The organism is Stakelama pacifica, assembly GCF_004361835.1.
Classification (GTDB): domain Bacteria; phylum Pseudomonadota; class Alphaproteobacteria; order Sphingomonadales; family Sphingomonadaceae; genus Sphingomonas; species Sphingomonas pacifica.
Genome location: NZ_SNWD01000007.1, coordinates 114,353 through 164,817 on the forward strand (window position 1 = coordinate 114,353; position 50,465 = coordinate 164,817).

General features: G+C 61.4%; 78 protein-coding genes and 2 tRNA genes (2 of these 80 running past the window's edge). 50 read left to right on the plus strand and 30 right to left on the minus strand.

Going from position 1 to position 50,465, the window contains the following annotated elements:
• Positions 1-1,723 carry the 3' portion of a S9 family peptidase gene (locus EV664_RS11320; RefSeq protein ID WP_133495828.1) on the plus strand. 344 nt of this gene lie to the left of the window's left edge, so only the last 1,723 of its 2,067 coding nucleotides appear in the window; its start codon lies beyond the left edge, outside the window; its stop codon occupies positions 1,721-1,723.
• Positions 1,724-1,895: 172 nt separating this feature from the next.
• Here the strand turns inward: EV664_RS11320 and EV664_RS11325 are convergent, their stop codons facing one another.
• Entirely contained in the window at positions 1,896-3,374 is a 1,479-nt protein-coding gene (locus tag EV664_RS11325) for a L,D-transpeptidase family protein (RefSeq protein WP_133495829.1), read from the minus strand.
• Between the two features lie 470 nt (positions 3,375-3,844).
• Here EV664_RS11325 and EV664_RS11330 point away from each other — a divergent pair, with 470 nt between their 5' ends.
• Positions 3,845-4,570, plus strand: a complete 726-nt coding sequence (locus tag EV664_RS11330; RefSeq protein ID WP_133495830.1) for a lipid-binding SYLF domain-containing protein — start codon at positions 3,845-3,847, stop codon at positions 4,568-4,570.
• A 183-nt stretch (positions 4,571-4,753) separates the two neighbouring features.
• Here EV664_RS11330 and EV664_RS11335 read toward each other — a convergent pair.
• Positions 4,754-4,830 (minus strand) — tRNA-Pro (locus tag EV664_RS11335).
• A 240-nt stretch (positions 4,831-5,070) separates the two neighbouring features.
• On the opposite strand from EV664_RS11335, the gene yajC reads away from it, so the two are divergent.
• Genes yajC through EV664_RS11355 form a run of 4 tightly spaced genes read left to right on the plus strand, consistent with a single transcriptional unit; the run spans position 5,071 to position 8,350 of the window.
• Positions 5,071-5,409, plus strand: a complete 339-nt coding sequence (yajC, locus tag EV664_RS11340) for a preprotein translocase subunit YajC (protein ID WP_133495831.1) — start codon at positions 5,071-5,073, stop codon at positions 5,407-5,409.
• Complete coding sequence (gene secD, locus EV664_RS11345; RefSeq protein WP_133495832.1) at positions 5,409-7,001, plus strand: protein translocase subunit SecD; 1,593 nt, start codon at positions 5,409-5,411, stop codon at positions 6,999-7,001. The genes yajC and secD overlap by 1 nt, the downstream gene beginning before the upstream one ends.
• 12 nt (positions 7,002-7,013) lie before the next feature.
• A complete protein-coding gene (gene secF / locus EV664_RS11350; RefSeq protein WP_133495833.1) occupies positions 7,014-7,976 on the plus strand; it encodes a protein translocase subunit SecF in 963 nt (320 codons plus the stop codon).
• Positions 7,976-8,350, plus strand: a complete 375-nt coding sequence (locus tag EV664_RS11355) for an Mth938-like domain-containing protein (RefSeq protein WP_133495834.1) — start codon at positions 7,976-7,978, stop codon at positions 8,348-8,350. The genes secF and EV664_RS11355 overlap by 1 nt, the downstream gene beginning before the upstream one ends.
• Here EV664_RS11355 and EV664_RS11360 read toward each other — a convergent pair.
• From EV664_RS11360 to EV664_RS11370, 3 genes are all read right to left on the minus strand, one after another.
• Positions 8,335-9,525 (minus strand): glycosyltransferase, encoded by a 1,191-nt coding sequence (locus EV664_RS11360; RefSeq protein ID WP_133495835.1) that lies wholly within the window; start codon positions 9,523-9,525, stop codon positions 8,335-8,337. The genes EV664_RS11355 and EV664_RS11360 overlap by 16 nt on opposite strands.
• A gap of 63 nt (positions 9,526-9,588) precedes the next feature.
• The gene (locus EV664_RS11365) at positions 9,589-10,017 is read right to left on the minus strand and encodes an OsmC family protein (RefSeq protein WP_133495836.1); all 429 of its coding nucleotides are present in this window, start codon (positions 10,015-10,017) and stop codon (positions 9,589-9,591) included.
• Between the two features lie 10 nt (positions 10,018-10,027).
• A complete protein-coding gene (locus EV664_RS11370; RefSeq protein ID WP_229668229.1) occupies positions 10,028-10,414 on the minus strand; it encodes a glycine zipper 2TM domain-containing protein in 387 nt (128 codons plus the stop codon).
• 283 nt (positions 10,415-10,697) lie between these two features.
• On the opposite strand from EV664_RS11370, the gene EV664_RS11375 reads away from it, so the two are divergent.
• A complete protein-coding gene (locus EV664_RS11375) occupies positions 10,698-11,129 on the plus strand; it encodes a cupin domain-containing protein (RefSeq protein WP_133495837.1) in 432 nt (143 codons plus the stop codon).
• Positions 11,130-11,236: 107 nt separating this feature from the next.
• Here EV664_RS11375 and thpR read toward each other — a convergent pair whose 3' ends face one another.
• On the minus strand, positions 11,237-11,773 hold the full coding sequence (thpR, locus tag EV664_RS11380) for an RNA 2',3'-cyclic phosphodiesterase (RefSeq protein WP_133495838.1): 537 nt from the start codon (positions 11,771-11,773) through the stop codon (positions 11,237-11,239).
• A gap of 121 nt (positions 11,774-11,894) precedes the next feature.
• Here thpR and EV664_RS11385 point away from each other — a divergent pair, with 121 nt between their 5' ends.
• From EV664_RS11385 to EV664_RS11400, 4 genes are all read left to right on the plus strand, one after another.
• Entirely contained in the window at positions 11,895-12,647 is a 753-nt protein-coding gene (locus EV664_RS11385; RefSeq protein WP_133495839.1) for a Bax inhibitor-1/YccA family protein, read from the plus strand.
• Between the two features lie 146 nt (positions 12,648-12,793).
• A complete protein-coding gene (locus tag EV664_RS11390) occupies positions 12,794-13,105 on the plus strand; it encodes a hypothetical protein (RefSeq protein WP_133495840.1) in 312 nt (103 codons plus the stop codon).
• 26 nt (positions 13,106-13,131) lie between these two features.
• Complete coding sequence (locus tag EV664_RS19785) at positions 13,132-13,356, plus strand: cation efflux transmembrane domain-containing protein (protein WP_133495841.1); 225 nt, start codon at positions 13,132-13,134, stop codon at positions 13,354-13,356.
• Positions 13,281-14,192, plus strand: coding sequence for a cation diffusion facilitator family transporter (locus tag EV664_RS11400; RefSeq protein ID WP_133495842.1), 912 nt, complete (start codon positions 13,281-13,283; stop codon positions 14,190-14,192). The genes EV664_RS19785 and EV664_RS11400 overlap by 76 nt, the downstream gene beginning before the upstream one ends.
• A 39-nt stretch (positions 14,193-14,231) precedes the next feature.
• On the opposite strand, the gene EV664_RS11405 is transcribed toward EV664_RS11400, so the two are convergent.
• From EV664_RS11405 to EV664_RS11415, 3 genes are all read right to left on the minus strand, one after another.
• Entirely contained in the window at positions 14,232-14,894 is a 663-nt protein-coding gene (locus tag EV664_RS11405) for a DUF4893 domain-containing protein (protein WP_133495843.1), read from the minus strand.
• Positions 14,895-14,970: 76 nt separating this feature from the next.
• Complete coding sequence (locus EV664_RS11410; RefSeq protein ID WP_133495844.1) at positions 14,971-15,756, minus strand: 3-hydroxybutyrate dehydrogenase; 786 nt, start codon at positions 15,754-15,756, stop codon at positions 14,971-14,973.
• 23 nt (positions 15,757-15,779) lie between these two features.
• Positions 15,780-16,925: a patatin-like phospholipase family protein gene (locus tag EV664_RS11415; protein ID WP_133495845.1), complete on the minus strand. Its 1,146-nt coding sequence runs from the start codon at positions 16,923-16,925 to the stop codon at positions 15,780-15,782.
• A gap of 119 nt (positions 16,926-17,044) precedes the next feature.
• Between EV664_RS11415 and ypfJ the strand changes: the two genes are divergently transcribed.
• The 3 genes from ypfJ to EV664_RS11430 are packed head-to-tail and all read left to right on the plus strand — an operon-like array spanning position 17,045 to position 18,582.
• Positions 17,045-17,923 carry a KPN_02809 family neutral zinc metallopeptidase gene (ypfJ, locus tag EV664_RS11420; RefSeq protein ID WP_133495846.1) on the plus strand — a complete coding sequence of 293 codons (879 nt, stop codon included), beginning with the start codon at positions 17,045-17,047 and terminating at the stop codon, positions 17,921-17,923.
• 7 nt (positions 17,924-17,930) lie between these two features.
• The gene (locus EV664_RS11425) at positions 17,931-18,392 is read left to right on the plus strand and encodes a YaiI/YqxD family protein (protein ID WP_133495847.1); all 462 of its coding nucleotides are present in this window, start codon (positions 17,931-17,933) and stop codon (positions 18,390-18,392) included.
• A 10-nt stretch (positions 18,393-18,402) separates the two neighbouring features.
• Complete coding sequence (locus tag EV664_RS11430) at positions 18,403-18,582, plus strand: hypothetical protein (RefSeq protein WP_133495848.1); 180 nt, start codon at positions 18,403-18,405, stop codon at positions 18,580-18,582.
• Between the two features lie 36 nt (positions 18,583-18,618).
• On the opposite strand, the gene EV664_RS11435 is transcribed toward EV664_RS11430, so the two are convergent.
• The gene (locus EV664_RS11435) at positions 18,619-19,608 is read right to left on the minus strand and encodes an NADP-dependent oxidoreductase (protein WP_133495849.1); all 990 of its coding nucleotides are present in this window, start codon (positions 19,606-19,608) and stop codon (positions 18,619-18,621) included.
• An 84-nt stretch (positions 19,609-19,692) separates the two neighbouring features.
• The gene (locus EV664_RS11440) at positions 19,693-19,893 is read right to left on the minus strand and encodes a hypothetical protein (protein WP_133495850.1); all 201 of its coding nucleotides are present in this window, start codon (positions 19,891-19,893) and stop codon (positions 19,693-19,695) included.
• 209 nt (positions 19,894-20,102) lie between these two features.
• On the opposite strand from EV664_RS11440, the gene EV664_RS11445 reads away from it, so the two are divergent.
• Positions 20,103-20,178: transfer RNA gene (locus EV664_RS11445), tRNA-Ala, on the plus strand.
• Between the two features lie 33 nt (positions 20,179-20,211).
• Here the strand turns inward: EV664_RS11445 and EV664_RS11450 are convergent.
• The 19 genes from EV664_RS11450 to EV664_RS11530 form a co-directional block, all read right to left on the minus strand.
• On the minus strand, positions 20,212-21,594 hold the full coding sequence (locus EV664_RS11450; protein WP_133495851.1) for a site-specific integrase: 1,383 nt from the start codon (positions 21,592-21,594) through the stop codon (positions 20,212-20,214).
• A 148-nt stretch (positions 21,595-21,742) separates the two neighbouring features.
• A complete protein-coding gene (locus tag EV664_RS11455) occupies positions 21,743-22,105 on the minus strand; it encodes a DUF3307 domain-containing protein (protein WP_211338501.1) in 363 nt (120 codons plus the stop codon).
• Positions 22,092-22,562, minus strand: coding sequence for a hypothetical protein (locus EV664_RS11460; RefSeq protein ID WP_133495852.1), 471 nt, complete (start codon positions 22,560-22,562; stop codon positions 22,092-22,094). The genes EV664_RS11455 and EV664_RS11460 overlap by 14 nt, the downstream gene beginning before the upstream one ends.
• Before the next feature lie 141 nt (positions 22,563-22,703).
• Positions 22,704-22,886, minus strand: coding sequence for a hypothetical protein (locus EV664_RS11465; protein ID WP_133495853.1), 183 nt, complete (start codon positions 22,884-22,886; stop codon positions 22,704-22,706).
• Positions 22,883-23,683, minus strand: a complete 801-nt coding sequence (locus EV664_RS11470; RefSeq protein WP_133495854.1) for a DUF5131 family protein — start codon at positions 23,681-23,683, stop codon at positions 22,883-22,885. Before EV664_RS11470 ends, EV664_RS11465 begins: the two co-directional genes overlap by 4 nt.
• 520 nt (positions 23,684-24,203) lie before the next feature.
• Entirely contained in the window at positions 24,204-24,371 is a 168-nt protein-coding gene (locus EV664_RS19235; protein WP_162848827.1) for a hypothetical protein, read from the minus strand.
• Positions 24,364-25,266 (minus strand): recombinase RecT, encoded by a 903-nt coding sequence (locus EV664_RS11475; protein WP_133495855.1) that lies wholly within the window; start codon positions 25,264-25,266, stop codon positions 24,364-24,366. The genes EV664_RS19235 and EV664_RS11475 overlap by 8 nt, the downstream gene beginning before the upstream one ends.
• A gap of 223 nt (positions 25,267-25,489) precedes the next feature.
• The gene (locus EV664_RS11480) at positions 25,490-26,509 is read right to left on the minus strand and encodes a PD-(D/E)XK nuclease-like domain-containing protein (RefSeq protein WP_162848828.1); all 1,020 of its coding nucleotides are present in this window, start codon (positions 26,507-26,509) and stop codon (positions 25,490-25,492) included.
• Positions 26,510-26,511: 2 nt separating this feature from the next.
• A complete protein-coding gene (locus tag EV664_RS11485; protein WP_133495857.1) occupies positions 26,512-26,748 on the minus strand; it encodes a hypothetical protein in 237 nt (78 codons plus the stop codon).
• A gap of 3 nt (positions 26,749-26,751) precedes the next feature.
• Positions 26,752-28,017: a hypothetical protein gene (locus tag EV664_RS11490; RefSeq protein WP_133495858.1), complete on the minus strand. Its 1,266-nt coding sequence runs from the start codon at positions 28,015-28,017 to the stop codon at positions 26,752-26,754.
• Between the two features lies 1 nt (position 28,018).
• A complete protein-coding gene (locus EV664_RS11495; protein WP_133495859.1) occupies positions 28,019-28,282 on the minus strand; it encodes a hypothetical protein in 264 nt (87 codons plus the stop codon).
• A complete protein-coding gene (locus EV664_RS19240; protein ID WP_162848829.1) occupies positions 28,279-28,428 on the minus strand; it encodes a hypothetical protein in 150 nt (49 codons plus the stop codon). The genes EV664_RS11495 and EV664_RS19240 overlap by 4 nt, the downstream gene beginning before the upstream one ends.
• Positions 28,425-28,805: a hypothetical protein gene (locus EV664_RS11500; protein ID WP_133495860.1), complete on the minus strand. Its 381-nt coding sequence runs from the start codon at positions 28,803-28,805 to the stop codon at positions 28,425-28,427. The genes EV664_RS19240 and EV664_RS11500 overlap by 4 nt, the downstream gene beginning before the upstream one ends.
• On the minus strand, positions 28,802-29,149 hold the full coding sequence (locus EV664_RS11505; protein WP_133495861.1) for a hypothetical protein: 348 nt from the start codon (positions 29,147-29,149) through the stop codon (positions 28,802-28,804). The genes EV664_RS11500 and EV664_RS11505 overlap by 4 nt, the downstream gene beginning before the upstream one ends.
• Complete coding sequence (locus EV664_RS11510; protein WP_133495862.1) at positions 29,146-29,430, minus strand: hypothetical protein; 285 nt, start codon at positions 29,428-29,430, stop codon at positions 29,146-29,148. Before EV664_RS11510 ends, EV664_RS11505 begins: the two co-directional genes overlap by 4 nt.
• Positions 29,427-29,717, minus strand: a complete 291-nt coding sequence (locus tag EV664_RS11515) for a hypothetical protein (RefSeq protein WP_133495863.1) — start codon at positions 29,715-29,717, stop codon at positions 29,427-29,429. The genes EV664_RS11510 and EV664_RS11515 overlap by 4 nt, the downstream gene beginning before the upstream one ends.
• Positions 29,717-29,980, minus strand: coding sequence for a hypothetical protein (locus EV664_RS11520; protein WP_133495864.1), 264 nt, complete (start codon positions 29,978-29,980; stop codon positions 29,717-29,719). Before EV664_RS11520 ends, EV664_RS11515 begins: the two co-directional genes overlap by 1 nt.
• Complete coding sequence (locus EV664_RS11525; protein WP_133495865.1) at positions 29,980-30,267, minus strand: hypothetical protein; 288 nt, start codon at positions 30,265-30,267, stop codon at positions 29,980-29,982. Before EV664_RS11525 ends, EV664_RS11520 begins: the two co-directional genes overlap by 1 nt.
• Positions 30,268-30,361: 94 nt before the next feature.
• Positions 30,362-31,138 (minus strand): LexA family transcriptional regulator, encoded by a 777-nt coding sequence (locus tag EV664_RS11530; protein WP_133495866.1) that lies wholly within the window; start codon positions 31,136-31,138, stop codon positions 30,362-30,364.
• A gap of 1 nt (position 31,139) precedes the next feature.
• Here EV664_RS11530 and EV664_RS11535 point away from each other — a divergent pair, with 1 nt between their 5' ends.
• The 35 genes from EV664_RS11535 to EV664_RS11680 form a co-directional block, all read left to right on the plus strand.
• Entirely contained in the window at positions 31,140-31,373 is a 234-nt protein-coding gene (locus EV664_RS11535) for a transcriptional regulator (RefSeq protein WP_211338502.1), read from the plus strand.
• Positions 31,370-32,131 (plus strand): hypothetical protein, encoded by a 762-nt coding sequence (locus tag EV664_RS11540; protein WP_133495867.1) that lies wholly within the window; start codon positions 31,370-31,372, stop codon positions 32,129-32,131. The genes EV664_RS11535 and EV664_RS11540 overlap by 4 nt, the downstream gene beginning before the upstream one ends.
• 3 nt (positions 32,132-32,134) lie before the next feature.
• Positions 32,135-32,386 carry a hypothetical protein gene (locus EV664_RS11545; RefSeq protein ID WP_133495868.1) on the plus strand — a complete coding sequence of 84 codons (252 nt, stop codon included), beginning with the start codon at positions 32,135-32,137 and terminating at the stop codon, positions 32,384-32,386.
• A gap of 3 nt (positions 32,387-32,389) precedes the next feature.
• Positions 32,390-32,698 (plus strand): hypothetical protein, encoded by a 309-nt coding sequence (locus tag EV664_RS11550; protein ID WP_133495869.1) that lies wholly within the window; start codon positions 32,390-32,392, stop codon positions 32,696-32,698.
• Positions 32,699-32,833 carry a hypothetical protein gene (locus EV664_RS19670; RefSeq protein ID WP_268237673.1) on the plus strand — a complete coding sequence of 45 codons (135 nt, stop codon included), beginning with the start codon at positions 32,699-32,701 and terminating at the stop codon, positions 32,831-32,833.
• Positions 32,830-33,456, plus strand: a complete 627-nt coding sequence (locus tag EV664_RS11555) for a hypothetical protein (protein WP_229668230.1) — start codon at positions 32,830-32,832, stop codon at positions 33,454-33,456. Before EV664_RS19670 ends, EV664_RS11555 begins: the two co-directional genes overlap by 4 nt.
• A complete protein-coding gene (locus EV664_RS19245) occupies positions 33,456-33,626 on the plus strand; it encodes a hypothetical protein (protein WP_162848830.1) in 171 nt (56 codons plus the stop codon). The genes EV664_RS11555 and EV664_RS19245 overlap by 1 nt, the downstream gene beginning before the upstream one ends.
• Complete coding sequence (locus EV664_RS11560) at positions 33,623-34,102, plus strand: hypothetical protein (RefSeq protein WP_133495870.1); 480 nt, start codon at positions 33,623-33,625, stop codon at positions 34,100-34,102. Before EV664_RS19245 ends, EV664_RS11560 begins: the two co-directional genes overlap by 4 nt.
• Positions 34,099-34,245 (plus strand): hypothetical protein, encoded by a 147-nt coding sequence (locus EV664_RS19250; RefSeq protein WP_162848831.1) that lies wholly within the window; start codon positions 34,099-34,101, stop codon positions 34,243-34,245. Before EV664_RS11560 ends, EV664_RS19250 begins: the two co-directional genes overlap by 4 nt.
• Positions 34,242-34,982, plus strand: a complete 741-nt coding sequence (locus EV664_RS11565; RefSeq protein ID WP_133495871.1) for a DNA-methyltransferase — start codon at positions 34,242-34,244, stop codon at positions 34,980-34,982. Before EV664_RS19250 ends, EV664_RS11565 begins: the two co-directional genes overlap by 4 nt.
• Positions 34,979-35,551 (plus strand): hypothetical protein, encoded by a 573-nt coding sequence (locus EV664_RS11570; protein WP_133495872.1) that lies wholly within the window; start codon positions 34,979-34,981, stop codon positions 35,549-35,551. Before EV664_RS11565 ends, EV664_RS11570 begins: the two co-directional genes overlap by 4 nt.
• Positions 35,548-35,865, plus strand: a complete 318-nt coding sequence (locus EV664_RS11575; protein WP_133495873.1) for a hypothetical protein — start codon at positions 35,548-35,550, stop codon at positions 35,863-35,865. The genes EV664_RS11570 and EV664_RS11575 overlap by 4 nt, the downstream gene beginning before the upstream one ends.
• 151 nt (positions 35,866-36,016) lie before the next feature.
• Complete coding sequence (locus tag EV664_RS11580) at positions 36,017-36,253, plus strand: DUF2312 domain-containing protein (protein WP_133495874.1); 237 nt, start codon at positions 36,017-36,019, stop codon at positions 36,251-36,253.
• A gap of 2 nt (positions 36,254-36,255) precedes the next feature.
• Positions 36,256-36,606: a PDDEXK family nuclease gene (locus tag EV664_RS11585; RefSeq protein WP_133495875.1), complete on the plus strand. Its 351-nt coding sequence runs from the start codon at positions 36,256-36,258 to the stop codon at positions 36,604-36,606.
• The gene (locus EV664_RS11590; protein ID WP_133495876.1) at positions 36,603-36,794 is read left to right on the plus strand and encodes a hypothetical protein; all 192 of its coding nucleotides are present in this window, start codon (positions 36,603-36,605) and stop codon (positions 36,792-36,794) included. Before EV664_RS11585 ends, EV664_RS11590 begins: the two co-directional genes overlap by 4 nt.
• Complete coding sequence (locus EV664_RS11595) at positions 36,788-38,206, plus strand: replicative DNA helicase (RefSeq protein ID WP_133495877.1); 1,419 nt, start codon at positions 36,788-36,790, stop codon at positions 38,204-38,206. Before EV664_RS11590 ends, EV664_RS11595 begins: the two co-directional genes overlap by 7 nt.
• Positions 38,206-38,973: a hypothetical protein gene (locus EV664_RS11600; RefSeq protein WP_133495878.1), complete on the plus strand. Its 768-nt coding sequence runs from the start codon at positions 38,206-38,208 to the stop codon at positions 38,971-38,973. The genes EV664_RS11595 and EV664_RS11600 overlap by 1 nt, the downstream gene beginning before the upstream one ends.
• A gap of 15 nt (positions 38,974-38,988) precedes the next feature.
• Positions 38,989-39,147 (plus strand): hypothetical protein, encoded by a 159-nt coding sequence (locus EV664_RS19255; protein ID WP_162848832.1) that lies wholly within the window; start codon positions 38,989-38,991, stop codon positions 39,145-39,147.
• A 22-nt stretch (positions 39,148-39,169) separates the two neighbouring features.
• Positions 39,170-39,346, plus strand: coding sequence for a hypothetical protein (locus EV664_RS19260; RefSeq protein ID WP_162848833.1), 177 nt, complete (start codon positions 39,170-39,172; stop codon positions 39,344-39,346).
• A gap of 225 nt (positions 39,347-39,571) precedes the next feature.
• Positions 39,572-40,207, plus strand: a complete 636-nt coding sequence (locus tag EV664_RS11605) for a hypothetical protein (RefSeq protein ID WP_133495879.1) — start codon at positions 39,572-39,574, stop codon at positions 40,205-40,207.
• Complete coding sequence (locus tag EV664_RS11610; RefSeq protein ID WP_133495880.1) at positions 40,204-40,410, plus strand: hypothetical protein; 207 nt, start codon at positions 40,204-40,206, stop codon at positions 40,408-40,410. The genes EV664_RS11605 and EV664_RS11610 overlap by 4 nt, the downstream gene beginning before the upstream one ends.
• A 9-nt stretch (positions 40,411-40,419) precedes the next feature.
• Positions 40,420-40,920, plus strand: a complete 501-nt coding sequence (locus tag EV664_RS11615) for a terminase small subunit (RefSeq protein ID WP_133495881.1) — start codon at positions 40,420-40,422, stop codon at positions 40,918-40,920.
• A gap of 8 nt (positions 40,921-40,928) precedes the next feature.
• Positions 40,929-42,338, plus strand: coding sequence for a phage terminase large subunit (locus EV664_RS11620; protein WP_229668232.1), 1,410 nt, complete (start codon positions 40,929-40,931; stop codon positions 42,336-42,338).
• A 41-nt stretch (positions 42,339-42,379) separates the two neighbouring features.
• Positions 42,380-44,362 (plus strand): phage portal protein, encoded by a 1,983-nt coding sequence (locus EV664_RS11625; protein ID WP_133495882.1) that lies wholly within the window; start codon positions 42,380-42,382, stop codon positions 44,360-44,362.
• Between the two features lie 3 nt (positions 44,363-44,365).
• Entirely contained in the window at positions 44,366-44,701 is a 336-nt protein-coding gene (locus EV664_RS11630; protein WP_133495883.1) for a spike base protein, RCAP_Rcc01079 family, read from the plus strand.
• Positions 44,701-45,552, plus strand: coding sequence for a phage minor head protein (locus EV664_RS11635; protein ID WP_229668234.1), 852 nt, complete (start codon positions 44,701-44,703; stop codon positions 45,550-45,552). The genes EV664_RS11630 and EV664_RS11635 overlap by 1 nt, the downstream gene beginning before the upstream one ends.
• Before the next feature lie 306 nt (positions 45,553-45,858).
• Positions 45,859-46,158: a hypothetical protein gene (locus EV664_RS11640; RefSeq protein ID WP_133495884.1), complete on the plus strand. Its 300-nt coding sequence runs from the start codon at positions 45,859-45,861 to the stop codon at positions 46,156-46,158.
• Positions 46,145-46,426, plus strand: coding sequence for a hypothetical protein (locus EV664_RS11645; RefSeq protein ID WP_133495885.1), 282 nt, complete (start codon positions 46,145-46,147; stop codon positions 46,424-46,426). Before EV664_RS11640 ends, EV664_RS11645 begins: the two co-directional genes overlap by 14 nt.
• Positions 46,427-46,646: 220 nt before the next feature.
• Positions 46,647-46,913 (plus strand): hypothetical protein, encoded by a 267-nt coding sequence (locus EV664_RS11650; protein WP_133495886.1) that lies wholly within the window; start codon positions 46,647-46,649, stop codon positions 46,911-46,913.
• A 42-nt stretch (positions 46,914-46,955) separates the two neighbouring features.
• Positions 46,956-48,101 carry a DUF2213 domain-containing protein gene (locus tag EV664_RS11655; protein ID WP_133495887.1) on the plus strand — a complete coding sequence of 382 codons (1,146 nt, stop codon included), beginning with the start codon at positions 46,956-46,958 and terminating at the stop codon, positions 48,099-48,101.
• The gene (locus tag EV664_RS11660; RefSeq protein ID WP_133495888.1) at positions 48,101-48,541 is read left to right on the plus strand and encodes a structural cement protein Gp24; all 441 of its coding nucleotides are present in this window, start codon (positions 48,101-48,103) and stop codon (positions 48,539-48,541) included. Before EV664_RS11655 ends, EV664_RS11660 begins: the two co-directional genes overlap by 1 nt.
• Positions 48,542-48,554: 13 nt before the next feature.
• Entirely contained in the window at positions 48,555-49,520 is a 966-nt protein-coding gene (locus EV664_RS11665; protein ID WP_133495889.1) for a DUF2184 domain-containing protein, read from the plus strand.
• 75 nt (positions 49,521-49,595) lie between these two features.
• The gene (locus EV664_RS11670) at positions 49,596-49,895 is read left to right on the plus strand and encodes a hypothetical protein (protein ID WP_133495890.1); all 300 of its coding nucleotides are present in this window, start codon (positions 49,596-49,598) and stop codon (positions 49,893-49,895) included.
• 121 nt (positions 49,896-50,016) lie between these two features.
• The gene (locus EV664_RS11675; protein WP_162848834.1) at positions 50,017-50,415 is read left to right on the plus strand and encodes a DUF4054 domain-containing protein; all 399 of its coding nucleotides are present in this window, start codon (positions 50,017-50,019) and stop codon (positions 50,413-50,415) included.
• Positions 50,412-50,465 carry the beginning of a hypothetical protein gene (locus EV664_RS11680; protein WP_133495892.1) on the plus strand. 321 nt of this gene lie beyond the right edge of the window, so only the first 54 of its 375 coding nucleotides appear in the window; it begins with the start codon at positions 50,412-50,414; its stop codon lies beyond the right edge, outside the window. Before EV664_RS11675 ends, EV664_RS11680 begins: the two co-directional genes overlap by 4 nt.

The following is a 50,465-nucleotide window of genomic DNA, read 5'->3' on the forward strand; positions in this document are numbered from 1 at the left end:
AGCGGATCAGCTGTTGCTCGACGAGCCGAAGCTTGCCGAGGGCAAGGAATATTTCACGCTCGGCGCCTTTTCGGTCAGCCCCGATGGGCGCCTGCTCGCCTATGCGGTCGACGATAGCGGCGCGGAGCGGTTCGAAATCCGCGTCAAGGACCTCGAAAGCGGCGAATTGCTGCCCGACACGATTGCGGGCGTGCTGTCGGATGTTGTGTGGACCGCCGATTCGAAAGGCTTTCTCTACGGCCTCGCCAACGAACACTGGCGCACCGACAATGCCCGCTGGCACCGGCTGGGCGAGGACCCGGCGAACGACACCGAACTTTATCGCGAGGCGGATGAGGGCTGGCGCGTATCGGTGAGCGAGACTCAGTCGCGCAACTGGCTGGTCATCGCGGCAGGCGACCATGTGACGAGCGAAGTCTATCTGCTCCCCGCCGACAATCCCGCGGCCGAACCGCTGCTGGTTGCGCCGCGCAAGCCGGGCCGCGAATATGATGTCGAGGAGCATGACGGCACGCTGTTCATCCATACCAACGATATTCACACCAACTGGCGGCTGGTGACGGCGAGCATCGACGCGCCGGGCGAATGGCATGAGCGGATCGGCCCAAGCGAAGATTTCTACATGACCGGGGTCGTGTGCTTTGCTGATTTCTTCGTGGTCGACGGGCGCGATCGCGGGCTCGATCAGATCGAAATCCATCGCTATGATCAAACAATCGCACCGCAGCGCATCGTCTTTCCCGAAGACAGCTATGCAGCAGGTGTCGGCGACAATCCCGAATATGCGATTTCCAGGCTGCGACTTGGCTATCAGTCGATGGTCACGCCGGGCACCGTCTATGATTACGACATTGCGACCGGTGCGCTCGAAACGCTGAAGGTGCAGGAAATCCCTTCGGGCTATGATGCGTCACGCTACGCGACCGAACGGCTGGAGATCGAAGCGCGGGACGGGACGAAGGTACCGGTGTCGATCGTCTATCCGAAGGATTTTCCGCGCGATGGATCGGGCAAGCTCTATCTCTATGGCTATGGGGCATATGGCCATGCAATCGAGCCGGGATTTTCGACCGGGCGGCTGAGCTTTCTCGATCGCGGCATGGCCTTTGCCATCGCGCATATTCGTGGCGGCGACGATCTGGGCCAGCAATGGTATCATGACGGCAAGCTGGAAAAACGGACCAACAGCTTCAACGATTTCGTCGATGTGGCGAAGGGGCTGGTTGCGCAGGGCTATACCGCGCCGGGCAATATCGCGATTTGCGGGCGTTCGGCGGGCGGCGAGCTGATGGGGGCGGTCGCCAATTCCGATCCCGGTCTGTGGGGCGTGGTGGTCGCTGATGTGCCGTTCGTCGATGTGCTCAACACGATGCTCGACGCGACGCTGCCGCTGACCCCCGGCGAATGGCCCGAATGGGGTAATCCGATCGAAGATAAGGCCGCGTTCGACCTGATCCGCAGCTACAGCCCCTATGACAATGTCGAGGCGAAACCCTATCCGCCGATGTTCATTTCGGGCGGCCTCAACGATCCGCGCGTGACCTATTGGGAGCCCGCCAAATGGGCGGCAAAGCTGCGCGCGACCAAAACCGATAATAATGTGCTGGTGCTCAAGACCAATATGGGCGCTGGCCATGGCGGCAAATCGGGCCGCTGGGAATCGCTGCGCGAAGCCGCGGAGGAAAACGCCTTCGTTCTCTGGCAGCTGGGTATCGCGGAATAAACACCGTCATGCCGGGCCTGTCCCGGCATCGTCCGCGCCGCAAAGGGTGCGGTCTCAGGGGGGCGTCATCGCGAGGCGCGCAGCGACGAAGCGATCCAGTGGTGCGCGCGGCGCTCTGGATTGCCGCGCCCCTGCGGGGCTCGCAATGACGATGATGGGGCAGGCGTTGCGCTCAGCTTTTGCCGAGCGCGGCGATCAGCGGCTTGTCGAGGCCGTACACATCCTTTTGCCAGGCGATATTGCCCTTGGCATCCGGCCATGCGGTGAAATAGCCGAGATAGACCGGCACATCGGTCTTTAGCGGCACATTCTGATGCTTGCCCGTGTCGACCATCTGCTGGAATTTCGCTTTGCTGATGCCCTGACGGTCGAACAGCCATGCGGCGAAATCGAGCGGGCGGGCAAGGCGGACACAACCATGGCTGTCGTCGCGCGCGCTGCGCGAGAACAGCGAATCGGCGGGCGTATCATGGAGATAGATCGCCTTCGGATTGGGGAACATGAATTTGATCCGGCCCAGCGCGTTCTGCTTTCCGGGGCGCTGGCGCACCAGAAATTTGGGCGCGAGCGCCGCTGCCTTGGTCCAGCGCACGCTCCCCGGCGGGATCGGCTTCGCGTCGGGGCTGAAATTGCGCACGACCTCCATATCCTTGCGCCGCAGATAGCCGATGCCCTGCGCCTGAACCTGCGGCACAATTTCATCGGCGGTGATATTGGTCGGCAGGTTCCAATAAGGGTTCACCTCGGCGAATTCGAAGCGATCGACCATTTGCGGCGTCTGGCTGTCGGTTTCGCCGACGATCACCCGCATATCCGCGGGCTCCTTGCCGCGTTCATACATATGGACGCGATATTGCGGGATGTTCACCAGCACGAATTTCGCGCCCAGCGCGCCGTGCGGCAGCCAGCGGGCGCGCTCCATATTCGCGCGGATCAGATCGATCTGCTCGGCGCGCGACTGGTTGAGCATGGCAAGGCTCGACGGCCCTAAAATGCCGTCGGCGGAAAGGCCATGGCTGCGCTGAAAGGATTTGAGCGCATCGGCGGTGGCAGGGTCGAACAGCGTTTCGCCATTCGCGTCGCCCTTTGCCTTGTCCCCGGTCGACTTGTCCCCGCTCGATGGTTCGTCCGGCGCGGCAACGCCCAGCCGCTTACGCAGCGCGGGGATACGCGGATCATGCTCGCCGGGATGGACGACATCGCCCGAGGGGATGGTCGTATAGGAATCCTCGCTGCGCGAACGCACCTGGGCGAGGGCGAGCCGCAGCCGGCGATAGAGGGGGTTCACGCCGCGAATCTGGTGCATCCATGCGATGAAATCGGGCGCTGCCGCTGCGGAAGCGAGGATGCGACCGGGACTGGGCACCTGCCAGGTCAGATGATCGTCGGTATAGGCCATGCGGTTGCGCACCACGCCCCAGCGGACGTCGCGGACATAGGCGATCAGCGCGCGTGAAAGATCGCGCTCCAGCTTCCGCTCCCAGTCGAGGTCGCTGACATGGGTGAGGCGATGCGCCAGCGCGTCGGCATGATAGGTGGCGGGGTCCAGCCCGTCCTGATCGGCGTGCTGCAACAGCCAGACCAGCCGCTTGGCGTTTTTACCCGGCGCACCGTCGACGATCCAGAACGGGTCCTTTTCATGCAGCGCCACGAAACGCTCCACCACTGCATCGACCGAATCGCCGTCATAGGCGGCGCGGACGGGCGGCGGGCCATCCGCTTCCGCATGTACGGGCGCGAAACCGGACGAGGCGAGCGCGGCGGTGAGCAGGGCAAAGCGGGTGGCGGTGCGGAAAATGATGAGCTCCGATTCTGGCTTACGATGACAGGGGTGACCCGGTGGGTCGGCACGTTGCGAGGTTTGCTATCGCTAAAGGATATACATTGCGGCTTACCCCAGGATGACTGACGGACGACGCCCGCGATGGATCAACGGTGTTTCGGCACCGCGGTTCCTGCGCCGTGCCGGCGATTCCCCGGCCCGGACGGGCGAAATATACTCGATCACCTATGTCAATATACCGAAAAATATCGGATAATTTCATAAGAAGTCACGCTGTTACGGCACGAAAAGGATTGCAGTGAGTTGAGAAGAATCGTTTCCAATCATGGAGGAATGAAATGCGAATTCGAACCTCATTATTCATCGCTTCCGCCTGTGCTTCTCTTGCGGCGTGCGGCGGCGGCACCGAAACCGCGACCAGCGACAATTTTTCGCAGCTGAACGGCACCGACACTATGGCGCTTGGCGATAATGACAGTCAGGCGATGACCGATCCGCAGCAACTGGTCACCGAAGCGGCAGCCGAGGTCGAGCAGATGAAGCGCGACCCGCAGCTTGCGGACCTGCTGAAAAAGGCAAAGGGCGTCTATATCGTGCCGGAATTCGGCCGCGGCGCATTCATCGTCGGCGGTCGTGGCGGCGCTGGCGTGGTTATGGCCAAGGCGGACGGCAACTGGACCGCACCCGCATTTTATGATTTCGGCGCACTCAGCGTCGGTGCGCAGGCAGGGGGATCGGGCGGTCAGCTTGCCTTTCTGCTGATGACCGATGATGCGGTCAACGCGTTCATGAGCGGCAACAAAATCACCCTGAACGCCGAAAGCGGCCTGACGATCGTCAACTATTCGGCCAATGATCAGGCAAGCTGGGGCAAGGGCGACATTATCCTGTGGTCGGATACCGAAGGTGCCTATGCCGGCGCCACGGTCAGCGTCACCGATCTTAACTGGGATGACGACGATAATGCCCAATATTATGGCGAAAAGGTCGATCCCGCGCGGGTCCTGACCGGCAAGGCAAGCAATCCGAAAGCCGATGTGCTGGTGAAGGCGCTCAACGGCTGACCGGCCGGACGCGCTTTCGCATAAGGACTGCCGAACCCCCGCTCTGCACATGCGCGGAGCGGGGGTTTTTGCATGCAAGGCGGCTGCTGACGCAAAAACCCGCCGGGCAAACCCATGGGCTCAACCGAATGGTGGGAGTGTATCGATGTAAGGAGAACCTGCTCGCCTGAAGCAGGAAATATCTGGTCGGGACGACTGGATTCGAACCAGCGACCCCCACACCCCCAGTGTGATGCGCTACCAGGCTGCGCTACGTCCCGACCGTGGACGGGGCATCTATGCGCTATGGCGAAAGGATGCAAGCGTTGAGCGCACTTTCTGCCAACGCGCATATATACCGCGCATCGTTTCGCTTTGGCACTGTCGCGTCGCGGCCTCCGGCTGCGGGCAGGGGCCCCGGGGCAGCGATAGTTGCACGGCGAGCCGTGGCGTGATAGCGCGCGCGGCTTGAAAGCGGGCGTCCATGGCGTCCCGCCCAACCCTTATTTTTCAGAGAAACCATGTTCGCAACCCCAGCCTATGCCTCGACCGCCGGTGCCGCAGGTGGCGGTGCCGCCGGAGCCTTTCTTTCCTTCGCGCCGCTGATCCTGATCTTCATCGCCTTCTGGTTCCTGATGATCCGGCCGCAGCAAAAGCGGATGAAGGAGCATCAGAACGCGATCGCAGCGGTAAAGCGCGGCGATCAGGTGGTGACCGGCGGCGGTCTGGTCGGCAAGGTGACGAAGGTCGAAGACAAGTTCGTCGAGGTTGAACTGGCGCAGGGCCTGAAGGTTCGTGCGGTGAAATCCACGCTGACCGAGGTGATGACCCCCGGCGGCGTCAAGCCAGCGAACGACTGATGCTCGATTTTCCTCGCTGGAAGGTCTGGGCGACGCTCCTGACCGTGGTGCTCGTATCGCTGCTGGCGATACCGAGTCTGGTGCCGAAGGAAACGCGCGACAGCTGGCCCGCATGGGTGCCGAAGCCTGCGATCAATCTCGGCCTCGACCTTGCGGGCGGCAGCTATATCCTGCTCGAAGGCGATGTGAATCAGCTGAAGGCCGACAAGATCGAGGCGATGCGCGATACCGTCGCGAGCGAAATGCGTCGCGGCCCGCGAATCGGTATTTCGGATATTTCGACTCGCGGCGGCCGGGTGAGCTTCATGGTTCGCGACGTGTCCAAGGTGGACGAGGCACGCGAGCGCCTGCTTACCGCCACGGGCAGCGGGGCCGGGCTTACCGGCAAACGCGAATGGGATGTCGAGGTTGTGGATTCGACCCGCTTCGTCATCGCGCCGACCGATGCCGGAATGCGCCAGTGGGTCGATCAGGCGATGAACGACGCCCGCGAAGTCGTCGACAAGCGAATCAACGCGCTCGGCACGCGCGAGCCGACGATCGTTCGTCAGGGCGATACGCGCATCGTTGTTCAGGTGCCGGGCCTTAAGGACCCCAAGAAACTCGAAGCGCTGCTCGGCAAGACGGCCAAGCTTGAATTCAAGATGGTCGATGAAAATGCCGATCCGGCGCAGGTCGCGCAGGGCCATGCGCCGATCGGCGATGTCGTGCTGCCCTATCCGACCGGCGGCGGGCCGATCGCGCTGAAGCGTTCGACGCTGATTTCGGGCGATATGCTGACCGATGCACGGCAGGAATTCAGCCAGCAGACCGGCGAACCCATCGTCACGATGAATTTCGACACGACGGGCGGCAAGCGCTTTGCGCGCGCGACGCAGGAAAATGTCGGCAAACGCTTTGCGATCATCGTCGATGACGTGGTGATTTCAGCGCCGGTCATCCGCTCGCAAATCCTCGGCGGCAGCGCGCTGATCGAAGGCGGCTTCACCGTCGATTCGGCCAACGAACTCGCCATTGCCCTGCGATCGGGCAAGCTGCCCATCGCACTCACCCCGGTCGAGGAATCGACGATCAGCCCGGAACTGGGGCAGGATTCGATCAATAAGGGCGCGCTCGCCGCGACGCTCGCCACGCTGCTGGTGATCGTGTTCATGCTCGTCACCTATTTCCGCTTCGGTATCTATGCGACGGTGGCGCTGGTCGCGAACATCCTGATGATCCTCGGCATCATGGGGCTGTTCCACGCCACGCTGACGCTGCCCGGTATTGCTGGCTTCGTGCTGACGATCGGTGCGGCGGTGGATGCGAACGTGCTCATCAACGAACGTATTCGTGAGGAGCAAAGGCGCGGGCGGACGATTATCCAGTCGGTTCAGGTCGGCTATAAGGAAGCGACGCGCGCGATTTTCGACGCCAATATCACCAATGTGATCGCGGCGATCATCATGTTCATCTTCGGTTCGGGTCCGATCCGCGGCTTTGCCGTGGTGCTGACCATCGGTATCGTCACCAGCGTGTTCACGGCGGTGACCTTTACCCGGCTGATGGTCGCGCAATGGCTGAAAAAACGCCCGCGCGAACTCGTTATTTAAGGGACTGAACCCATGCGTCCGTTAAAACTCGTCCCTGAAAATACGAATATCGACTTTCTTGCCGCGCGAAAGGTTGCAGCTGCGATCTCGCTGCTGCTGATCATCGGCTCGATCGTGCTGGTCGGAGTGCGCGGCCTGAATTTCGGTATCGACTTTGCCGGGGGGCAGATGGTCCGCGTGACCTTTGCGCAACCCGTGTCGCTCAACGAGCTGCGCAACAAGGTCGACGGCCTCGGCTATGGCGATGCGACGATTCAGGAGTTCGCAGGCACCAATACGGTGTCAATTCGCCAGCCCGTGCCAGAGGGCGGCGACGCCGCTGCGAGCAAGGCAGGCGCTGCGCTGCGCAATCTGATCGACACCAACTATCCCGGCGCCAAGGTCGGGTCGGCGGAAACCGTGTCGGGCAAGGTGTCGAACGAACTGTTTCAAAAGGGCGCGCTGGCGCTCGGCCTCGCGATGCTCGCCATCTCAGTCTATATCTGGCTGCGTTTCGAATGGCAGTTCGGCATCGGCGCGCTGGTCAGCCTTGCGCATGACGTTATCCTGACGCTCGGATTCTTCGCGCTGACTCAGCTTGAGTTCAACCTGAACATCATTGCCGCGATCCTGACGATCATCGGCTATTCGCTGAACGATACGATCGTGGTCTATGACCGTGTCCGCGAGAATCTGCGCAAATATCGCAAGATGGACATTGTGCCGCTGCTCAACCTGTCGGCGAACGAGACGCTGTCGCGGACCATCGTCACGTCGTTGACGCTGGTCATCGCGCTGGCGACGCTGGTGCTGCTGGGGCCGGAGGTCATTTTCGGCTTCTCCGCTGCGATGCTGCTGGGCATCGTCATCGGCACCTATTCGTCGATCTATATCGCCAACCCGATCCTGATCTGGGCGAAGGTCGGTTCGCACAGCTTCGTGCCGCGCGATGCCGCGCCCAGCGGTGCCGAGCGGGTGAGCAAGGAGCAGCGCTGATGCGGATGGACCGCGACCAGCGGTCCGAAGGGCCGCTGATCACCGGCATTGTCGGTCGCGGCTTTCGCGTCGATGAAGGCGTGTATGAAGGGCTGACCATCACCCCCAATCGTGCGGACGGATGGTCGCCCCCGGCACTGGAGTCGCTGACCATCGAAGACCTCGCCCCGGTTCTCGCGCTCGATCCGCTGCCCGAATTTCTGATCCTCGGCACCGGCACCGCGATGCGCCGCCCCTCACAGGCGCTCGTCGCCGCGCTGGAGGCGAAGGGCGTCGGGGTGGAGCCGATGGACAGCCGGGCAGCGGCGCGCGCCTGGGGCGTGCTGCGCGCCGAATTGCGCTGGGTCGCTGCCGCGCTTTATCCGCTGGATTGAGCTTCGCGGTGCGCGGCGACCAGCGCGTGCAGATGATCGTATAGCGCGTCGCTGTTGGTTTCCCAGCTGAACCGCGCCGCCGCTTGTTTGACCAGATCGGCGGGCGGCGGGTCGCACAGCAGATCGGCGATCGCGGCGGCAAAGCCATCGGCGCTCGCCGCGACGATACGCCCCGCAGCCGCGTGGTTCACCACCTCCGATGCGCCGCCCACATCCGGAATGACGATCGGCGTTCCGCTGGCCAGTGCCTCGATCCATGCATTGGCGAGACCTTCGCTTTGCGAGCCAAGTGCCATGACATCCGCCGCAGCCATCCAGCGTGGCAGTTCGGCATGTGGCAGCGCGCCGAGCAGTTTCACCCGCTCAGCCAGGCCAAGCCGGTCGATCTGTGCCTGCAGCGCGCCTCGCTCGGGGCCATGGCCGATGATCCGGAATGCGACGCCGGGCAGGCGCGCGGCCGCTTCGACCACCATATCGTGCCGTTTGCGGGGGATCAGCGATCCGACCGACAGAACCAGCGGGCCGTCGATGTTCAGCGCGGCGCGGGCCTCTGCCCGGCTTTCGGTACCGAAGCGGTCGCGGTCCACCCCGGTATAATGCACCCGGACACGCTCGCGATCGGCGCCCAGCGCGATCAGCTCCTCCGCCATCCTTGCCGACACCGCCAGCAAGCCGTCGGCATTGCGTGCGGCCATCGCAACCTGACCGGCGCTATGCGGCGCACCGGCCCAGTAATGGATGTCAGCGCCCCGCGCCTTGATCGACACCGGAACGCCATAGCGCTGCCCCAGCGCGAGTGCGGCGGGACCGTCGGGGAAAAAGAATTCCGCATCGATCACGTCGAACGCAAAATCGCGTCGGATCCGGTCGAGCAGCGGGATCAGCGCGCGCTCCAGCATCGTAACATGCCACCGGCCGTTGGTGCCGGGAATGTTGGTGAAACGCGGGCGATAGACGTCCAGCGCGTGCCACTCCTCGCGTTGTGATAGCGCGGAAAGCGCGTGATATCGGCTGGCCATCGCAAGCGGAAAAGGAGGGAGCCCGACGGGCGCGACGACCTTCACCGTGACGTCGGGAAGCGCCGCGAGACCTCGCGCCTGCCGCTCGACAAAAATACCGAAATTGGGACGAGACGCATCGGGAAAAAGCGTCGACAGCGTCAGTATGCGTAGCATGGCCGATACGCTACACGGCCTTTCGCAAACGCGATACTGGCGCTGTCGGTTTGAAGTGCCTTTTTAGCCCTTCAAATCATGTTCGAGTGTGATTTCCGCGTCGAGAAGCTTCGACACCGGGCAATTCGCCTTCGCACCTTCGGCGATCCTGGCGAATGTGTCGGCGTCGATTCCCTCGACCGTTGCCGTCAGCGACAGGTCGGAACGGGTAATCTTGAACCCGTCACCGTCCTTTTCCAGCGTCACTTTGGCGTGCGTTTCCAACGTGCCTGCTTCATAGCCCTCCTTGGCGAGCGCAAAGCTGAGCGCCATGGTAAAGCAGCTTGCATGCGCGGCGGCGATCAGCTCTTCGGGATTGGTGCCCGGATCGTCTCCGAACCGGGTGTTGAACCCATAAGGCTGATCCTTCATCGCGCCGGACTGGAGCGAGATATGGCCGCGGCCATCCTTGCCCATCCCGTCATAGCGTGCCGATGCAGTCTTGACGGTCATTGGCAAATCCTCATTTGCACTTCACATCGCCCTTATCGATCTGCTGCCCGGCAATCGCGCCGCCCGCAGCACCGATGATCGTGCCCAGCGTCTTAGAACCGCCCGGCGCAATGATATTGCCCAGCACGCCGCCTGCAACGCCGCCGATGACCGCGCCGGTGGTGCCGTCGTCGCGCTTGCAGTAATAACGGCCGTCCGAGCCGCGATAGATGGTGTCGTTGCGGCCCAGCGGACGGGCGCGATAATCACCGTCCCGATAATAGCGCGATGCGTCATAATAGCCGCCGCGATTGGCATAGGTATCGCCGCCGCCGAACATGCCGCCAAGACCGTTTCCGGCACATGCGCCCAGCGGCAGCATTGCCGCGGCGCTCATCACAATCATCATCTTGCGCATCGTCTTCTCCCTTGGAACCGGCAAACGCGACATGAAGGCGTCGCGTCGTTTCCGTTCCGATAGCGGCGGCATCGCGCCGCCCTTCATGGACAAACCTTCATCCGGCATCTGCGTCCGGTCGATCCGAACCGCCTGACGCCATACGGAAAGCACAAACGTCTCCGGCACATGGAGGTTGCATGAACGAAATGAACGATGGCGTGCAGATACGGCGGACCGAGTGGTTTGACGGGGCGAATGCCGTGTGAAAATTCTTTGTGAACCAAAGTGAAAGGCGACATTCATGACCGAAATAAGCGCAGCGTCGCTGATCGAATCGCTGGGCCTGGCTCCGCATCCCGAGGGCGGATGGTATCGCGAGACCTGGCGCGCGGCGGCGGGGCCGGACGAACGTTCGCCCGGTACCGCGATCCTGTTCCTGCTGGAGGCGGAGCAGCGCTCGCACTGGCACCGGGTTGATGCAGAGGAGCTGTGGTTCTGGCATGCGGGCGCGCCGCTCGCGCTCGATCTTGCCGAGGCCGGGAACGCGCCGGTCGAAACCTTGCTCGCCGGACCCGCGATTGATCAGGGGCAGCGCCCGCAGCGGCGGGTTCCGGCGCATTGGTGGCAGGCGGCGCGGCCGCTGGGCGGGTGGACGCTGGTGAGCTGCGTCGTCGTACCGGGCTTCGACTTTGCCGGTTTCGAACTCGCGCCGCCGGGCTGGTCGCCGCTGTGATCCTGATTATCCCCGTTATCCACAGTTTTCACAGCGCATTTGTCCACAATACGGTCTGTGCACAGCGGGGTTATCCACAATGTGGACAAGTCGTGGAAAACCGGCGGTCAGGGATCGAGGCGATAGCGCGCGATCGCCTCATAGCGCGCGCCTTCGCTCGCCAGCGTGCTTTCGAACAGCAGGAAATTGTTGAACCGGAACGGGGCTGTGGATAAGTCTGCATGATGGTCCAGAAACCGGTCGACCGGGCCGGAGGCGCTGTTCAGCCGGGCGAGGGTGATGTGCGGGAGATAGGCCCGCCGTTCCGGTTCCAGCCCGCTACGGACCAGCGCCTGATCGACCTTGCGGTGGAGCCGCGCGATTGTTTCGTGCGGCTTCACTCCGGCCCAGACGGAATGCGGCCGTCCGCGCGTGTCGAACGACCCCACCCCCGATACGGCAAGGTCGAATGCGGGAAAGCGGATATTGCCCAGCGCGATCGCAATCTCTTCGGCCAGCGGGCGCTCGACCTCCCCGATGAAGCGCAGGGTGACGTGCAGCTGTTCGGCACTCTGCCAGCGGGCACGATCGATCCCGCCCATCGCAGCGAGTAAGGCCTCGCGCATCGCGGGCGGCGGGCGTAATCCGACGAACAGGCGGTGCATCCCCATGTCCTTTCTGCAATAATTTGTAACAGGCGCGCTGTGTCCGGTTTTGCTTGAAATAACGCGCGTGCCGACCGATATTCCCTGCATCCGGGAATATTCCTGGGCAAAGGAGTTTATGATGGCAAATTGGTCTGATCCCCGACCGACCGCCGCGCGCTATGCGACGGGCGCAGGTACGCGCTCCGACGCGTATGATGCGGGGCTGCGGTCCTATATGCTTTCGGTGTATAATTACATGGCCTCGGGCGTGCTGCTGACCGGCATCGTCGCGATGGTGTTCGCCCTGTCGGGTGCGGTCGGCTCGCTGGTCGATATGCAGACGGGCCGGATGACCGCGCTCGGCTGGATCGTGTCGCTTGCGCCGCTGGGCATCGTATTCGCGATGAGCTTCGGTCAGGCGAAAATGAAGACCTCGACGCTTCAAGCGCTGTTCTGGGGCTTTGCGCTGCTGATGGGCATGTCGCTCTCGACGATCTTTCTCGTCTATACCGGCACGATGATCGCGCAGGCGTTCTTCGCGACCGCCGCCGGTTTCGCCGGGCTCAGCCTCTACGGCTATACCACGAAGAAGGATCTGTCGGGTCTCGGCACGTTCCTGATCATGGGCGTGATCGGGTTGCTTGTCGCGATGCTGCTCAATGCCTTCATCTTTCAGTCGGGCGTGATGGATCTGGTGATTTCGATCCTCGGCGTGCTGATCTTTGCGGGGCTCACGGCCTATGACACGCAGAAGATCAAGAGCATGTACGACTATGTCGCCGGAACCGACATGATGGGCAAGGTCGTGATTATGGGGGCGCTGAACCTCTATCTCGACTTCATCAACATGTTCCTCTTCCTGCTTCGCATCATGGGAAGCCAGCGCAGCTAAGCGCGGCCCTTTCGCGAACGCGGATGCAATCAGGCCCGGCGGGGAACCTCGCCGGGCCTTTTTATTGATCTTTTGTAATCGCCTGGCCCCGGCGGAACGGGGCACCCGCTTGCTCGTTGGTCGCAAAAGCAATCGGGAGACTGAACATGGCCGACAAGACCGGAACCGGAGTGGACGAACGCGCAATGGGCGGCATGTCCGTCGCGCCGCCCGACCCCGATAGCGAAGCGGAGACCGCGAAGCGCCAGAAGCACTCCTCCATCGAGGAGCGGCTGCAACGCAATCCGGAAAGCAAGCAGGCGCGGCTCGACGCAGGTGTCGAGGAATCAATGGACGCCTCCGATCCGCCCGCCACGACTCAGCCGGTGCATGCCAGCGATCCGGCGCCGTCCTCGGGCTATGATGAAGAGGCAGAGCGCCGGCGTCGTCAGGATGAAGATGAAGACGATGGCGAATGACTGACCATGGGGCGGCAGCCTGACCCATGGCAGGCCAAGTAGCGCATAAGAAAGACGGCTGGCGCGAGCATATCGTTCTATATGCCGCGCTTGCCGCGAATATCGGGATCGCCGTCGCGAAATTCATCGCGGCGGCGCTTTCAGGTTCGTCCTCGATGCTGACCGAAGGCTTTCATTGCTTGCCGCGAATATCGGGATCGCCGTCGCGAAATTCATCGCGGCGGCGCTTTCAGGTTCGTCCTCGATGCTGACCGAAGGCTTTCATTCGGTCGTGGACAGCGGCAATCAGATATTGCTGCTCTATGGCGAGCATCGCGCCAAGAAGCTGCCGGACGAGGCGCATCCCTTCGGCTATGGCCGCGAACTCTATTTCTGGGCTTTTGTCGTCGCGATCCTGATCTTTGCGATCGGTGCAGGCTTTTCGATCTATGAGGGCTATCGCCACATCAAACATCCTTCCGAACTGGAGGATGCAACGCTCAGCTATATCGTGCTTGGTGTCGCTTTCCTGATGGAAGGGGCGTCCTGGGGAATCGCAGTCAAGGAATTCGCCGCGGCCAAGGGCGATCTCGGCTGGTGGCAGGCGGTACGCGAATCGAAAGACCCGAGCGGTTTCGTGGTGCTGTTCGAGGACAGCGCCGCCTGTGCCGGACTGGTCGTTGCGGCGCTCGGTATTTTTGCCAGCCATTATTTCGGCGATGCGCGGATCGACGGCGTTGCGTCGATCGTGATCGGCCTGATCCTCGGCGCGGTTGCGCTGCTGCTCGCACGTGAGGCCAAGGGACTGCTGATCGGCGAGCGCGCCGATAGTCGGGTGGTCGAGAAGATCAGAAGTATCGTCGGCGCGCATGAGGCGGTTGTCGGCGTCAATCATGTCCGCACCATCCACACCTCGCCCGACGGTATCTTTGCCGCAGTGAGCGCCGATTTCGAGGACAGTGTGTCGATGGGTGCGGCTGAGACGATCATCGAAGAAATCGAGGATTCGCTGCGTGTCGCGGTGCCGCAGCTGACCTCAATCTATATCCGCCCCGAAAAGCGGGAAGATGCGGCGGTGCAGCCGCGCAACCTTCAGGATATGGTGTAGCGGCGGGATGCGGGCCGGGCGGGCAGCCCGCCATCCGCCTCACGGCGCGGGCGTGATTTCGATCAGGTCGAGTTTCGATTCGAACGCAGGCCGGGGCAGCGCCAGTCGCCAGCGCGCATCTCCGATACGCTCCACAAAGCCCGCCATGTCGCGGTCCTGATCACGGCCATAATCGAGCGCGCGATGTTGGTTACCCAGCATCAGCGTGCCGAGGAACACCCCCCGCGCGGCGGTGTCGGGAAAGATCAGCCCGACGGGCCGCTGCGACCCGCCATAACGGGTGAGGCTGAGCACATCATCTTCGCGTTCGATCCGGCAGGGATAGCCCGGATAATCGACATAGCGCGAGAGCCCCTGCTGCGCGGAGCCGAGTTTCACGGTGCGGCAGCGATAATCGCCGGGCGGCGGCAGCGGATCGGTAAGCGCGCGGTCGGGATCGAACAGCGCCGGATCGGCGGCAATCGCTTGCGGATCGGCGCTTCGTGCCTCGGCAAGTGCCTCGATCCATGTGTCGCGCCAGTTGCGCAGCCGGGCGCGATCGGCATCGGTCGCGACCTGACGCCAGTTGACGGCGTTGGCCTCTCCGGAAGCAGGGGCGCTGGCGATCGGCGCGGGCTTATCCGCCGGAGCGGATGTGCGATGCGCACACCCGCCCAGCACGATTACCCCTATCGAAATGCCGACCAGCCTGCTCCACGCCATATACACTCCCCCAAATGGAAGCGCACAGCCTAACCGAAGCAGCCCTTCTGTCGAGGCTTTCGACCGGATTCGGTAATTATTCGGCGGTCCAGCCGCCATCGATCGAATAATTGGCGCCGGTGATCGCCTTTGCCTCATCCCGGCACAGGAACAGCGCGAGCGCCGCAACCTGTTCAGGCATCACGAATTCCTTCGTCGGCTGCGCCGAGAGCAGGACATCGTTCATCACCTGTTCGCGCGTCATTCCCCGCGATTTCATCGTGTCGGGAATCTGATCCTCGACCAGCGGGGTCCAGACATAGCCGGGCGAGATGCAGTTGACGGTAATGCCATCGGTCGCGGTTTCCAGCGCCAGAGTCTTGGTCAGCCCGGCAATGCCGTGCTTCGCCATGATATATGCGCTCTTGTTCGGGCTCGCGACCAGACTATGGGCGGAGGCGGTGGACAGGATGCGGCCCCAGCCCTTTTCCTTCATATGCGGCACGGCGGCGCGGAACAGATACCAGGCCGATTTCATATTGATCGAGATGATTGCCTCGAATTTCTCAGGCGGAAAATCCTCGATTTTCGCGACGTGCTGAATACCGGCATTGGCGATGACAATATCGGGGCCACCCAGTTCCTGATGACAGCGATCGACCATCGCTGCGATCTGCTCGGGCCTGGTCATGTCGGCGGCGTCGTACAGCGCCTTCGCACCGCTGGTTTCGGCGAGCGCGGCGCGCTCTTTCTCGATCTCGCCTTCATCGCCGAAACCGTTGATCATCACAGCGGCGCCCTCGGCCGCGAACGCTTTGGCATAGGCAAGCCCGATGCCGGAGGTGGAACCGGTGACGATGACGCTTTTGCCCTTCAGAAACATGGCCTTGCTACTCCTTGCTTGGATCAGTGATGGGTGAGGTCGAAGGCGGCGGTTTTCCCGTTGAGAATATTCTGCGCCACCAGACGCGAACGGGCCATCGTCTCCCCCACGGCGGCATGGCCGGACCGCCAATGGTCCGTCATCGTACGGCGTGAAAATTCGAAATCGCGGCTGCCCCCCTCCCAGGCATTGGCGCGATAGATCAGCTGGACCAGATTAACCGGCAGTTCGGTCGCGATATCGCGCAGCGCCGCGACATCGGGATCCCCGGCCAGATCGCCGGGCAGCTTATCCAGCACCTTGCGCACTGCGGCGCGCATCGCGCGTTCGCGCATATAGAGATTGGAAACCTGCCGTGTCCGGCTGGAGAAGCGGATTTCCTTCTCGCGCGCCATCACGTCGAGCAGGGTGCGCGGCGGCGCGGCGGTGGCCGAAAACAGATCGACCTGAAATACCAGCATCGGTGCCGCCTGATTTTCCAGCACATAAGCGAGCGGGGTATTGGACACGAGCCCGCCGTCCCAATAATGCCGCCCGTCGATTTCGACCGGGGGCAGGCCGGGGGGAAGCGCGCCCGACGCCATCACATGCCGGGCATCGATCTGCATTTCGCTGCTGTCGAAATAGCGGAAATTGCCGCTTTCGATATCTACCGCGCCGACCGACAGGCGAACCGGTCCGTTGTTGAGCAAATCCCAGTCGATCAGCCGGTCGAGCGTTTCCACAAGCGGCGAGGTATCGTAAAAGCTGAGCGCCTCCGCAGTACCCGGAATCGCGAACATCGGCGGGACGGGGCGCGGTCGGAAAAAGCCCGGAACCCCCGTTGCCATAACCGAGGCGGCCGACCATTCATGCGTGAATTCGCGTGCCGTATCCCAGTTGGGAATGGGAAAGCTGGGCAGGGCGCTTGTCACTTCCTCCCAGAACCGGGTCAGCCGCTCGACCCGGCGTTCGGGCGGATTGCCGGCATAGATGGCGGCGTTGACCGCACCGATCGAAATGCCCGCGACCCAGTTCACATCGATTCGCGAATCAGAAAGCGCGTCGATCACTCCGGCCTGATAACTGCCCAGCGCGCCGCCGCCCTGAAGGACCAGAGCGACGCAATCCGGAAGGGGCAGCGCGTCGGAGCTTTTGCGCCGCGAAGGCGAAGGATCAGCATCGGCCATGCACGATAGATGGCGCTGGTGCTGCGCTGCATCAAGTAAGCGTGGCGGATAAAGTCGTGCAACGGTGCGGGCGTTCGCGCATTGTCCTTTCACTGTCAGGGGTTAGCGAAAGGACAAGAATGCGGCTCGACGATCTCGATCCGACGAAACATGCGCGCGATCTGGGCAGGGGCGGCGGTGGCGGCGGCGGATTCGGGCTGCTGGGCCTGTTGCCCCTGCTATTGGGGCGTCGACTCGGCTGCGGCACGATCGCCATATTGGGCATCGTGGCGGTGGCGTATCTCTATCTCGGCGGCGGGGGCACGCCCTCCGGCACCGGCACCCAAACGCCTTCGCAACAAACTGCCGGGCGCAGCGTCCCCTGCGACACGCCCGACGAATTGTTCGCGTGCCGGGTGATGGCGCTCGCCGACAGCACATGGCAGGATATTTTCGCGCAATCGGGGCAGCGCTACACGCCGGCGACGATCAACTTCTATCAGGAGCAGGGCCGGTCGGGCTGCGGAGAGGCGCAGGCGGCGATGGGGCCGTTTTACTGCCCCAGCGATGACGGCGTCTATATCGACACCAGCTTTTTCGACGAGCTGAAGAACCGCTATGGCGCGGCAGGCGATTTCGCCAAAGCCTATGTCATCGCGCATGAAATGGGCCATCATGTGCAGGATCTGCTCGGCACATCGGGCGAGGTTGCCCAGCGACAGGCGCAACTGGGCCGGACGCAGGGCAATGCGCTTTCGGTCCGGCTGGAGCTTCAGGCCGATTGCTTTGCCGGTGTCTGGGCAGCGCGCAACCGCGACCGGTTGGAGCCCGGCGATATCGAGGAGGGGATGCGCGCGGCCAATGCGATCGGCGACGATACGCTGCAGCGTGAGGCGCAGGGACGTGTCGTGCCCGACAGCTTCACCCATGGCACATCGGAGCAACGGATGAAGTGGCTGCGCACCGGCCTGCAATCGGGCGACCCGGCGGCGTGCGATACGTTCCGTGAAGCGGTATGATGCGTGCATGAGCGATGCCGTAACGATCTTCGTCGATGCTGATGCCTGCCCGGTAAAGGAGGAAGTGTATCGCGTGGCCGAACGCTATGCCGCGCCGGTTAAGGTGGTGAGCAACAGCCGGCTGCGCGTGCCGCCGATTGACCGGATCGAGCGGGTGGTGGTGAGCGACGGCTTCGACGCCGCCGATGACTGGATCGCCGAACGTGCCGGGGCGAACAGCATCGTCGTTACCGCCGATATCCTGCTCGCCGAACGGTGCCTGAAGGCCGGAGCGAGTGTGATCGCGCCCAACGGCAAGCCCTTCACGATGGATTCGATCGGCGGAGCGGTGGCGACGCGTGCGATCATGGCCGATCTGCGCGCCGGCGGCGATGTGGTGGGCGGCCCGCCGCCGTTCAGCAAAACCGACCGTTCGCGCTTTTTACAGGCATTGGACGAGGCGATGGTGCGCCTGCGCCGAATGGTCTAAAAGCCCCGCCATGGCAGAGAAATTCGAACGGCACCGCCAGCCCTGGCGGCAGGATGAAGTGCAGAAGCTCCACACGCTGGCGCAAAAGGGAATGGGGCTGAAGGCAATCGCCAAGGCGCTGACCCGCAGCGAGGAATCGGTGAAGGAGCGCGCCAAGGCCGACAAGCTGAACATCGCCAAGCTGCGCTGACGCGGCTCCTTCGCCTTCACGGATTGGACTGGCGGATCAGAGCTTTACAAGCATCTTGCCGCGATTCTTTCCCGAAAACAGGCCGAGAAACGCGTCGGGCATATTCTCCAGCCCCTCGACGACGGTTTCCTCCCGGCGAAGCTTGCCTGCCTGCAGCAGCTTGGCCGCCTCTTCATAAAATTCTCCGGCGCGGGACAGATAGTCGCTGACGATAAAGCCCTGCACCCGGATGCGATTGCCGATCAGGCGCGGGAGGTAGCGAAGCTCGGTCGGCGCACCGACGTTATATTTGTCGATCATCCCGCAAATCGCGAAGCGCGCGCCCTGATTGGCGCAGGCAAAGGCCGCATCGAGATGATCGCCGCCGACATTGTCGAAATACACGTCGATCCCGTCGGGAGCGGCTTCCATCAATGCTTTGATCAGCGGCGTGTCCGATTTGTAGTCGATCATCGCATCCGCGCCGAGCGAGCGCACCCAGTCGCATTTCTCCTTGCCGCCCGCCGATCCGATCACGGTCATGCCACGTGCCTTCGCGATCTGAACCACGGTCGATCCGACCGCGCCCGCAGCGGCGGATACGAACACGACCTCGCCCTCTTTCGCTTCGGCCACTGCGGTCAGGCCGAAAAAGCCGGTAATGCCGGGCATGCCGAGCTGCCCCAGAAAAGCCTGCGGCTCGACATCAAGCGGCGGCAGTTTCTGCACGTCGGACGCTTTCACCACCGCTTCGTCGCGCCAGCCGGCCATATGCTGGACCATATCGCCGACCGCAAAACCGTCCGCATTGCTTTCAACGACTTCGCCGATCGCGCCGCCCTGCATCGGTGCGCCCAGTTCGAACGGCGGGACATAGCTTTTCACATCGTTCATTCGCCCGCGCATATAGGGATCGACCGACAGCCAGCGATTGGCGATGCGCAGCTCGCCCTTACCGGGTTCGCGCAGGTCGATCGGTTTCAGCGCGAAATTGTCGGTCGTCGGCATGCCCTTGGGGCGGCTTTCCAGATGCCATGCGCGTGCCATGTCTGCATTCTCCTGACGGTTGTTCGAACTATAGGTTTGTCGCGCACGATATGTACGCTTCGTGCAAAGCGTTGCAATAGGCGGTCAGCTTCGACCGGAAGCCTTGTCGTCATAGACCGGATCGAAATCCGGGTCCTGCGCGGCATCGTCCTCCACCCGTTCGCGCGGACCGCGTTCGGGCGGGATGGGAAGGTCATTGTCGCGCTTCGCAGCGCCGGGATCGTCAAAGCCGGACTGGCCGCTGTCGCGCCGATGACCGGCGATGGGGGATATGGGATCGGGCATGCCTGCTCCTTCGCCTTTGCTGGGCTCCGGCGACGGCCGGAGGTTCGGCAGGTCAAAGAGCGAAGCGGGGGCGCGGTTCCGGCGGAGCGACGGGACGAGCTATGCCCATGCCGGGGCGAGGACATGCAAAGTTCAATGTCGATCGCGGTTGCACGCCGCGACAAGCGACGTTAAATGGGCGCTTCCGGTGGCAAGACCGGACCGGCGGCGGGGCTGTAGCTCAGATGGGAGAGCGCTGCAATCGCACTGCAGAGGTCAGGGGTTCGATTCCCCTCAGCTCCACCAAGCCGCCACCCGCATAAATCCTAGACTTTTCCATCATCCTGTCAATCCCTTTCGAGCAATCGAAACCACCTTGGTATCGCGCTGGTATCGCAAATGGGCGTTGGTATAGCGTCCGACTTCGCGCCAGAATGCCTCGGTAGATTCGATCAGTTCCTGCAGGTACTCCGGGCGCAAATGGGTATAGTTCGCGCCGGTCCCTTCCTCGCTGTGTCCTGCAGCAGCATTGATCTGCGCATCGGGCACACCCCGGCGCTTGTGCCAAGTATGAATCGTGTGCCGCAGGGTATTCGGCGTCCCGATGGCGCGCAGGTTCGGACGGCGCTTTGTTTCGCCCAGCTTCGCGCGCGGGGGGAGCCATCGCGGCTTGCCATCATCGTCGTTGCGCTGTTCTGCAAAGCCGAGGTCCGGGCGCATCGCGTGCGCGGCAATCAGCGTGCCAGCAAAGGCGTTGCTGATATTGTCGGTCGGGCGCTCGAAATACTCAGGCCCGCCGTTCGCGCGCGTCTTGGCGCTGGTGGGCACGCGATAGACGATGATCTTACCCGTTTTCCCTGCAAGCCAAGGTGCGAGGGTAGGGCAGGCAGGAACGATCGCGCGGCGCTTGCTCGTCTGATCCTCTCCGGGGCGCAGGAAATAGATAAGCCCCTTTCGTATCTGTTCGGCGTGCAGTTCGAGTGTCGCCTCCGCCCGCGCGTGCGTGCTGAGCATGATTATCGTGAAAAGGTGAACATGGTGGCGGTCGGGTGAAGCAAGCGCCGCGTCAAGGATGACCGCGATCTGTTCGGGCGACCATTCGAGTTCCTTGGGGCGCTTCTTGCCCTTCACGTCTTTGATAAACGGTGCCCATGTAATCCGGTGTTCGCGCTTCGCCCAGTTGATCGGCCCGCGCAGCGCAGCGAGGTCCCGCGATATGCTCGGCGCACTGGTGCCTTGCGCTTTTCGCCAATTCACGAACGCGTCGACCAGCGTTACCGCCTCATCGTTTATGCGGATCGTGGTGCCAATCGAGGCGATAGTGAGCGGATCGGGGAGTGCGCGCACGCTTTCGAGATATTCCCAAAACTGCTCCCACACCTTGAGCGATTCCTCATAGCGTTCGGGCGCGGACAGGTGCGCGACGTGCTGAGTAAGCCAAAGGATAGTCGCGTCGCTCAAAAGCACATCTGCAGGCGACTTGAAGCCGTTGGCTGGCAGTTCTGCCGAAACGTCCTTCTTGGAGGCGTAATGCTCGGCTAGTGCTTCGCGCGCTTGTTCTGGCGGGCTGTCTGGCTTGCCACCGCCAATACCTGTCGACGTTCGGCGCGTGACCCTTCCTTCGGACCAGCAGATATTCCAATCGTCGCGGTCTTTTCTGTACCAGAGCCAATATCGGCCGATTTGGAATCGTTCGCTGGCTCCTTTTGCTCGACCGCGCATCCGGTCATCTCCTTCAATTCGTACCGGCAAAGCAGCGAATATACATCGTCCTGCAGCAGCAAATCGACGTGTTCATGATCGAGGTGAAGTTTTGTGCCGTTGCGCTTCGCGCGCTTGATCCGGCTCATCATCTCGGTAGCAGGTGCCGTCATCCCCGCGCCTCCTTATCCTGATCGCCAGCATCCTTGGGGAGAGCGGAGAGCATGGCCCACAGCAATTTACACGCCGCGTGGATTGCCTGATCCTGATTGAAGGTCAGCCGCCCGTTGCACTTCAGGTCGTCGGTGATTGCATGAACCGCCGCTTCAGCGATGCCGAGCGCGGGCGATCGAGTGATGAACGCAACCGCCGCGCCGTGAATGATCGCGTGAGCGCCCAGCGCCTGCCACCACGGCACGCCGGGAATAGGCACGGTGCGGTTCTTTGCCTTCGCCAGAAAATCGCCCTGCATCGGATAGTCTGCGACAGCATGGGCGGCGATCATCGCCATGAAGCGTTCATGCGGTTTCATTGCCAGCCTCCAAAGCATCAGCGGCCATATCCCAAACGGCTGCGGACTTTTCGCAATATGCGTCGGGGTTTGTCCGGCAGGTTCTTGCGCGCCAGCGAAAATCCTGAATGTGTTTCCCCATATCAGACGGCACAGCGTTGGATTGAGCGAGGGCGCGAATATCGTCGGCGATGCTCTGGCAAACGGGAAAGTCCGATGCCTCATACCGTTTATGTTTTTCGGCAATCTTGGCGGCCGCCTCCACCAGCCCCGCGCTATCGGTGCTGTGGGCGATGCGGTGAAGCGCGAAGGCTTGGACTAGTTCGTCATCATCCGCCGCACCCGCTGACAGGTTTTCGTTTATCGCAGCGATGCTTTGCTCGGACAGGCCAAGCGTTCGGCAGCGGGCTCGCGTCCATTCAGCGGCGCGGTCACGATCCGCCTGTATCACCTTCACGCTATCGGTTTCACTGGTCATCAACCGGTCACCCATAATACCCACTCCCATACCGGCGATAATGCTCCAGCCACACCCAGCAGCCGGGACGAACGCGCTTGGGAAGCCATGCGAAGCGGCGCGAACTGCGCTTGCGCGGGCTGCGTTTCTGGATGCGGATTTTCACAGCCCCAGCCTCCGGATAATGCGCTCGATCAGGCGCGGCTTCGGATTACAAAACCGGTCGAGATAATCCCGCCGCTTGGCCTCGGCGCGGTGGTATAGCGCGCTCATCATCTGTTCGCGCGGCAGGTCCGACAGCCGGGGCGGGGCGTTCATGCGGGGGTCTTTGGTGATGTCGCTCATGCCGCAACCTTTCCGATTGAAGGGCGCGCGAAATAGGTCTGGCCGTCGAGGTAATGGCCTCCTTTGTCAGAGCTCGACCCGCCGCGCTGCTTGAAGTTAAACACCCGGCCATGATGGAACGCTTGCCGTTGCAGGCTTCGCGCCCAGTGCAGGTCCATAGGCCGTGCATTCCGACCGCTTTCGCCGCCGACGATGATCCAGTCCGGCGCATTGTCGTCGATGATGATTGAGCCCAGCAGCGGCTCGAAGCTGCCAAAGGTGAACAGCACGTCAGCGAAATGCTTCACCTCGGCCAATTGGCGCGCGTCGCGGTCGTATTCGCGCTGGGTCACCATCGTCGCACCAATTGCGACGTTAGGCGGGATGATCCGGCATCCGCGCATCGGGTCAGTCATTTTGCGAACATTGCAAATCCGCTTTGTGAGTAGCAGCCAGACGAGGTTCGGCGTCTCTTCGATCAGCTCGAACAGATCTGCGCGCCACTGCTCCGGCACCTCGTTGTCGAACACATCCGCCAACGACGCGCAGAACACGAAAGGCCGGGTCTCAGCTTTTTCAGCATCACGGTTCCATCTGCGCGGCTGATTCCACGTCGATACCGCTGTCCGGGCGCGCGGTCGTCCCGCGCCCCATTCAACTCGACCGTAGCGATGGTCCATCAGGGTTTCAGCATAGCACCCTGCGCCTTCCGGTTCTCCCGGAGCGGTCGGCAGGCCGCAGCCCGGTCCAACGCGGGTGCAACCGATCCACGGGTTGAAGGTGTGATCGCACCATTCGATCTTCGTGTTCTGTGCCATCGTTCAAATCTCCTGTATCAGTGGCGGGGCCGCCGGGGGATCAGCCCCGCCACCGGCTCCCGGCCTCATTGCCGGGGTGCTTCGTCATTCCTACGGGGCGGCTTATTGGGACCGCCCCGCTCCCTTGAGAAACTTGTCAACCGAGGTTGCGCGGGCATTCCCAATCACATTCCTCGCTACCCGCTTTCGAGCACTGCCCATCGGGCATCATGCCGCAGTCAAAGTTTTCCGGGCATTGCTCCCACGGCTTCCCGCAGCACTCGCAAAGGTCGTCGTCATCATCATCCGGCCCGCAGTGATATTCAGCGACTGCTGAGGCATCCGGGTAGCCGCATATATTGCATTCGTCAGGCAGATGCGCGCCGCACTCGAGCCATTCGGGGCGGGCAATCAAATTGCCGCAACTTGGGCACCAGTGACCGTCATCATTGACAGACCAGCAAGCGGTTGCATCGTCACACGGATCCGGACCTGCGAACATCACATATCTCCTATGCGGCCTGTTGCCGCGCTTCAGTTGTCAAGCGGCGTCATCGCCAAGCGGGATGCGCAGCCGCGTTTCGTCCAGCGAGTTGAGAAGCGGCGCACCCCGACGCTTTCGGTCGTAATTGATCCGACGCAGGCGCTCGCGTGGCGACTTTTGGTAGAGCGCCCGGTTGTAGGCGACGGTGGCGGGGTCCTCAGCCATTTGTCGCCTCCTTCAGTTCGGCAATGCGGTCCATCGCGTGACTGCGCAGCGCGTCGCCATCGTCGTCACTCAGCAGCGGAATCAGCGCGGAAAGGCGGCTGTTCACATCGGGCACCATCTTGGTCGCGTCGATTTCGGCCTTGGCGCTTTCCAGCGTGGTAGCCTCGCCGTGATCCTCATCGGCGCGTCCGTCGATCGCTTCGACATGCTCGGCAACCTGTTTATCCGTCGCCTGTTGCGTCAGCATTGCGGCGGTGAGGGGCTTTGCCTCGCGCGTCTCCGCCAGACTGCCAGCGCCAGCGGCGGACATAGGCGCTTCAAACTCGTCGGGCGAATAGACGCCGAGCAGCACTTCCGGCGCGTGGAGGCGCACCCAAGCACGGCTTGCGTAATAGCCGATCTGCTGTTCAGGGTCTTGCTTCCACAGCGGCGAATTGCGCGTGGTGATGTTCTTGATCGCCACCCGGCGCTTTTTAGGCTCGTCGTCGCCCTTCAGCTTGCCCGTGACGGTGCAAACCAGCTCGTTTCCTTCGCCTTCCCATTCGGGGTGAAGGCGACCATCAAGCACGCCGGACGAATTGATAACAGCCGTGACGAGCTGCGCTTCATAGGCGATGCGGTCATTCACGAAAAACGTCTTGTTAGCGACCGCGAACGGGTCCATCGCCCACCGCGCGGCCTGCATCACGACAGCGAGGCAGTCGCCCGGCTTGCCGCGAAGGTGCGGCGCGACGAAATTGCTGCCAGCCATCAGGCGCGCAATCTCCATCGCCTCGCCCATGTTCGCAGGCTGGAACATCGAACGCGGCGCGTTGCTATCAAGCTGCGTCGTACCGATCGATTTCGCCAGCGCCATGTCGCGCTTGTCATCAGTGGTAGTGAGTTGGGTAGCCATGTATCAGTTCCTCAAAAGGGGATTTCGGTTTCAGTCACGTATCGTTCGCGCCGAACGCGCTCCGGTTCGGCCCCGCGTTCCATAAGGTCGGCGTCAATCGCCTCTCTGACGCTGGTGCGGAATGGCTCGCTAAGGTGCCCAGCTTGCGCCCAAAGCGATCGGATGCACCGTATCTGCCAGTTGCGCTGGCGAGCGCGAGTTTGCGCTTCAGTAGGCTTCCCGCTCATGCCGCAGCCGCCCAAGCCAGTTCGTGCCCCTCGACATCATCGATCCGTTTGCGTGCCCAGATCGGCAGGCCGACCGGCAGGGGATCATCTGCGTAGCCGGGCCACTTGTCCGCGTTCAGGCACTCGGCGAACTTGCGGATCGCTTCGCGGTTGAGCCAACGCCCACGCTCAATGTCCTCTTGCGGCAGCTCATAAAGAGCGGTGCAATACGGCGGGTCTTTCTCGACGACGACATGAAGCCAGTGCGTCGGATAATGCCCGAACGTCGCCTTGATGCCATCGGCATAGAAGGCGGCTGACTGGTGATAGCCGAAATTGGAGATGGCGCTCTTGAAGCCCTCCGGGTCCGCGTGTGAACCCGCCACAAACTTCAGATCGGACACCACGATAACGTCACCACCGACGCGCGCGGCGGCGGGCATGAAGTCGGGGCGGGCGCGAAGCCAAACATCCGTTTCCGGGTCTTTCCACGCGAGCGTCGTTTCGCTTTCGCCGTTCGTAAGCGCCGTAACCGAAACAGGGTTACGCTTGATCGACTCTGCGACCTGCCGAACCGTCTCCGCGCCATCATGGGTGAGGATGCACTTGTTCGCCGCGACAGCCGCCTCATAGGCCGCGATCGCTTCGGGCATCGCCTTCGTCTTGTTGCGCGCGAAACCTTCCGGCAGGACGTGATAGAACTCCGGCCACCGCTCGCTAAGCAGGATCAGGTCATGCGCCGCCTTACCGACGCTGAAATGCGCCTTTTCCTCTTGCTCGACGCGATCCGGGTTCATCGGGCTTTGAAACCAGAAGTGATAGGGCGACTTGTTCAGCAGCAGCTTTGCGCCGGTTGACGACAGCGAGGGAGCGGGCAACAGGTTCGCGTTTCCATGGTAATCCTCCGCTGGGATGTCGCGATATGCGCCGGGTTTCGTGATCAGCGGAGCATTCGCCTGCTTTTCGGCTTTCGGCTCAGGCGCGGCTTCCGGCTGTTGCGGAGCGACGTAATCGCGGTCGAAAGGATTGTCGGTCATCGTCATGATCTCCGGGGGTTTTGAGCGGCGCAGGCGATAGTTTCGAGCCACCAGAGGACGCTGCCTTGCGGATGTCCGCCGATCGCGGAGCTGTCGAAGGAATCGGCGATCCGCTTCAGACTGATGGCGGCTGAAATGGCAGCCGCTTCCTGCAAACTGCTGCACACGCTCCCCAGATCGCTGACGATCGGCTCCATCTGGTCGATTGCTTGATCGACGCTATTCTTTGGCGTTTCCATTGCTCAAAACCCCAACCGAACATGAGGAACCTCACCGGCGATGATCGCCACGACGATCTTGCGCGCCGTGTCCTCATCAGCGCCGCACGACATGATCGCGGCCTTCGCAGCGCTCTTTACCTTCGTGCGGTGCGCCTGATCGGCCTCGCGCTTCGCCTGCTCTTCGGCTTGCCGCTTCTGCTCGGCCTCACGCTCCGCCGCTTCGCGGGCCGCGCGGTCGCGCTCTTCCTGCGCGGCACGCTCGGCCTCTTCGGCCCGGTGACGTTCGGCGGCCAGTTCCTTTTGATGGCGCTCTTCGGCCTCGCGCTGGGCCTGCTCCCTAGCCTTTCTGGCAGCCTCTTCGGCCTGCTCGCGTTGCTCGCGCTCCGCCTGAGCTTTGCACGCATCCTGAAGTCGGATCAGAGTATCGGTTCGAGCCTTCTCAACCTCATCGGCCATATCGCCAAAAGCAGTTTCGGCGCGCGGTCCAGTTTCGATCTTCTCTTCGAGTTCGCGGATCAGAATTACGTAGGGATACGTTTTCCCCCCAATTGTCCCCAATCCACACTGATGGATGTGTTCGATAATGTCCCTAGCGTATTGCCTCTTGCGTTCTGCACGCTCTGACTCTTCACGCTTGGCAGCTTCCTCGGCCTCGCGTTTCTCCTGATCGGCGCGCAGCCGGGCAAGTTCGGCCCGGTCAGCCTCCTCCCGCTCAAGGCGGGCGAGGGCAGTTTTCAACGCGGCGACGGATGCATCCTTCGCGGCCTGCGCCTCTTCGGCCATGTCGCGGAAGCGGTCAGGGTCGATCGTCTGGTTCCACAGATCCATGCCCCGTTGGCGCACGTCCTCGGCGGTGTCGCTCAGCGATACCTCGCCTGCGCGCTTGAATGCCTCAATGTCCTCGCGGCAGCCATCGACACGCGCCTTCTCAGCCTCTTCCCAATCGGTGAGCGGCTGGCGGACCTGAGCGGCCAGCGCGTCCAGCTTCTCGCGAGCCTCCCGGCGCGATGCATCAACCGCATTGATCTGCGCGCGCGCATCCTCGTTCAGTTTCTTGCCCGCCGCATCGATTGCAGTCTTCGACCGCGTGATCTTGTACGCCAGCGACTTGATCGCATCGCGGCCCTTGGCGGTCGTCAGGTCAGGCTCGAATGCCTCAACCTCGCGCCGGATATGGGCAAACAGGTCTTCGCGCTTCCCGGCATCGATCAGCACGATTGCGGGATTGTGCGCAACGACGGTCGCGATGTCGGTGCCGGTTTCAGGCTGTGAAGCAACAGCGTTCATTTCAATTCTCCATTGCGAAATTGAGGCGCGCGGGGCGCATGACAGGCGGCAAAATCCACCGCCGTTCCCGCACATCGACAACGCGACCGTTGACCAGAACCAGCTTCGCCCCGCACCCAAGGCGGACGCATGTGCACCGCTCTTGGATCGCCACCATGATGGCGCGTTCGTGGCTCATGATTTCCCGCCGCGCTTCGTCCAGCGACAGGGCAGGGTTCACGCGCTCGACATAGCGTTGTGCTGCGTGGTGAGTGACTTCGATCATGCCCGTTCCCTCCGAACATGCGCGGTGATGAACACCGCCCCGCCGATCGCAAACGGAAGTGCTGCGAACAGGTCACCGCCGAACAGCGAGAGGAAAAAGCCGGTCATCATGGCGGTGATGACAATTGTGGTTGAAATGCGGGTCATGCTTCACCGCGTGCTTTGGCGACGAAAGCCTCCAACTTTTGCAGCGATCCCGGCGGATAGTAGAAGTTCGCGCCAGACCGTGCGAAAGCAAGAAACTCTTCCGCAATCTCCAGCCCATCAGGTGCGGCGGCGATCAGGCGGGCGTTGGCTTCAATAACAGGTTGTGCAGCGTTCTTGCGCGCTACTGCCTGCAACGCATCGAGGGGAGGACGGCGTAAATCGCTATCCATCTTCGATATAGGCTCGACCACTCGGCATATCGCGGTGCAAGCAAGGACATTGTTGCTGTCTTTCGCAAACACATCGCCTGCAACACCTTCGGGATACGTGAACCCGTGCGGAAACCACGGACCCGGAGTATGCTTCGCCCCGCTCATTGTTCTTCACCCGAACGAGCGCGGAGCATTGCTTGAACGCGAGCGCCATTAGCGGTGAGTGAATAACCGCTTCCGCGAATGAGGTTGTCATCTTCGCTGCAAAATGGGTGATGCTCAGCCAGCCCCAAAGCAGCTAGCGCGCGGATTATTTCTCTAGTCCACTTGTCTGGAACGCCCGCATCTGCCGCTACATAGCTAAAAGGAACCGCCCAACCTTCGCGCATCTCTTTAATTACTCGGCACACCGAAGGAAGGAAGGCGACGTCGACAACTGCGGCTAGATCGTCATATCGTGCGCGCTCTGCATCAACGGCGCGTTTCATCGCTTTACGGGTGACAATCACTTCACCTTCTCCTGTTCCATCGCAGCTTCAGCCTTTTCAGCTTCCCGCTTGCGTTCCATTGCGTTCAGCTTCCCGCGCGCCAGGTATGCGGCGTCGATCAGGTGCACGGCTTCCGAGGTTGCCTCGTCCTTGCCCCGCCGGATCGTGATCGAGACGTATCCATTGCGGCAGTCGGTGCTGGGTGCGTGCGCGCCGACCGCGACGATCAGGTCAGCCTCATCGGGCATACGCAGGGCGCGCAGTGCAGCTTCGGCGGCGTCGAATGAGGTGCGCTCGCTCATGCCTCGCCTCCCGTCGCCAGTGCGCGGCGTTCGCGAGCCTTGCGCATACCTTCGTCAATCGCTGCATTGGCGCGGTCGCGGTCGCGGTTGGACTGGACTTGCGCCTCCACGCCATCCCGGTAAGCAGGATCGTTCCAGTAGCGCTCGAAGGCTGCAAAGCGTCCGGGGCGGTTGTAGATCGCGCCGGTCCGGTTGAGATGATCGCGCGCCTGCACATGGCGATACGCTTGGAGATACTCCATGCCGGTATCTTCCATGACGCGGCGGATTGCGGTTTCGCTGGGCATTATGCGCGCCCCTCGTCATGAAGGGCCACACCCGGCGTCAGTTTGTGACGCGGGCAATGGAAATAGACGTACTTGCTTGCGTATTCGCGGCGGCGCGCGGGCGTGAACCGATCAGGCTTCGCGGTGTAGTGGCGATCGAACTCCGCCAGCCCTTCGACGTAGTAGTCTGCCGCGCTCCAGTCCGTGCGGCCAAGAAGGCGCTCGGCACGGAGAACGTGCGGAAAGTCCCTTACTTCCGGAATGTTCTGAGCTGCGGTAGCCATTATGCGGCCTCCGCTTCGATAGTCGTGTCTTCAATGCCGGTATCGACAGACGAAGGATTGCGCCGCTGCGTCATCTGCGCGAGTGCGTCCTTGAACGCCTCGTCAATCGTATACGCGGTGCCGCTGCAATTCTGGTGCGCGTTGTCGCCGATATCGCCCCACGTCAGGGTGACGAAATAATAGGGCTTATCGTAGCCCCGATCCGGCGCGTGGCAGGAAAAGCCGATCGCGGACAGATCGTGCTTCTTGCAAAGCGTATCGAATTGCTCGGAAAGCGTCTTTGCCATGTTGACCTCCTTGCGACGGTGTGTCGCTGTGAGGTCAGTATCTACAACCGGATTGTAGGCAAGTCAACAACCGGTTTGTAAAAAAGTTGTAGCGCTATTGCACCCGCCGCCCGTACCAGATGACGCGCCCGATCAGGCTCACCTCTTCGACAAGGCGTTCGTAGGGCTCGAACAGTTCGCGGTTCGCGCTGATGATACGGACGCGGGGCGGCTCGCTGTTCGGGATTCGCTCCAAATATTTGATAACGTGCCCGTCACTATCCCACAGGCAGAACGCGCCAGGCTGGGCGAGCGATCGCTTGCGAGTGTCTACCAATATCTGATCGCCGCCCATGAAGTCGGGGGCCATCGAATTGCCCTCTGCGACCATCGCCAACAGTGCGTCGGGTGGCGCGCGCAATTCGCGCTCGATCAGGTCGCGCGAAAAGGCAATTTCCCCTTCATCGCCCTCGCCACTACCGCCACCACCCATGCCCGCGTGGGTGGGCAGCAACCGGATCATCACGGAATTATCCGCCTTGCCAGTGTCAAGGTAGGGGTCTTCGCGCGTCTCGCCGTCCATCTGGGCGAACGCCATTGCGATGTACCGGGTCCATGCGGGCTTCTTCTTGGTTTTGCCCTGTTCGTATTTCGAAACCACCTGCTGCGACACAGTCGTCGGATCGCCGTTTTCACGCGCAAGGCCGTTGATACGCTCTTTCAGGTCGTCGGCGGACAGCCCGCGCTTGACCCGCTCGGCCTTCGTCCACAGTCCTGCTGCGCCTGCGTCTATTGGTTCCTGTGCCACGGCGGAGTCAGCTACAAAGTTTTTGCGGCCTTTGCTCGTACAAAGGGGTTGTAATTCTACAACCGAGTGGTAAAGTGCTTCCATTATGAAGCCTTATCCGATCAAGCGCGCCATGAAAGGCGACCTTTCGAGCCAGACCCGCTTCGCAGAGGCGATCGGGACTTCGCAGCAGAATGTATCGAACTGGGTGCGCAAGGGGCGACCACTTCCCGCCGAGTTCGTGCTGAAAGCTGAGATGGCAACGGGCGTACCCCGCCACCAATGGCGGCCGGACATATACCCTGCACCGGCCACCTCCGAAGCGAGGTCGGCAGCATGAGCGGGGAAGCCGAAACCGTCGATCCGTATTCGCAGGGCACCCGCGCCGAAATCCTTGGCTGGGTTGGCGGCATGGAGGCGTTCGAGCGCGGCTTTAACGCCCGGACGTTCAGCCCCGAACGCCGCGCCCGTCAAGCTGTAGAGGATGCAGTTTCCGACCTGACTAGCGCGGCAAGCGACATCTACGAAGCCGGCGGTACAGCCGAAGATGTTGCGAGCTGGACGCAAGGCTATCGCAAGCGCTGGGTCGCGTTCCAGCAGGCAGGCGCGCGTACCATGAACTGGATGATTACCGGACCCGCTCGGTTCCCGGTCGATCGTAACCAGAAGCGCATGGACATCGAGATGCGCCGATATGAGGAACTGGCGGTATATCGCGATGGCGCAACGAAATGGATTGAACGTAGCCAGCGGCGTGCCGAACGGGCGGCGATCGTGGAATCCGACGAGGGCGGCCATCCCGAAACCCTGATCGGCAATATTCGCGTTGTCGAAAATGTCACGCTTGATCGGCTGCAACTGATCTTCCCCGATAAGCCGACCGATGAAGAGCGCGCCGCTCTCAAAAAGCGTGGCTTCCGTTGGGCGCCGAGTGTCGGCGCATGGCAACGCAAGCTGACGAACAACGCGCGCTACGTCGGCACCAGCCTTGCCAAGCAATTCTCCCCCGCGACCGACCTTACCACGGTCGCGCACCCTGCCGGTGGCGTCCCGTCGGGTACCGACGCCACCGGCAATTTTCATCATAGCGAAGGATAGATTATGTCCGAGAAGCTTACCTCTATTAGAGTTCCTAACGCTCCTTCCGGTTTTGGTATTGTCGATTGGGGTGAGCTGTCGGTAGCTGAAATGATTGGTCAGTACCGATCTTATGCAGATCATTTGCGCGAACACGTAGCGCGCATTGATGCAACTCCAGATGATAAATTTGTCGTCGAAGTAATTCGCGGCTCTTGCGTTCGCCGCCATGTAAAGTGGCTTCAGGGTGCCCCTTCTCACAGCGAAGGGAATTGAGCGATGGGCTGTCCTTTTGATGTTGGCGATGTCGTGGTGTGTGTGGATGCGAAGGGCCGCTTCGATCCATGGACCGGCGAACGTGTTGATACGATGCTCGCAGAAGGTCGTCACTATCGGGTTAGCGGACTGTTGCCGCCGGTCGATGGCGAATATGGTGTGCAAGTTGCTGGCCTGTCGCCCAAAAGGACGGCCTTTTGGGAAGCCGCATACGCTCACTGGCGCTTCCGCAAGATCGACGATGAGCAATACCCGGAAGCCCTGAGCCGCATCCGTTCCCTTGGCAAAACCAAAGAGCGGGAGGCGGCATAAATGGCCTACCTCGCCCTTTGCGTCATCTGCACGCTGGTCATCACCCTGCTTATCCTGACCGCGCCCGAAGGCTGGCAGGACGAGCGCGGTTTCCATCACGGCGCGGAATATCGCGATCATGGCGTCGGCTCGTGACCGATCAGCCCCGCACCATTGCGGCGCTCTACGTCGAAACGGATGGCTGCTATTTCGGTCTCGACGGCGTTGATCCGTGGGACGAGCCGCGTGATGCTCGCCGTTATGCCGGGCCGCATCCCGTTGTCGCACACCCGCCTTGCCAGCGGTGGGGCGCTATGGCGCGCGTCAACTATGCGCGTTGGGGTGGCGAGCACAATCGACCGGGTAACGACGGCGGTTGTTTCGCCAGCGCCCTGCGATCGGTGCGAACATATGGCGGCGTGCTTGAGCATCCGGCTAAAACCCGCGCTTGGAACGCCTATGGGTTGATTAAGCCGCTCCGTACGGGCTGGCAGCGCTGCGCTACTGGTGGATGGGTATGCGAGGTTTGGCAATCTGCCTATGGCCACCGAGCCAACAAGGCTACGTGGCTTTACGCCTTCGGTGTCGAGCCATTTGATTTTGATTGGTCGCGTCCTATTGGGAGCCATCAAGTAGGCTTTCACGATCAGCGCGGGAAAGATCGAAACAAGCCGACGCTTTCGAAAGCAGAGGCCAACGCTACCCCGCCCGCTTTCCGCGACATGCTCATCGCAATGGCCCGAACGGCTCATCGCGCCACCTCGTCGGAGGCGGCTTGATGACCGATCAGCCCCGCCATTTCCCAACGCCTGCGAGCGCTGCGCACCAGTCGCGCGGCCTCGGCAAGGCGCACCTGTTTTTCGGCGTCGATCGGGAGGGGGAGGCGCTGTGCCTCTCCGGTCCCGTCGATGCTGTTCTCAATCCCTTTCATGCCCGGAGGATTAAATGACGCAGCGCACCATAGCAGCGGAATTGGCGCCTATCGTTTCCCGCGATCGTGTAATTGATACGGTTCGCCCGCTTCTCCGCACCGCGATTGTCATCGAGCGCCGGTTTACGGTTGAGGACTTGCACCGCCTGTCGGGCGTCTCGGTCCGCACGATCCGCTCTTACATGGCAAATGACCCGGGCGAAGTACGCGAACCGTCGCTATCCGCCGCCCTGTCGCTGGCAGTTGTCATCGGCCCCCATGCGGTCAACGCGGTGCTTGCGATTATCGGCTATGGCAACGCCTCCCCGATGGACGAGCCGGACGAGCGCGAGCCGATCCGCCTGCTTATCAACGGCATGGCGCATTGGGCTATCCTTACGCGCTGCGCCGCTGATGGCATTATCGACCATACGGAAGAGGCCGACACGACCAAAGCGGCTGATGGCCTCATTGCCGAGCTGCTCCCCTATTCCAGCACGGGGAAGGCGGCATGAAGTATCTCCGCATCCTGATCGCCCGCCGCGCCCTTGCCCGTATGGTGCAGGCCAACCGCGCCCGCATACAGTCACCCGAATACAAGGCGCGCTCCGCCGCCGCTCACAAGGGCTGGGCGACCAAGCGGAGGGCTGGGGCATGAGCCGCGTCGAACATATCGGCAATGCCACGCTGTATCTGGGGGATTGCCTAGAGATTATGCCTACGCTGGGGCCGGTTGATCATATCATCATGGACCCGCCTTATGAGGCGATCATGCACGCAAGCAAGGGCGGCATGAAGGGGCTTGTTCGTCCTGATGGCTCTCACCACTGGAAGCCGCTCGACTTCGCGCCGATTGACGAAATTCGCGACGAAGTAATCACGTGGGGCGCGCAATGCGATGGCTGGTTCATCGCGTTCTGCACTTCGGAAGGTGTGGGCCGCTGGGCTGATGGAATCAACCCCAGCCCGATGCGCTACAAGCGCGCCTGCGTGTGGGTGAAGCCCGACAGCACGCCGCAAATGAACGGGCAGGGACCGGCGCAAGGTGCTGAGCATTTTGTATGCGCATGGGCCGGGCAGGGATTCGCGCGCTGGAACGCGGGCGGCAAACGCGGCGTCTATACGCATTGCGTGAATAGCCCCGAACGCGAGGGCACGCACCCGACCGAAAAGCCGCGCCGCCTGATGAGCGAGATCATCGCGGACTTCACCAACACAGGCCAGACTATTCTAGATCCATTCATGGGTTCCGGCACCACTGGCGTTGCCGCTGTGATGGCCGACCGTCGGTTTATCGGAATTGAGCTGCAAGAGCATTATTTCGACATCGCTGCTCGCAGAATTGAGGAGGCTCAAAAACAGGGCGACCTGTTTATACCGGGGGCGGCGGCATGAAGATGTGTGGGCGCTGTGCTGTAAATAAGCCGGTCACGGAATTCCGGACTGACCCTCGCTACCGTGATGGACATGTTTCGTGGTGCAAGCAGTGCCATCGAGAGCGGAATAGTGAATGGGCGCGTCAAAACCGCGAGCGCCTGACGGCTAAATCAGCTGCTTGGCGTGCCTCGAACCTAGAAAAGGCACGCGAAACCAACCGTAGCTTTAAGCGCCAAAACTGTGCGCGCCTTCGTGATGAGTACTCTATCTGGGCGAAAGCTAATCGCGGTAAGCGCAACGCAGCTTCCGCCAAGTACAAAGCGTCAAAACTGCGCGCCACACCGCCATGGGCAAATCTTTCGAAGATAGCGGCAATCTATGAGAGGGCGAGTGCGATTCAGGCCGCAACTGGTCAGCGGATGCATGTCGACCACATTGTTCCCCTCCAGCATGAGCTGGTGTGCGGACTGCACTGCGAAACCAACCTGCAAATATTACCCGGCTCGCTAAACGAAGCCAAGCGCAACAATTGGTCGCCCGAGGACGCGCAGCGCCAAGGCAACCTTTTTGCAGGGGAAGCTGCATGAGCGGCGTTCTCTGGACCGAAAAGGAGGACAAGCTCCTACGCGCGTTCCCGTCGATCGACATGCGCATGTCTGAGTTTGTCGAAACCTATCTGCCGGGGCGCACTGTAGCTGGGGCGGAATACCGCCTGCCGATTGCACTTCACGGCGGCGGACGATCAACCAGCGGCTATCAGCCGGGATATGATCGCCCGACCGGCGGTCACAAACCCGAAAAGGCCAGCGCTATGCTTGTTGCCGCCTGTGACGAGATCGGCGGCACATGGGATGCTGACGCACAGCGCGCATGGATCAAGCGGCATGGGGTGGCGGCATGATGTTTCCCGCTCGCGTCCTGCTTCCCTGCGCCATCATCGACACCCGTACAGGCGTCTACAGCTTCCACCGCGTCTCTGACCCGGTGCGTAGGAGCCTGCCGCATTTTTCGGTCGATCGGCCTGCAATCATCAAACAATCGGAGAAACCCGCATGAGCGAGAGCATCGCCGCCGAAGAACTGCGCCTTCTTGTCGAGCGCATCGAACGCCTTTCCGGAGAGCGTAAGGGTATCAGTGACGATATTCGCGACGTGTTCAACGAGGCAGCATCACGCGGCTATGACAAGGCAGCACTACGCGAGATCATCAAAAAGCGCGCGATGGACGCCGACAAGCGCCGCCAGCGTGAGGACGCCATCGAAACCTATCAGCTCGCGCTGGGGCTGTGATTATGCGTGCCTCTGTTCAAGCACTGGGCCGGATGAAAGCAGGCAAGCAGAATAAGACCGAGGCCGCATACGAAGACTCGGTACTTAAGCCCGCGATGCAGGCCGGTGAAATCCTTTGGTATCGGTTTGAGGGCGTAAAGCTACGGCTGGCCGACAACACATTCTACACGCCAGACTATGCCGTGATGCGCGCTGATGGCGCGATCGAGGTCCACGAAGTCAAGGGGCACTGGATGGATGACGCGCGCGTCAAGATCAAGGTCGCTGCCGAGCAATATCCGTTCCGCTTCATCGCCGTGAAGCCGCTGCCCAAGAAGCGCGGCGGCGGGTGGGAAACAGAGGTGTTTTCGTGAACGTCATTCCGATCATCCCCGACGCTGACGCGGTGCAGGACGCATGGGACGATTACGTCGCGCTGGTCCGCGAGCGTGACGCAGCGCCTGAACTGGCGTCCGACATGGAACATGCCATGCGCACCGTGCGCGCCCACGAACGCTGGAAGCGATTGTTTCTTGCTGCCGACCGGAGGGTGTCATGCTGATGAACGCTATCACCACCGACGCGCCACGCGACGCATCGACGCTCGCCAATGCCGAAACCGAAGCGGCGCTACTTGGCGCGATGATGATGGAACCTCAGATCATCGATATCGCCGCCGACCGGTTGCGCATCGAGGATTTTTCCGAGCCTCTGCACGGGCGCATTTATGACGCGATCGTGCGCGAGCATTCGCTTGGCGGGCGGCCAACGCCGATCACGTTGCGCCCCATATTCCTGAACGATCCCGCCGATTTGGACGTGCCGTCCTATCTGGCTCAGCTTACCGGAAGCGGGGCGGGGCTGGTCGGGTATCGGCATTTCATCGACCAGATTGAAAATCTGTCGCAGCGCCGCGCCCTCGCACTGGCGCTGGACGATGCGCGCGCGGGAGCGGCAGACTTCGCTATTCCACTTGCCGAATTGGTGGATCGCGCAGACGCCGCAATCGTCGCATCGGTCGAGCGCCGGGAATCATCGAAAAGCACGACGCTTTCCGGCAGCATCGGCATGGCCGCGAAGCGCATTGCCGAGATCAAGGCGAATGACGGCAAGGTCGGATTTACGACCGGAATACGCCAGCTTGACGAGACACTGGGCGGGTTTGAGCCGGGGTGCCTTACCATCATCGGCGCGCGCCCTTCGATGGGAAAGACCGCCGTTGCGTGCAGCGCCGCGCTTGGGCTTGCGCGCAACGGGCACGGCACCTTGCTGGTGAACCTTGAAATGAGCGCCGAACAAGTCGGGATGCGCATGGCGTCAGACCTGTGCTGCCGCGCGCCACAGAACTGGATACCGTTCGAACGCATCGTAAACGGCACCACGAACGCGCAAGAGGACGACTTGCTCGCCAAGGCCGGTGAGCATGTGAAGGACTGGCCCCTCGCCATCGAGGACGGCGCGGGGATGACGCTGGCGCGGTTGATCCTGAAGGTACGCCGACACCGCCGCCAGATGGCCGCGAAGGGGCAACAGCTTCGCGTCGTGATGATCGACTATCTGCAACTGCTTCATTCCGACGATCGCCGCCAAAGCGCTTACGAGACGGTTTCCGAGGTCAGCAAGGGCCTCAAGGCGATGGCGAAGGAATTGGGGATCGCGGTCGTCGCGCTCGCCCAATTGAGCCGTGCGGTCGAGCAGCGGGAGGACAAGCGCCCGATGCTGTCCGACCTGCGTGACAGCGGGCAGATCGAGCAGGACGCCGATAACGTCCTATTCCTCTATCGCGAGGAATATTACCTCGAACGCAAGAAGGTCAGCAAGGCCGCTCAGGACGACCATGAGCGGCAATTGGCCGAGACGCGGGGGTGGCTGTCCCTGATCGTCCCGAAGCGCCGTCAGGGCCGCGTGGGCGAGTCCACATGCCTTTTCCTTTCCAACTATCAGGCGGTGCGTTCCGCCGAATGGGGGCGATAATGTCCGAAGGCGGTTTCGCGCTGATCCATCGCACGCTGCTGGGGCACCCGGCGTTTCGTAACGATGCAGAGGCGATGGCCTTTGCCTGGATGATCCTGCGCGCGGCGTGGCGTCCCACCCGCGTCCGGTACAAGGATCGCCCCATCACGCTCGCGCGCGGCCAGCTTGCCGTGTCGGTGCGCGACATGGCGAATGCGATGGATCGAGACAAGGCGTGGATCGAGCGACTTTTTAAACGCATGAAAAGCGAGACGATGATTGAGACAGTGACGACGACAGGCGTTACCGTCGTAACCATCTGTAATTATGATGATTTTCAGGCCGAACAAGACAGTTGCAAGACACAGCGTGAGACACATGCCGAGACAGACGCAAGACAGGCGCAAGACACAGAACAAATAAGGGAAAAAGGGAATAAGGAAAGAAGCTGGCTTGCGCGCCCACGCGAGGCAGTTTCCCTCCAGCCTGCTGGCCCAAGTGATTTTGAGCGGAAGGCTCAACAGATCGCGGAAGCTATCCACCTGACCCGCCCGATAGCCGAAATGGACCGCGCCCAGCTTCGCCAATGGCTGAAGGATGGACTGGACTTCGACGACATCGTGATGGTCGGCGTTCGCACCGTGACAGCGCGGGAGGAAGGCCGGGGCCGATCGGTCAGCGGTTTCCGATACCTGGACGGCGGGGTTCGCGACCGGGCCGCCGAAGTCGAACGCGAGATCGAGCATTTGCGCAGCCTGAAGTTCCCTGAGCGCGGGTTCGCGCTGTGACCGAGACCCCAGCCCATGGCAACCCAATTCCCGCTTACGCGGCTGATACTGGATTTTGCGCAAGCGGACACGGAACGCCTGCGCAAGGCCGACCCGGAGCGGATCGCCAAGCATTACCACATCCCGGTCGAATGGGTGCGCGAATATCTCAGCCGCGAGATGCAGACGCGGTGATCGGAACGAAGGGAAACGAGTGATGGAAGCGAAAGAACTGCTGGCGCTTGCCGCCTTTCAAGATAGCGCCGCTAAGTATTTCGAAAATCTGGCCGTTGAGGCCGGTGAGGACATGGCTTTCCAGGCCAACGCAAGCAATGCCCGGAACTGCCGTCGAACCGCAGCCGCCCTTCGCGCACATGCTTCGGAGGGGGAGTGATGCTCCACGACCTAGCGCTCGTCGGGCTGGGCGCGCTGATCGCCGCCACGTTCATACACAAACGCGAACCCGCCCCAACCTCGGCCCATCTTTTCGGTGAGGAAGTCGGAAGCCTCGCACAGCAAACGCTTCAACGCGCATCGTTCGCAGGGTCTGAATACCGCGCCACGTCATGCGCCACCTTCACCGTCAACGGTCACGAAGTGGAAATTGCGATGGCGGCCTATGGCGAAGATGGACCAGACTGCGAACAGCACCACAGCAACAAAGGGAGGGCATAGAATGAACCAGATTGCTACGATCGCGCCACCTGCCACGGTAGCGCTTGCACTGCCCGAAGACATCGACTTCGAAGCATGGGTAAATCTCGGCAGGGGCATCGTCACACAGCGCCGCCAAGCCGACTGGCTCATGGCAGACTGGTTCGCCCACGGTACCAAACACTTTGCCGACCGCGAGCAGGTGCAACTGATGCTTGTTCAGATGGGCGTGGATCAAAAACGCATCGCCGCAGACGCAAAGGTAGCAGAGCGGATTCCCGAAGGCTGGCGCTCCGACAAGGTGAGCTTCGAAGTCGCGAAGGAAATCTCCAAGATCGACGACCCCGCAATCCGGCAGCGCATGATCGTTCAGGCTGAGCGCGAACACTGGACGAGCCGCAAGGCGCATCACCATGTCGTAGAACACAAGGCCGCGACCGGAAGCCTGCTCCCCGAAGACGACGACGAAACACGGCAGGCGGTAGAGCTTATCCGATGCTGGAACCGTATCAGCCCCGAAGCACGCGAATACGCCTATGCGCTCATGGAGATCGCAGCAGGCAAGAACTACGCGCCGATTGATGAGGATGAAGCAGCATGAAGGCGTACAGCACCCGCACCATGTTAAGCCCGCCACCGGAGTTTGTCGGGTATTTTGTCGAGCACGGATGGTCGAAGGTAAACCGCCTTTACGGAAAGCGCGCGGCTCAGCGTTACTATCACATGCTTGGCCCCGAACGCCTGAAGGCGGCACGCAAGCGGCACAAGATGACGGCGGCTAAATCCGCGATGGCGGTAGGGTAGGAGGCTGCGATGGGCATGACACCCAAACAGGAAAGGTTCGTTGAGGAGTACCTCATAGACCTGAATGCCACTCAGGCGGCCATACGGGCAGGCTACAGCGCGAAAACGGCTCAGGAGCAGTCATCGCGCCTGTTATCGAATGTTATGGTCTCACAGGCCATTGCTGAGGCAAAAACGAATAGGTCGGAACAGACGGGCGTTGACGCGGCATGGCTGCTCAAGCGCCTGGCAGATGAAAGCGTTGCTGACGTGGGCGACCTCTACAATGATGATGGCACGATCAAGCCGGTGAAGGACTGGCCGCTTATTTGGCGACAGGGCCTTGTTGCGGGCCTTGAAGTCGAAAGCATCGGCGATGGCGCGGGGCATGTGACGAAGCTCAAGTTGTCTGACCGGGTGAAGCGCCTCGAACTGATCGGCAAGCATATCGACGTGCAAGCCTTCCGCGAACAGATCGCGCAGACGGGCGAGGTTCGCATGGTCGTGTCGCCTGAAGATGCAGAGCTATAAGCTAAACCGTGAACGCACCTGCTAACATCGGCCACAATGGCGGGCCACCACTTGCGAAACTGACCCCGAAGCAGCGCGAAGCCAACCGGCTACTAGCCAGTCCCGCCAGCCATATCATGCTTCGCGGTGGATCACGTTCCGGTAAAACGTTCCTGCTGCTGCGCGCCATCGTGCAACGCGCCCTGAACGCGCCGGGGAGCCGTCACGCCGTTTTCCGCCTGCGGTTCAACCACGCCAAGACCTCGATATGGTCTGACACCCTGCCCAAGGTGCTGAAGCTGTGCTTCCCCCAAATCAGGGCGCGGTTCGACAAGACCGACTTCTATGTTGAACTTCCTGGCGGATCGCAAATATGGATCGGCGGGCTGGACGATAAAGAGCGGGTCGAGAAGATTCTCGGTGCCGAATATGTCACGCTGTATTTCAACGAGAGCAGCCAGATACCGTGGTCATCAATCGAAATGGCCATGTCCCGCCTTGCGCAGAAGGTTGAACTTGCGCCAGCGATAGCCGCAGCGACCGGCAAGACGCACCTGACCCTGAAGGCATATTTCGATTGCAACCCGCCATCTAAGCTGCATTGGTCCTACGTGCTGTTCAAGCTTAAGATGAAGCCGGGGACGAAGGAAAAGCTGGCCGATCCCGACGATTACGCCGAAATGCTGGTGAATCCGTCCGACAACCGGGAAAACCTGCCCGATAAGTATTTCGACATTCTCGCCAACATGAGCGCGGCAAAGCGCTTGCGGTTCGAGGCCGGGGAATGGGCGAGCGAGGTTAACGGTGCGCTGTGGTCGCTGGATGATCGCGTTATCGAGGCGCGCAAGAACGAAGACGGCAGCATCACGCCAGCCCAGACGATTCCCGGAATTGACACCACGCGCATTGCCAAGGGAAAAGAGCCTGAGATGCAGCGGATCGTCGTGTCGGTCGATCCAAGCGGCACGAAAGGTGATGGCGGCGGCGATGATATTGGCATCGTGGTCGCTGGGCTGGGGGTCGATGGCCGCGCCTACATCCTGCTTGATGGTACTGTACAAATGTCACCGGAAGGCTGGGGACGCCGCGCGGTCGAACTGTATCACCGCTACAATGCTGATCGTATCCTAGGCGAGCGCAATTTCGGTGGCGATATGGTGCGCTTCACCGTGGCGACTGCGGACAAGAAAGCGGCATTTAAAGAGGTTGTCGCGAGCCGTGGTAAAGTCGTGCGTGCGGAGCCGATCAGCGCGCTATACGAGCAGAAGCGGGTTAGCCATGTGGGTGACTTCCCTGACCTTGAAGACCAGATGTGCAACATGACGGTTTCGGGCTATGTGGGCGACGGCTCGCCTGACCGCGCTGACGCGCTGGTATGGGCGCTCACCGAACTGATGTTGAGCAGCAAGTCGCAATACAGCCTCTCCGCACTCGCGTGACGGCGGCAAACTGACGGCGGCAAACCCGTAGCGTTCCAGCCATGTCCGGTGGCCGCATATCATCCTTCCGTCTCAAGCCGGGTTATTCTCTGGATAGCCTGACGAACTCGCTCACCGGCATGGGCATGGCGGGCGATCCGCGCACCGCAAACGCCTATGCCGCGCGCACCCTGAGCCAGTACGATATCGCGAGCGCCTATCGCGGCTCCGGGCTGATGCGCAAGATCATCACCATCCCGCCGTTGGATATGGTTCGCGAGTGGCGCGACTGGCAGGCGGATGGCGACCAGATCAAGGCAATCGAGGCAGAGGAAAAGCGCCTCGGCCTGAAGCAGAAAACCCGACAGGTCGAAGTCCTGCGCAAGCTCGGCGGAGGTGCGCTCATCATGGGGTTGCCGGGGGATATGTCACAGCCCGCGCCCACGACGATCGCAAAGGGCGGGCTGGCCTATATCCATGTGGTCAACCGCTGGCAGCTTACCTTTAACCGCCTGATCGAAGACAGCCGCGATCCGCGTTTCGGTGAACCCGAAATGTATCGCATGACGACGACACGCGGGCAGCAGCTCATTCACCCGTCGCGCGTCGTTCCGTTCCGGGGTGACCCGTCGCCCTCGCTACTTGGCGTGGCGAATTACGTGGAAGACTTCTGGGGCGAAAGCACAATTGCACAGGTTCTCGACGCGGTTCAGGACAGCGACACGGCGCGTTCGGCATTCGCATCGCTGATCACGAAGGCGCGCAACCTGCGCATCGGTATTCCGAAGCTGTCGGAATATGTCGCGACCGACGAGGGTGAAGCCCTGTTCCAGCGCCGGATGCGCAACTTCACCGTGTCGGAAAGCATGTTCAACGCGATCGTCTATGACGCGGGCGATGGGGATGGGAAGTCGGGCGAGCGCATCGACGACACCACCTATTCGTTCGGCGGCATGAAAGACGTGATGAACGCTTATGGCGAGTGGGCGTCCGCGATCAGCGACATTCCCGCCACCCGGCTGCTTGGACGCGCACCGGAAGGCATGAACGCCAGCGGTGAGTCGCAGCAAGAGGACTGGCGCAAGAAAATCCGGGCGATGCAGACGCTCGAAATGGGGCCGTGTCTCGATCGTCTAGACCCGTATCTGATCCAGTCCGCGCTGGGCAGCGCGAACCCTGACATTTGGTACGAATGGGCACCGCTCGACACCCCGACCGAGGCGCAGCAGGCAGAGACGTTCTTCAAGATCAGCCAAGCGCTCGAAAAGATCGCTGGGCTTACCGCTATTCCTGACCGGGCCTTTAACGAGGCGGTGCAAAACACGCTTACCGAAGGCGGGTATATGCCGGGGCTGGATAACGCGCTCGAAGGCATGTCCGACGAAGAGCGGTTTGGCCTGCAATCGAGCGTGGACCCGGCGCTTACCGATCCTTCAGCCCTTATCGAGGCGCAAGCAGCGAGCGCAAGCAGCGGAAAGGAAGGTGGTCAAATATCTCCCTCGACGGCGGGGGCCACAGCAAACAACACCCCCCGCCGCCGTGCGGCTAATGATGCGCGCTTCGTGGCAGATGCTGCGAGCAAGACGCTCTACGTCGAACGTAAACTGTTGAATGCAGCGGAAGTGATCCGGTGGGCGAAGTCGCAGGGCCTCGAAACAACGCTGGCACCAGACGATATGCACGTGACAGTCGCCTACAGTCGCGCCGCCGTCGATTGGTTCACGGTGGGCGAGGACTGGTCAAGCGATCAGGATGGCAAGCTACGGGTTAAGCCCGGTGGTCCGCGCACCGTAGAGCGCCTTGGCGATGGTGATGCGGTAGCGCTGTTGTTCCAGTCGAACGAACTGCAATACCGCCATGACGCGATCCGCAACGCTGGTGCCTCATGGGATTGGCCTGATTATCGCCCGCACATCACGCTCACATTGCAGGCCGAAGGCGTCGATGTTGATACTATCGAACCGTATCAAGGGCCGCTGGTGTTCGGCCCGGAACTGTTCAGCGAATTGGACCCGGATTGGAAGTCCGGCGTGAAGGAGCAATAAGCGATGGCTGACCAACTCCCCGACCTTGAAGGCGGCGCAAATCGTCGCGTTGAATCTATGCCGGTTCTGGCAATCCGCCCGGATGGCTCACCCTCGGTTACGACTGACCCCGCATCGGACATTATCCCGATCGCGCCGAACGACAGCGCGGACCTGTCCACGGTGGTGCGCGAGGTGCGCCTGAAGCCTATCAGCGGCACCGACGGCACGATCCGCGTCACTTTCGCCAACGGCAGCACGCGAGACACTGAGATCGCAGTAGGTATGCCGCTTACGGGGACGATCGTTCGCGTTCATGCCACCGGAACCACGGCAACGGGGCTTGAAGGGTTGGTCTAGTGCCCCGCTACGACCTCGCAAGCATGGCGCGGCGGCAACGCAACTTCCGGCGCAGCGCAATCGTGTTCCGTGACATTCGCCCGCCTGCCATGCTCGCGACCGACCTATACCAGCGCTGCTACAAGCCTGTGGTCGATCTATGGGCGAGCGCGGCGGACACGATCATCGCGCAATACGCCAGCACAATCGACACCATGACGACCGATGCCCCTGCTGACATATCGGGCGCGATTGACGGCGCATCAAATACGTTTGATCGGCTGTTCATCACCCTGACTGCCAGCCTACGCGATTGGGTATTGCGGACAGAGCAGTGGCAGCGGGGAAGCTGGCGCGGTGCTGTCCTGTCCGCGACTGGCGTTGACCTTGGCACGCTACTCGGCCCTGCTGACGTTCGCGCGACGATGGACACCTATATCGAGTGGAATACGAAGCTGATCCGTAACGTGTCGGACGAGGCGCGTAAGAAGATCGGGGATGCGGTGTTTTCGGGCCTGACACAGCGGCAACCCGCGCGCGATGTGGCGGCGCGTATACGTGAAGTGGTGGGCATGTCGCAGCGTCGGTCGATCAACATCGCCAGCGACCAGCTCAGCAAGATCAGCAGCGAGCTTGCCGACGAACGCAGGCGAGAGGCTGGGCTATCGGTGTGGCAGTGGGTGTCATCCCATAAGCTACACCCTCGCGAATGGCATCAGGCGCGCGACGGGAACCTGTATAGCGAAGAGGCCGATATGCAGGGCAAGACGGTAAACGGCAAGACGGTTGCCGAGCCGCCCGCGCGCGATGATTGGCCGGGCCGCCCGCCTTATTGCGGATGCCGGTCGAAATCGGTGCTTGTCCTAGATTAGAACACCCGTCCTCCACTTCCACACCGGGTGCGCGCCGGTGCGAGGCCGAACCAGCGCGAAAGCGTAAAGCCGGGGAGGGTAGCGGGTTCATCTCCCGGTATGGTTCGGAATAGCGCGCTTTTTGTTTCGGGTGCAGGGTGTTTGGTGCTATGGTGCGCGGGCTGCGGAACGCCGGGTAAGCGCCGTGTCATCGCCTTTGTGCTGTCCTGCCTTTATGGTTGAACAGGTGCCGGGGCCGCAGCAACCCGACCCGATGCGCAAACACCGGGCCGGGTCTGACCACAACCGAACGTAGGAGGTTCGATCATGAGTGATGCGCCTGATAGCAAAATCATTGGCGAATTGTCGATTGGCTTCATGATGCCGCGCGACATAAGGCGCTTAAACCGGCATGGGTTAGCGATGCGAGACTTGCCGGAGCCAATCTCATTCAAAATGAGGCACTGGCCGAACGGTTTAGGCGACAAGCCCACGGACGCTATCGGGAAGCTGGTCAAGCTAGATTTCGAAGGCGTTGGAGGGTTGTTTCGTGTTGTGGAGGTGAGTGGCGAAACGCTAATTCTGGGCAATGGCGTTCCTGTGGAGGCGTGGAATGACCCCGCTTGAACGCGCCGCGCGGGCGCTCACCGCCACACTGCGTCATCATGGCGTTGAAATGCATCCCGATGATATACGAGGCTGCGCTATCGACGTCATAGCCGCGATCCGCGAGCCGAGCAATGCGATGATGCGGTCAGCGGTGCCTGGATGGCCTAAACAAGGGGTCGTCATTGACCACAACACCCAAGCGGGCATGGATTTGCTTGTTGATGGAGCGGTTGCGTTCGAAGGATGGCAAGCCATGATCGACGCGCTACTGGCGGAGGGCGAGTGATGGGGCCGGACACAATCGTAAGAACCCAGCGCGGCGATTTGCGCCTCGACCAGCTTACCGAGGGCGATCGTTTATTGGACGAGTCGGGCGAAACTATCGCACATATCATGCATTACGAATATCGTGACATGCGTGGCCCGGTTACGAGGTGGTTTGACGCGATGACGGGGCAAAAGCCTAAGCCTGCGGTTCACAACATTCGCGTTGATAGGTCGGGCGAATGATGGCTATCGACTGGAAACCGATCGCTGATATGCCGCAATCTCTGAAAGACGGTCGCGAGGTTCTGCTTGGTTGGTGGGAGAGAAATGTCGGTGGGACTGCAAACCCACGTCCTGACTACTGGTCATCGGTTGTTGTGATATGGTGGAAAGCCTTTCCCCATAGTGAAGGCAGATGGGACATAGTTCATACCGGGGAATATGCCGAGAGCAGCAGCTTTTACGAAACGCCGACCCACTACGCCGAGATAACCCCGCCCACCTAACGGCGGTAAATCCCCGCCCGCGCGACCTTTACCGTGCGGGAGATGCTATTCCATGACCGCCTTTCGGTAGAAGATAAGGGCCGCTCCTCGGACGGCTACCGCAAGGTTCGTGCCCGTTCTGCCCGCGCCGGGGTCTATGACTATCTCGGCAGCGAGGTTGACCCCGAAGGTAAGCACTTCAAGGCCGACCAGATCGTCAAGGTCTATCGCCCTGCCGATGAGGTGTTCGCGAAGGATTCCCTCGCCAGCTTCGTGCTGAAGCCTATCACCGACGACCATCCACGCGAGCCGGTCAATTCCGCCAACTGGCGCGACCATGCGCGCGGCGCGATTATCGGCGCGGTGAAGGACGGGGATTATGTCGGCTTCGACCTTGCTTTCATGGACGGCAACACCGTTTCCAAACTGGACGCGGGTAAGCGCGAGCTGTCCAACGGCTATTCCTGCGACCTCGCCATCGAGAGCGGCACCGCGCCCTCTGGCGAAACCTATGACGCAGTTCAGAAGAACATCCGTGGCAACCATGTCGCGCTTGTATCTCAGGGAAGAGCAGGCCCTGAGTGCCGTGTCAACGACGCGAAGCCTGATGCTTTCGCGCTCTGCGACAGCAACCCCGATGCACTGGCAGGCATCGCCACCCCTCCCATTGGAGACACCCAAATGAAGACCATGACGATCGACGGCCTGAAGGTGTCGAACGTCTCCGATGAAGCGGAGGCGGCGATTACCAAGCTACAGGGCCAGCTTAAGGACGCACTCGACGCCCGCACCGCCGACAAATCGGAGCATGACAAGGCGCTCGCTGCGAAGGACACCGAAATCGACAAGCTGAAGGCCAATCAGGTCGATCAGGCGAAGATCGACGCGATGGCCGATGCAAAGGCGGAAGTCGTCGCGAAGGGCAAGGCTCTGCTGGGCGACAAGATGCCCGAAGCCAAGGGTAAGTCGGTTGCCGACATGCGCCGCGCGATCGTTGCAGCGAAGCTGGGCGATGCTGCGGTTGCCGACAAGTCGGACGATTATGTCGAGGCGCGTTTCGATGGCCTGACCGCCGATGCGAAGGACGCCAGCACGCAGGTTCGCGACATGGGTGCTCCGATCGTGACCGGCGATAGCGCGATGCAGCGCGATTCCGCACGCAACGAATACATTGCCCGTCTGACGGGTAGCAAGAAGGAGGCCGCATAATGGCTGCTGTTCAGACCGCATACGGCAACCGACTCGCGCCTCTCGCGCTTGGGCAGGTCGTCAATCAGGAACTCCACAACGCGGATTCGCTGCTTCTTGAAGATGCAACCGCAATCGGCTTCGGTCGCGCGGTTTTCACCGGCACCGCTGACAACGAAGCGACTGCGACCCCTTCATCGCTTTTTGAGGGCGTGACCTTCCGCGATGTGACCGTGGAGAGCGCAACCGCAGATACCTTCGAACAGGGCGACACTATGCCTGTGATGAAGCTGGGTGTGGTTGCGGTTCAGGCATCGGTCGCAGTCGATAAGGGTGATGCTGTCTACGTCACCAGCGCTGGCGCGTGGACCAATGTATCGACCGGCAACACTGCCGTACCGAAGGCCACCTTCGACGCAACCATTTCGGCGGCGGGCCTCGTTCCGCTTCGCCTGAAGTAAGGGGGAAACAGAAATGCTTACCATCGACGCAAACCCCTTCATGAACGACGCACAGGGGGCGCTTAGCTTCCTTGGCCAGCAGGCCGCATATGTCGAACAGGAAGTGTTCCGCACCAAATATGAGGATATCCAGTATCCCGAACTGGTGACGATCGACACCTCCGCAGGCGAGTTCGCCAAGACGATCGAGTTCTATTCGATGGATGGCGTCGGACAGGCAAAGTGGTTCAACCACCTGTCCAAGGATGTCCCGAACGCCGATGTGAACATGACGAAGTTCACGCATTCGATCGAAATGGCTGCGATCGGCTATCGCTACACCACCGAGGAACTGGGTTACGCCTCGCGCCTCGGCATTTCGCTGGACACCGAACGCGCTTCGTTCGCGCGCCGCGCCTATGAGGAGTTCATCGATGAACTGGTGAAGTCGGGCGACACGCAAAAGGGTATGACCGGCCTGTTCAACGATGCCAGCGTCGGCACTGCCAATGTCGCGGCGGACGGTTCCGGTTCATCGCGAGCATGGACGGCAAAGACACCGATTCAGGTTCTTCGCGATGTCAACGAAGCGCTGACCTCGGTTTACGAAGGATCGAAGCGCGTCGAAATGGCGAATACGCTTCTGCTCCCGACCGCTGCTTTCACGTATATCGCGACTACGCCGATGGCCGCTGAAAGCAACATGACGATCCTTGATTGGCTGATGCGCGGCAACGTCTACACCGCGACGACCGGCCAGCCCCTCGTCATCAAGGCGGTTGGCGGGCTTGAGGATGCAGGCGCTTCGAGCACGGGCCGCATGATCGCGTATCGCAATACCCGCGATGTCGTGAAGCTGCATCTGCCGGTCCCGCTTCGCTTCCTTGAGCCGATGCGTTCCGGACCGATGATTTACGAAGTCCCCGGCTACTTCAAGACGGGTGGCGTCGAAATCCGGCTCCCCGGCGCGGTGCGTTATCGCGACGGCATTACCGCCTGATCGGATTTCGTCACAAGTAGGTGGAGGGAGGGGCGGGTCGGTATGGCTCGCCCCTTTTGTTTCAGGAGACAAGACATGCCCGATTATACCGAACACACCGTAACGAACGAAGGCAAGGCACCACGCGGCGTTTATACGCGCGACGGCATGGTCACGATCCTGCCGGGGCAGACCAAGCCTATTACTATTTCGGATGAGATTGCCAAAGAGGAGCGGGCGTTTCTTTCGTTTGGTAAGGCAGCGAGCCGCAAGGAGTTGTCCGACCACACCGTGGATGAGCTTAAGCTGATCGCGGACGATGAAGGCGCAGACCTCGAAGGCATCACGAAAAAAGCGGATATCATTTCCGCAATCGAGCTTCACCGGGAAGGTTGATGGTAGACCAGCTACCAGACCTAGAGGGTGGGGCAGGACGTCGCGTCGAAACCACGCCGGTGCTTATCGTCAACCCGGACGGCTCGCGGGCCAACGCCATTACGGTATTTGGAGAATAGACATGGCTTATGTCGCGCCCACGCCTGCCGATCTGAAGACCCGATACCCGGCATTCGCTGACGTTCCCGACGCCACGGTGCAGCTATGGCTTACCGACGCCACGCGGTTCACGGTGGGATGGCCGATAGAGGACGATCGCGCGCTTGGGGAAATCACCTATGCCGCGCACATGATGGTGCGTAGCGGCGCGCTCACGACCGGAACAGGTGCAATCGCATCACTGCCGGGAGTTACCAACTTCAAGAGCGGCACCTTCAGCGCATCGTTCAGCGATGAAGCGGTCAAGGCGAGCGTGAAGGGTGGATACCAGTCTACCGAATACGGGCAGCAATTCGAGATGCTACAGCGCCGTAACCTCGGCCCCGGCGTTCGGATCATCAATAGCGCGGTGGGACTGTGAACCTCGCCGCTGCGTTTGAAAGCCTTGCGGGCACCGTGGCGGCGGCAGTG

Coding starts and splice junctions, on each gene's coding strand:
- EV664_RS11515 (WP_133495863.1), bottom strand. CDS start 29,717: ATGCCCAGCGAAACCGCAATCCGCCGCGTCATGGAAGATACCGGCATG.
- EV664_RS11670 (WP_133495890.1), top strand. CDS start 49,596: ATGCCCGATTATACCGAACACACCGTAACGAACGAAGGCAAGGCACCA.
- EV664_RS11585 (WP_133495875.1), top strand. CDS start 36,256: ATGCGTGCCTCTGTTCAAGCACTGGGCCGGATGAAAGCAGGCAAGCAG.
- secD (WP_133495832.1), top strand. CDS start 5,409: ATGCTCGATTTTCCTCGCTGGAAGGTCTGGGCGACGCTCCTGACCGTG.
- EV664_RS11460 (WP_133495852.1), bottom strand. CDS start 22,562: ATGACCAGTGAAACCGATAGCGTGAAGGTGATACAGGCGGATCGTGAC.
- EV664_RS11510 (WP_133495862.1), bottom strand. CDS start 29,430: ATGAGCGAGCGCACCTCATTCGACGCCGCCGAAGCTGCACTGCGCGCC.
- EV664_RS11540 (WP_133495867.1), top strand. CDS start 31,370: ATGAGCGGGGAAGCCGAAACCGTCGATCCGTATTCGCAGGGCACCCGC.
- EV664_RS11465 (WP_133495853.1), bottom strand. CDS start 22,886: ATGAGCGACATCACCAAAGACCCCCGCATGAACGCCCCGCCCCGGCTG.
- EV664_RS11600 (WP_133495878.1), top strand. CDS start 38,206: ATGTCCGAAGGCGGTTTCGCGCTGATCCATCGCACGCTGCTGGGGCAC.
- EV664_RS11435 (WP_133495849.1), bottom strand. CDS start 19,608: ATGGCACGCGCATGGCATCTGGAAAGCCGCCCCAAGGGCATGCCGACG.
- EV664_RS11530 (WP_133495866.1), bottom strand. CDS start 31,138: ATGGAAGCACTTTACCACTCGGTTGTAGAATTACAACCCCTTTGTACG.
- EV664_RS11430 (WP_133495848.1), top strand. CDS start 18,403: ATGGCAGAGAAATTCGAACGGCACCGCCAGCCCTGGCGGCAGGATGAA.
- thpR (WP_133495838.1), bottom strand. CDS start 11,773: ATGCACCGCCTGTTCGTCGGATTACGCCCGCCGCCCGCGATGCGCGAG.
- EV664_RS19245 (WP_162848830.1), top strand. CDS start 33,456: ATGACCGATCAGCCCCGCCATTTCCCAACGCCTGCGAGCGCTGCGCAC.
- EV664_RS11665 (WP_133495889.1), top strand. CDS start 48,555: ATGCTTACCATCGACGCAAACCCCTTCATGAACGACGCACAGGGGGCG.
- EV664_RS11370 (WP_229668229.1), bottom strand. CDS start 10,414: ATGCGCAAGATGATGATTGTGATGAGCGCCGCGGCAATGCTGCCGCTG.
- EV664_RS11390 (WP_133495840.1), top strand. CDS start 12,794: ATGGCCGACAAGACCGGAACCGGAGTGGACGAACGCGCAATGGGCGGC.
- EV664_RS11615 (WP_133495881.1), top strand. CDS start 40,420: ATGGGCATGACACCCAAACAGGAAAGGTTCGTTGAGGAGTACCTCATA.
- EV664_RS11655 (WP_133495887.1), top strand. CDS start 46,956: ATGCTATTCCATGACCGCCTTTCGGTAGAAGATAAGGGCCGCTCCTCG.
- EV664_RS11650 (WP_133495886.1), top strand. CDS start 46,647: ATGATGGCTATCGACTGGAAACCGATCGCTGATATGCCGCAATCTCTG.
- EV664_RS11425 (WP_133495847.1), top strand. CDS start 17,931: ATGAGCGATGCCGTAACGATCTTCGTCGATGCTGATGCCTGCCCGGTA.
- EV664_RS11450 (WP_133495851.1), bottom strand. CDS start 21,594: ATGCGCGGTCGAGCAAAAGGAGCCAGCGAACGATTCCAAATCGGCCGA.
- EV664_RS19785 (WP_133495841.1), top strand. CDS start 13,132: ATGGCAGGCCAAGTAGCGCATAAGAAAGACGGCTGGCGCGAGCATATC.
- EV664_RS11545 (WP_133495868.1), top strand. CDS start 32,135: ATGTCCGAGAAGCTTACCTCTATTAGAGTTCCTAACGCTCCTTCCGGT.
- EV664_RS19260 (WP_162848833.1), top strand. CDS start 39,170: ATGGAAGCGAAAGAACTGCTGGCGCTTGCCGCCTTTCAAGATAGCGCC.
- EV664_RS11455 (WP_211338501.1), bottom strand. CDS start 22,105: ATGAAACCGCATGAACGCTTCATGGCGATGATCGCCGCCCATGCTGTC.
- EV664_RS11675 (WP_162848834.1), top strand. CDS start 50,017: ATGGCTTATGTCGCGCCCACGCCTGCCGATCTGAAGACCCGATACCCG.
- EV664_RS11330 (WP_133495830.1), top strand. CDS start 3,845: ATGCGAATTCGAACCTCATTATTCATCGCTTCCGCCTGTGCTTCTCTT.
- EV664_RS11525 (WP_133495865.1), bottom strand. CDS start 30,267: ATGGCAAAGACGCTTTCCGAGCAATTCGATACGCTTTGCAAGAAGCAC.
- EV664_RS11405 (WP_133495843.1), bottom strand. CDS start 14,894: ATGGCGTGGAGCAGGCTGGTCGGCATTTCGATAGGGGTAATCGTGCTG.
- EV664_RS11355 (WP_133495834.1), top strand. CDS start 7,976: ATGCGGATGGACCGCGACCAGCGGTCCGAAGGGCCGCTGATCACCGGC.
- EV664_RS11610 (WP_133495880.1), top strand. CDS start 40,204: ATGAAGGCGTACAGCACCCGCACCATGTTAAGCCCGCCACCGGAGTTT.
- EV664_RS19235 (WP_162848827.1), bottom strand. CDS start 24,371: ATGGCTGAGGACCCCGCCACCGTCGCCTACAACCGGGCGCTCTACCAA.
- EV664_RS11485 (WP_133495857.1), bottom strand. CDS start 26,748: ATGGAAACGCCAAAGAATAGCGTCGATCAAGCAATCGACCAGATGGAG.
- EV664_RS11500 (WP_133495860.1), bottom strand. CDS start 28,805: ATGAGCGGGGCGAAGCATACTCCGGGTCCGTGGTTTCCGCACGGGTTC.
- EV664_RS11565 (WP_133495871.1), top strand. CDS start 34,242: ATGAGCCGCGTCGAACATATCGGCAATGCCACGCTGTATCTGGGGGAT.
- EV664_RS11410 (WP_133495844.1), bottom strand. CDS start 15,756: ATGTTTCTGAAGGGCAAAAGCGTCATCGTCACCGGTTCCACCTCCGGC.
- secF (WP_133495833.1), top strand. CDS start 7,014: ATGCGTCCGTTAAAACTCGTCCCTGAAAATACGAATATCGACTTTCTT.
- yajC (WP_133495831.1), top strand. CDS start 5,071: ATGTTCGCAACCCCAGCCTATGCCTCGACCGCCGGTGCCGCAGGTGGC.
- EV664_RS11490 (WP_133495858.1), bottom strand. CDS start 28,017: ATGAACGCTGTTGCTTCACAGCCTGAAACCGGCACCGACATCGCGACC.
- ypfJ (WP_133495846.1), top strand. CDS start 17,045: ATGCGGCTCGACGATCTCGATCCGACGAAACATGCGCGCGATCTGGGC.
- EV664_RS11595 (WP_133495877.1), top strand. CDS start 36,788: ATGCTGATGAACGCTATCACCACCGACGCGCCACGCGACGCATCGACG.
- EV664_RS11415 (WP_133495845.1), bottom strand. CDS start 16,925: ATGGCCGATGCTGATCCTTCGCCTTCGCGGCGCAAAAGCTCCGACGCG.
- EV664_RS19670 (WP_268237673.1), top strand. CDS start 32,699: ATGGCCTACCTCGCCCTTTGCGTCATCTGCACGCTGGTCATCACCCTG.
- EV664_RS11365 (WP_133495836.1), bottom strand. CDS start 10,017: ATGACCGTCAAGACTGCATCGGCACGCTATGACGGGATGGGCAAGGAT.
- EV664_RS11375 (WP_133495837.1), top strand. CDS start 10,698: ATGACCGAAATAAGCGCAGCGTCGCTGATCGAATCGCTGGGCCTGGCT.
- EV664_RS11630 (WP_133495883.1), top strand. CDS start 44,366: ATGGCTGACCAACTCCCCGACCTTGAAGGCGGCGCAAATCGTCGCGTT.
- EV664_RS19255 (WP_162848832.1), top strand. CDS start 38,989: ATGGCAACCCAATTCCCGCTTACGCGGCTGATACTGGATTTTGCGCAA.
- EV664_RS11520 (WP_133495864.1), bottom strand. CDS start 29,980: ATGGCTACCGCAGCTCAGAACATTCCGGAAGTAAGGGACTTTCCGCAC.
- EV664_RS11625 (WP_133495882.1), top strand. CDS start 42,380: ATGTCCGGTGGCCGCATATCATCCTTCCGTCTCAAGCCGGGTTATTCT.
- EV664_RS11535 (WP_211338502.1), top strand. CDS start 31,140: ATGAAGCCTTATCCGATCAAGCGCGCCATGAAAGGCGACCTTTCGAGC.
- EV664_RS11470 (WP_133495854.1), bottom strand. CDS start 23,683: ATGGCACAGAACACGAAGATCGAATGGTGCGATCACACCTTCAACCCG.
- EV664_RS11440 (WP_133495850.1), bottom strand. CDS start 19,893: ATGCCCGATCCCATATCCCCCATCGCCGGTCATCGGCGCGACAGCGGC.
- EV664_RS11550 (WP_133495869.1), top strand. CDS start 32,390: ATGGGCTGTCCTTTTGATGTTGGCGATGTCGTGGTGTGTGTGGATGCG.
- EV664_RS11660 (WP_133495888.1), top strand. CDS start 48,101: ATGGCTGCTGTTCAGACCGCATACGGCAACCGACTCGCGCCTCTCGCG.
- EV664_RS11570 (WP_133495872.1), top strand. CDS start 34,979: ATGAAGATGTGTGGGCGCTGTGCTGTAAATAAGCCGGTCACGGAATTC.
- EV664_RS11475 (WP_133495855.1), bottom strand. CDS start 25,266: ATGGCTACCCAACTCACTACCACTGATGACAAGCGCGACATGGCGCTG.
- EV664_RS11560 (WP_133495870.1), top strand. CDS start 33,623: ATGACGCAGCGCACCATAGCAGCGGAATTGGCGCCTATCGTTTCCCGC.
- EV664_RS19250 (WP_162848831.1), top strand. CDS start 34,099: ATGAAGTATCTCCGCATCCTGATCGCCCGCCGCGCCCTTGCCCGTATG.
- EV664_RS19240 (WP_162848829.1), bottom strand. CDS start 28,428: ATGACCCGCATTTCAACCACAATTGTCATCACCGCCATGATGACCGGC.
- EV664_RS11385 (WP_133495839.1), top strand. CDS start 11,895: ATGGCAAATTGGTCTGATCCCCGACCGACCGCCGCGCGCTATGCGACG.
- EV664_RS11605 (WP_133495879.1), top strand. CDS start 39,572: ATGGCGAAGATGGACCAGACTGCGAACAGCACCACAGCAACAAAGGGA.
- EV664_RS11495 (WP_133495859.1), bottom strand. CDS start 28,282: ATGATCGAAGTCACTCACCACGCAGCACAACGCTATGTCGAGCGCGTG.
- EV664_RS11580 (WP_133495874.1), top strand. CDS start 36,017: ATGAGCGAGAGCATCGCCGCCGAAGAACTGCGCCTTCTTGTCGAGCGC.
- EV664_RS11480 (WP_162848828.1), bottom strand. CDS start 26,509: ATGACCGACAATCCTTTCGACCGCGATTACGTCGCTCCGCAACAGCCG.
- EV664_RS11360 (WP_133495835.1), bottom strand. CDS start 9,525: ATGCTACGCATACTGACGCTGTCGACGCTTTTTCCCGATGCGTCTCGT.
- EV664_RS11575 (WP_133495873.1), top strand. CDS start 35,548: ATGAGCGGCGTTCTCTGGACCGAAAAGGAGGACAAGCTCCTACGCGCG.
- EV664_RS11645 (WP_133495885.1), top strand. CDS start 46,145: ATGACCCCGCTTGAACGCGCCGCGCGGGCGCTCACCGCCACACTGCGT.
- EV664_RS11640 (WP_133495884.1), top strand. CDS start 45,859: ATGAGTGATGCGCCTGATAGCAAAATCATTGGCGAATTGTCGATTGGC.